The organism is Hathewaya massiliensis, assembly GCF_902143515.1.
In the GTDB taxonomy this organism is placed as follows: domain Bacteria; phylum Bacillota; class Clostridia; order Clostridiales; family Clostridiaceae; genus Hathewaya; species Hathewaya massiliensis.
Map to the genome: position 1 here is coordinate 173015 of NZ_CABFVD010000007.1, position 42506 is coordinate 215520.

Sequence of the window (42506 nt, forward strand, 5' to 3'; positions counted from 1 at the left end):
GATAACTTTTCTTTAATAAAGTTTTCCATTGCATTGAAGGCTTGTATATATTTTAATTTCCACTCAAGAGCTTTTTGACCCGTGAAGCCCATTACCAATAAACTGAATCCATCTCTTGTTAAAAGATACTCTGGATATTTTCTGTTTTTACTATCTGTATACTCTGATTCAATAAAGTAATCTCGTGGATTTCCACCTGATTGAATGATCCCATCTACTAACCCATTTATATGCTTCCCTTTTCTTGTTTCACCTGAAATAGTTTTTAAAATATTACTATGTTCTTTATTGAAATTTTCAGATACTATTCTACTACTTACTACAGCTTTATTATTTTTGTTTATAATCCCTAAGCTTATTAAATTCTTCATAACATATACCTCCTAGAATTTTATTAGTCTAGGAGTAGTGGGAACTTGCCCCACCATTCTTCTCTCCTAGGAGGTGGCAGGTTTTTATCCTGCAAACCTAAAAATGTGTATAAAAAAAGACACCTTTTACAGTGTCCTCTTAGATCTATTTATTTGTTTGCTTCTCTACCCAGTTTTTAAAATTCCTATATAAACTAAGTGTTAGAGTTGTACCTATTATGTTATCTACTTTTCTAGAAGTTATTACTCCATCTATCCATAGCTCTAACCCTCGCCACACTAATAACATGCAAACCATAATACCAAATAGTATTAATAAATTAGTTATATATTTTTTCATTTCTTTAGCTCCTAAAGTTCCATCATTCTTTTTATTGCTTTGAAAAATCCTTTAATAGGTTTAATTCTTACATATTCCTTTATTAAGCCTTTCCATGTAAACCACCCATCAACATTATTATTTTTAATATAGTAAAATCTGATAATAACACCTCATTTTACTTCTGTTTTATTGATCCACCTTTTCCTCTGTAATAACTGTCATGTTTCATAAGGTTCTCTACATCAGAAAAAGAGAGGCTTTCTTTTCCTCTCTCCTTCTTATCACCTTTTAGTTTTTTATATACTTCTGGTTGTTGGTCTTTTAATATTTCACCTATTCTCATAATCTCTCACCTCTGTATGAACATTGATAATAACAACTTGCTTTGTCTACCTTGCACCCTAAGTAATGCTTACAGAATCCATTCTCACCTTTTTGAAATCCCTTGCAGTACTTCTTTTGTCTCTTAGAAGCCTTATTAATTTTTGTATCTGAACATACTTTGAATATCTTGTCCCAATAATTCATATTACACCTCGTATGTATATAATCTCCTAGACATTTCTAGGTATGAAAATAAAAAACCAGTAATCGCATTGCGAAAACTGGAGTCTCCTTCTACCCTTGGTAGATAAGCTATATTTCAGTACCACCATGGTGTTCCACTAGACCATACTGAATAGGACGTGTACTTTGCCCTTTTAGTGTGCCACAATTTGAGCATTGTTAAGAGGCTTGTGGGGTCTGTGCATATTGGGGAGTATGCCTAGCTCCCCTCAAATATAAAAATATGAGTTAGTGCAGGCACTCTCTCACTAAAAACCTATATGGGGTTTTTGTTCTATATCCCCCATTAAGAGACTTGGCAAAGGCTGTAGGAATTGAACCCACATTTACAGGTTTGGAATCTGTTGTGTTACCATTACACTAAGCCCTCATATTAAAAAGGCACCTGGAAACTAACTTCCCAAGTGCTTTTTTCTTTTAAGTTCTGGCAAACCTAAAGATCTTAATAAATTTAGTACTTTATATTGGAACCCGTAGGCAAGGATTTATCCATTTCATTTTATTTCGCTCCACTTATACCGCCTACTGGATATAAGTATCATTGCTACTATTTAAATAATTATGGGAGGGTTTTGCCTTATCTATAATGTTCATATTACTATAATAGCACACTAATTTTACATTAGATTATCAACTTACTATCATTTCACTATCACTAAATCTAAACCAATTAGCTATATCATAAACTAATCTCTTTCTTAATCTAAAAGCAGTTGCAGGTGACATGTTTAATTTCATTGCTATTACTTGAACCTCTAGTTTATCTTTGTATTTTAACTCTATAAATTTTTTATCTTCCTTATTCAACATATTTATATTACTTTCTATAGTTATAGCTAATTCTTTTATATCTCTAATTTCTTTCTTTAATTGCTCTATTTTATTTTGCTTAAATGTCCATTCTTTTTCTAGTTTTGTTATACCTTTTATAAGCTCCTGTTCCATAAAGCTTGTACCAGTTGTTGAAGTCTGAACCTTTTCATCATAATTTATAGATTTTAACCCTGTATCTAGTCTTACATTGTTATTTTTAATATCAGATTCTAATTCTTTTAATTGTGAAGTGTATAAACTTATTAAACTTTCTTTTTTCTTGATTATGTCTTCTTTATTAAAATGGTCATATAGTCTTTTTTCTGTTTTCCTAAATAGCTCTCTATCTTCCATCTAATCTCTCCTTGCTATTTTATATAAGGTTCTGTTATTTTCTTTATTCTCTTAGTTAAAGAGGTTAAATCTCTCATAGTCCTATAGTCTGGTTCTTCTAGTAGTAAATCAGTTATTTTATTAATCAGATGATGTATTTCTTGTATGTCATAGGTAACCTTTTCAGGTAGCATTTATATCACCTCTCTAAAAAGTTTAACTGCTCATTTTTGTAAAATAAGTGCTTTTCAATAAGTAACATAGGTTCTTCAAAACTAACCTTATCTTCATATTTAAATTTTTCTTCTATCTCTCCCAAACTTGTACCATCTGCCCTAAAAGGTATTGGACTATCCTTATCCATTCTAAGCATTTTATCCCATAGTGCTGGATAATGCCTTCTTAAACTTCTTAAGCTATCTAAGTTTTGTTTAGGACACAAATAGCAACCTAATCTTTCAAATTTCCAATACATTGGATTCCTAAACCCTTTTTCTTTTATATACTCTAAGCAATCTTTTTCTGTCATTCCCCATTCTGCTAATGGAGCTCTTCTGTTAGGTTGAAGTTTTTTAAGCCTATTGGGTTCATCTGCTGCTATTCCTAAATATATAATTGGCTCTTCTTTAAACTGTTTTAGATATTTTCTAAATGGTTTAATTTTAAGCCTATCATTACACCAACTATTAAAACCTGCTGTATAAGGCCACCCATAAATTTGTCCTTTGTTTTCCCCTGTCTGCTTTTTAGTATAAAAATGTTCTTCAAAGCTTTTTTCTGATTTAATCCAATCAAATTCTAATCCAGGTTTAAGCTCTTTGAATTTCCTTTCACATATCTTAATAATGTTCCTCTGTTCTCCAAATTCTAAGCCGGTATCTATAAAAGCTATACGATCTAACGGCAACCCTTTTTCTATTATTTTTAGTACCATAGCTGTAGAATCTTTACCGCCGCTAAAACTTGCTATGTGTAACATTGTTTTTCACCTTTATATTTAGTTTTATTTCCCCCATAATTCAGCTAACCATAAAAAATACTCTTTCAATTCTTTTTCACTCATTTTGTCTATTGATTCATGTTCAATCCAAAACTCTTCTTCTGTTTGTCTTATAAATTCCCTGTATGTTTGTGTGTTTTCAGCTCCTTCTTCGCAGTCACATATTCTCTTATCTAATTTATTTAACAAATCTTCCATTTGAAAACCTCCATCTTATTATTTTGTATCATTGTTTTATTATTGTAGTACACTCTAGGCATAAACTTTCCTAAATTGAGTGTATACCTAGAGTTACAATATCTTTGTATTGCGATCTAACTATTAATGATTTTACTTACTTTAGCTGTTAATTTATTCAATACATCAATTTGAGTTTCCAAAGACTTTAACTCTTCTTCGCAACAATACGTTTTGTTTTCCACTTCGTATTTTCTACTAATAGTTGCATCTATTAACGTACTCATAATGGTTGCTAATTCCTTTTTATCAAATGTTGGTTTTATTTGTGCTATGCACACACTACAACTACATTCTACACAGTCCATAGATTCGCCATTCATATCCATATCATCACATTTCTTGCTATCCCTTTTTTGCTGTTTATTTAATAACATAAATCATCTCCCCTTTCAATTACGCAATAATTTCAAATTAAGACTCTAACACCTTTTTAAAATCATATAAAAACGATTCCATTTTCCTCTTGTTGAACTGATATAATTTATTGCTTTCTAGTGCTGGTCTGCTTATTCGTAACATATCTTTTCTAATTAATAAACTTCCATCACTATCAAGTTGCCTATCATAATAATCGCAATAATCAGCACCAAGGCTGTCAGCTTCTTTTGGGCTTATATCACTCCAAGACTTGTCCGAAACTTCTTTAAGATGCTCAAATAACTCTTTAAAAATATCAGAATTAAACTTTAATGAAAAATCAAATTTCCCTTCTTCATTGGTATTTCCTATTTGAAAAATTACTGCAGATCTTCTATTAATCACAATTAATTCTAAATCATCTATTGTTTTAAAAATCTTTTTATTCATTCTCTTGAGATTCTCCTTTTTGTTTTCTTCCTCATGGTGGACATTTTGTATAGCAATTAAATTTGACTTGTGGCTTACAGTTCTTCTACCTCTACTTCACAATCATTATCTTCACTTATAACTCTTATGTTAATTCCATCTTGAATTGTTTCTTTATTTACTTTCCCGTATAAAGGTACCTCTCCATTTACTAAAGGTACACCGTAGCCCTCATAGAACCCTTCCCCTATTCTTGCCCTTAGTTGTGCTAAATGTTCCGCATGATCTTCATATTCAGTGAATGAAGAATACATGTATGAGCGAAAACATTCCATCCATTCTGCATTTATTTTAGCTTCATCAATTTCTATTTCGTATTCATCTACTCTAGTTACAATGCATTTAAACTTTTTCATAATTAACATTTCTCCTTAATATTTGAATTATTATATTAATCTAATCCTAATTCTCGCATAGTTTTAACTGTCATTATAATGTCACTATTAGCACCATAAACAACAATGTTATCACTTAATAAATAAGGTATTTCTAATAATTCCTTTAAGTCATTAATAACTATTTTCGCCTTATAGGTGCCTTCGTTATCAACACTACTTTCTAAAATCTTTACAGTTGTTCCTAGCAACATATTTAAGTCATTTTCTTGACTATTACAATCATCCTTTTCTAAGTTGTGCCATATTTCAAAATTCATATTTCTTACATTCTCCTTTTATTATTAAGTTGCATTATCTTTCATAAGCTAATATTCATGTGTTGTGAATTAATCCTTATATTTATCGCCAAATACATTATTCCCATGCCTATAGCCACAACTTTTCATTTCCTTAATTAAAGCTTCTAAGCAACTTAAATGTTCCTCATGTTCTTTTATGAATATTCTTCCTTCCTCTGTTACCAAGCTATCTTTCAAACTCTTTAATTTCTTATAATCATATTTATCTTGTGCTATTCTTTTCTCTAAGGAATGTTTTAATATCTTAATGTTTTTATAACTCAAACTTAAACCAAATTTACTCATTTATGCTTCCCTCTTTCTTTACAGCAATTACAAACCATAGCTTATTCCCATTCAACACCTAATATATTTGCTATTTGTGTAAGTTCATTTATAGTCAAATTTCTATAAAAGGCTCTATTTGTTTTATGGTCATAAAGTCTTATTTCTGTTGTGCTTTCTTTCCTTGCTTTTAATTCCTCAAACTCTTTTTCTGCCTTCTCGAATTCTTTTGAAAGTCCTGGATTATTTTTAATAGCCTTTTTAATTTCTTCTTCTGGATCTACTTTTCTAAATGGCATTGCTTTTACCTCCATTGTTACATTTCAATATTTTAATGTTGCCTTAGAATTGTCTTTTCCAAATAACTTTTATACTGTTATACTTTTCTTTTAACATTTCATAAAGCCCAGTTACTTGTAAACCAGTGTCTTCTCCATTTATAAACCATTCATCATAATTCTTGCCTTCTACTCTGCTATATCTTAATTGTAGTTTTTCATTATCACATTGTAGGTTTACCTTGCAATGTGTCATTAGAACCATATAAACGTTATCTCTTTTAGCCATAGCTCATTACCTCGCTTTTATGTTTTAACATTATTCTATCTATTACTTACACTTTACTTTTCTCATTTATCTTTTGATATATATCAGCTATAATTACTCCAGTGCGTGTTAGATCTGCATCATTTTGGATTAACTTATTTTTATTGAGTATTAATAATTGACGTCTTGACACTAAAATTAAATTATTTATATCAAAATTTCTTTTATTGCCATCCCCAAATATAATTGCATGATTCTTTGGTAGCGGTCCGTTGTGCTTTTCCCATATTACAATGTGTTTACCTCGCCAATTTTTGTTTAGTTTTCCATCTTGTATTTTTACTTCTATATATCCATCTTTTGATATTCTTTCTGTGCCCAATGGAACCCAATTAGGAGGTTTTTCTCCTTTCTTGAACTGTGTTTCAACTCCACCAGTTACAATCCCCTTTAAACCTTTATTCCAAGGTGTATGACCATTTTCCCACACTTTTCTAGCACTTGTTTTTATGTTATACTTAGTTCTTATGTTTTGTATTGATGATTCCGTCCTATTTTGATTAAACGTCTCATTAAATTTTCTAGTTATTTCATCATTAAATAATCCTTCATCACATAGTTGTCTTAAGTATTCTAAATGCTCTTTTTTAAATTGAATTTTCTGCTTTGATACTGTAGATTTAATTTTATGTTTAACCATTAAACTCCTTATTGCATCTCTAGTAACATTCATTTTAAACTTTTCATTAAATAATTCTGTTATTTCGTCAGTGTATCTTCCTGGGGTTATTTGTCTAAGATAATCCAAGTGCTCCTCAGTATACTTTCTAGCCACCACTTATCCCTCCAACATTTTAGAACTTGTTACACTCTCCCTACCTGATGTTTCTGCTTGGAACTTCTTAGCTTGTAAAACTGTATTAGCATTTGATATTATTTGATTTGCTACAGAAGTTATTGCTTTAGCTCTTTCTATTTCTTCTCGAAGCTCTTCGCCTTTCAATTCCTCCTCACCTAATCTTTCTAACTCTGCGAATAGGTGCAAATTTAAATCACCTAAAGTATTTTTCATATATAATCACTCCTCTACTTATCCGTTGTAATGTAATACTCTTTTCCGTCCCTTGCATCTCTAACAACAATTATTAACTTGCCTTTTCTTTCTTTTGGTATAAGTGCAATTTCGGCTTCTTCACATAACTTTTGGACTAAACTCACAACAAAGTTTATTTTATTAATTCTTTCTTCCATGGTTATTCCTCCTTATGTTTTTTCATATCTTTTCGTATTTTGTCTGCCCAACTACTATGTGCTCCATGAGATTCATATAAATCCTCAATTTCATCTAGTGCTTCCTTTAAGGTTTCTTCTAACCATTTGCATTTGTTTATGTTTACTTCTTCCCTATTAACACTATCCTCTGCTCTGAAATAGCCTTTAGGATAACGTTTTTCTAGCTTTTCTATGTTATACTTTGCAATATCTTCTAAATCACATCCGATTGAATCTGCTATTAAATTTAGGTACCATAGGCAATCGGATATTTCATTTTTTATATCTTCTTTATTTAACTCATGCCCTTGATACATGAATTTTTTAACTATGTCTATAACTTCTCCAGCTTCTCCGTTAAGTCCAATAACTCCATTTAGTAATTGATCTATGCCGTCTGTATATTCTCCCGCTGTTCTTAATGCTTTCTCTTGGTATTCTTTAAAATCCATATGTTTCCTCCTATTTATTGTTTTCTAACTCTATTAAAGTCATTATTGCATAATTAGCTAAATCCATGAGTGTATCTTCTATTCTTTCATCCTGAACCTGTCCCACCTTAGTACATAAGCTCTGCAATCTATTTACCTTGTCTGTAATTCTAGTTACTGCACTTATAACTCCTAACTTTTTAAAGGTTTCTCCAAAGCTATCTCCATAATCATGGTTTTTAGCTTCATAAATCTCATTTAATTCTTTACATATTTCTTTATGTCTTTTTAATTTATCCACCTTATTTCCTCCTCTAGTTAGTTGCTTTAAACCTTCTTACAACTTCACCTTTTACAAATATCTCTCCAGTTTCAAAGCATATTTGAGCTTGTACCTTTTCTCCATTTATTTTATATTTACATGGATACTTAATCTTATAATCCTCTTCAAATAACTTTGTCTTTCCATCTAGTAGTGAATCCAGCCGTTCTCTCCATGTTTCCAACCTTATCACGTACCTTTCTTTAACTTCCTATTCTCTTTTCTCTTTCAGCCTGTTCTCCTTTGTTCCAAAGCATTCTCGTAAACTCATGAATATATTGCATCTGCCTATACTTCCTATAACAATAATCCTTTAAATCTGTTTTATTAAACTTTTCTTTTAAAGCTAGTTTCCCAGCATTGGCTGCTATGTTTGCCCACCTATCAGAAAGAACCCATGCTTTTTTACTTATTTCAAAAGCTGTTAGATGGTCCTCTGTATTTAAATTTAAAAACTTATTTGCTATGTCATAGTACTGATTTATATCTTCAGGAAACAGACTGTCGAAGTCCGTTTCCTTCTGTTCTATCACTAGTGCCATTTTATTTAACCATTTTGAATACTTGCTTGTATTCCTCTGTAAAGCTTTCTAACTGCTCTATGCTTTCAAAGAACATTGTTATCCCTTCACTTTGTAGCTCTACACCTTTTTCGCATACCTTGTATTTACCGTTGTCCCCTTGTACTGTCATAGATAATACCTTTAATTTATTTTCCACTTTAGCTTCCTCCTCTTTAATATCCTCTGAATTGTTTTCTATCGTTTTGCTAGTGCCAGCAATATGGTCAGTTTTCAAGTTTTCTTTTATAACTGGTTTCTCTTCAATTGGTGCATCTTTTGCAACAGTTGGTTCTCCCTCAGTTGTTGCATTTTCTGCAACAGTTTGTCCTTCTTCTGAAAAAATATAACCCATTACTTCTTCCAACTCTTTCTCCTCTTTGGTTTCTTCCTTCTTTAACTCTGCTTTAACCTTCTTATATCCATTTGTAAGCATTGCCTTACTCAATTTAGGAAATGCCATTGCTAACTCTTCTATTGCTTCTTTTTGTGTAATGCTCTTGCTTGCCAATTCCTGTGCTTTTGCTCTTACCTCTTCTTCATATTTCTCCATCATTTTCTTAGCCATTTCGCTATCTCCCTTCACTTCATCTTTTAATTTTCTTATCTTTTCAGCATCTTCTAGGATTAACTCCCCATATAAATCCTCTATCTTCTCTATTTCTTCATATGTCTTACCAGGTAGAACTTGTATTAAAAGTGCTGTTACTGCTCTATCTACCATGAGTTCTAACTCTTCTACTCTTTCTTTAGTCATGTTGTTAGCCTTTATGCTAGCTAAATTCTCTATTAGCTTTATTTGATTATGGTCCAGTTTATTTATTGTTGTGCTAAGCTTGTCTACTTCTCTTTTAGTTCTTCTTTTTTCTGCTCTTCCCACACTTTATCACCTCTTAAAAACTCTTCTAGGTCATATCTAAATCGTATTCTTTTCCTTGTGCCTTGTATCTCTATACCATTTTCTTGACACCAGGAATATGGTATGGACTTTCTATTGGAATTAGATATATATTCTTGTACTTTTGAAGCTTCTACGGCATATGTTAATTCTTTATCTCTAAAATTTATGATGAAGTATGCTTTTACACTAGGGTGTTTAACTTCACTCATTTTTTTAGCTTGTTTTAAGCAATTAAATGGTATGCTTGACCCTTTATGTGTTTTAAGCTCTAACAAATACAATGTCCTATCTCCCATGACCATATAATCTGATATGTTACTAGGTGTAAATCTTGTATTTTCTCCCCCTTGCCACGTTCCAGCACTATCTCTGAATCTATAGCACCAGCACCATGAGGGAATTGACTTCTTTATATCCTCTTCGAATTTTTTACCTTCGTTAATTGTTACTCTCCTCCGTTTCTTCATTGTAAAAAGTAACTTCTCCATTTCTATCTATATCAAATACATAAGCTGTTTCCATTAATAAATCTTACCTCCCATACAACTTCTTATAATTTCTTCTTTTTCATAAACTCCTGCTCTGCTATAAACTGGTTTCAACAGCCTAGTTATAGCATTATCACTTATGTTTAAAACTTCTTTTACTTCTTCTCTTGTATATTCATCTTTTTTAAACATTTCATATAGCTTACTTTGAAAGTTATTCTTGTACTCTAGATCTATTTTTCTATTTTTATGAGGGCTACTGTTACCTCTATGATGGTTAGAACATAAGTACATCATGTTATATTCACAATGTTCTAATGCCTTCTGTTGACTTCTGAAAACTATATGATGACATTCACTGCCGTGCATTCCACATACTGTGCACTCTTTCATTACTCAACGTTCCTCCAGGAGATATTATTCTTAATAGCCATTTGTCTAACTATATTTATATAAATCTCTTTAAGTCTTGGCTCATTCTCCAATACATCAAGAAGGTTTAATTTTTCTACTTTACTTGGTGCCATTCCATTGTCTGTTGCCCTTTTCTTTAGATTGTTTACTAGTATTGTAGGTCTACAGTGTCCTACTTCTTTTAGTGCATTGTAAACTTCATCTTTAACTTCTTTGTAATCTCCTATTTTCTTACCTATGGAATTTAAAACTCTGTTAGTTTCTTTTCTCCATTCTGCTTTAGGGTTAATGGTTATTACATCCCTAATAGCTTGTACTTCTTCTTTAACCTCTTCGTTTCCCTTTTTAACGGCTGCTAACTGATATTTAACTTCCTTCATTTCTTTTAAAGACTGAATAAGAACATCTTCTATACAAGTTGGTTCTTTCTCCTTAACCCTAAAATAAGTTTCCTCTAAGTTGTCAAATTGCTCCCAAGCCTTATCTGTGTCTAAGATTTTACAATGCCTGTTTGCTCCTCTTTTAGTCCATAATATTAATTCACTTGCATATTTAAGGTTACTATCTTTAAGATAGTTGCCTTTAAACCCTTTAAGTTCTTCACCTGTTAATCTGAAATAATGTTTTCCTTCTTGGAATTTATCCTTATTTCTACTAAATCCTTGTTGTATTCTTATAACATCAACTTCATAAACATCTGCTAACTGCTCTGTTGTTATTACTACCTCATTTTTAAATTCTATTGGTATTAGATTACTCATGATCTCCCTCCTGTATTATTCATTTTCTATCTCATTATTTTATTATTTTCAAATGCTTTGCTTTTGGTTTGCTTATTTTTATTGGCTTCCTGGTTTCATTGTCAATCATAAATTGATTACCATTTTGATCTTTGTGCATTGAATAAGTTTTGATTCCCATTTCATTTGCAAACTCCTCCATTAACGAAGGTTGTCCCTCTAAACGTCTTAAACGGCTTATACATTTCATAATCTCAGCGTTAAATTTTGTAAGCTCCCAGTTATGGTATTCCCATATAAAATGTAAAATTTCATCACCAATCGGCTTGTTTTGATCTAAAGTGCTTATATAGTCCCTAGTGTAAAAATAATCTTTAGCATCATATTTATGTCCATCATATTCTTTCGCTATTGGGTAAAGCTCCGTAAATTCCTTTGGTGTTAGTGTAGCCATTAAGCCTTTTATGGTACTTGCAAATTGAAAGTCATTTTCTGCAGTTTCTCTATCTATATATTCCGGCTCTTCTTTTGTCTTTATAACTTTTACACCGTATACAATAAGCTTTTTAAATATAGTTTTGGTGTCCTGCTCAGGGTTCTCTTCATGGGCTTTCACATATTCTTTTAAGGTATTGATATAAGCATTAAGATATAAATCATGTTTGTTTGATTTATTCATATACGTTCCTCCTATTCATTTGTAATATGAGAACACCACATTGAAGCAGTGTTCCCATATTAAGTTTTTCTTTAAGCTATTATCTTAATGTTTTCTAAACCTTCTAATTCTTTCTCTAAATATTCTTTTATGTTCTTAATTGCTTGGTTTCTCCACGCTCCCCCATCAGCTTCAAATATTGCCGCCCTAGGACCTTCTTGCATTCTAAATATAAACTTGCTTAATGGTTGGTCTACTTCTGGGAATGTTCTATATGGTGCTAATGTTACTGGATTAGGAACTACCGCTTGTCCTACACTTGCAACTCCTGTTTTTATTGTTACAGCTTGGCTTACCCCATCATCACCTGTGCTTTTTACTGCTTCATCTTTTATTAAGCCTGTATACTTTAGGAGTACTTCTTTATCTCCTTCATCTGTAAAGCTACTTTGAAGCATAATATTGAATTGCTCCGTACTTATAAATCTGTCATATACAATGTTGTTAGGTAATATTGCTTGTGCTTGTACATATTCTTCTCTTTCCCTATCTGCATTTAAAGGGCTGTATAACCTTACTTCATCATGTGACTTAACTTGAACTAATAGTTGCTCTGGTAACTTATCAAGATTTGATTTAATATAATCTACAAATCCTGTTAATGTAGATACTGTTAATGCTTTAGCTTTTGGCATTTCTACCCTTCTTAAATTTCTAGTTGTGAATAACCCCTGTTGTGTTTCAAATAATATTTCCTTTTCTTCTCCTAACTCTACTAAATACTCTAAAGCTTCTCTGCTAAACATAATTTCATTCCTCCAATTTTTTTATTATTTTACTAATTTGATTCCTTTAAGATCTATTTCTTTTTCTTCTGCTGTGCTTAAAACTTCCCCAGTTTCTTCATCAACTCTCATTACACTTTGTCCTGGTAATTGGTTCTTAAACTCACTTGCAAGTATTCCACCTTTACCATCAGTTCCTATCATCATTTTTGTTACTATAGGCTTAGTAGGAGCCAATTTAGTTTTAGGTGTTATAGATATTTCTGTTAACTCTCTGTCTTCACTAGATACAAATGTAAGCTCTAGGGTTAATTTTCTCTTTGGTTTGTAATCAGTGTTGGGGTCTTGAATATTTTCTAGTACCTCCTTTAGTGCAGCATTCATTTTTTCAGCTAAAGCTCCCTCTGCAAAGCTTTCTAAGTTAATCATCTTTTTCATAACCTCATTCCTTTCTGTATTATTGTTTTAATATTGTAGTACACCTTAGGTATGTAATTGCCTAGATTTATACTTAAGGTGTATTTAGTTCTTAATATCTTTGAATTGTGAACTAACCACATATTCTAAAATAATCATATATTGCGATATTTTTAGCTCCCCATTTACAATAGCTCCAAGGGAATCCAGTTTTCTTTTTTATTAATTTTGTTCTTTTGGAAATTTTCTTTTGATATCTATTCAAGTAAAACCCTCCAACCTTTGAATTACGTACTATTTAGCAATTTCAATCCATAGATTTTTCACATAGTCATATCTGCCTTTAAGCCATTCTTTTACATCTGTATTCAATGTAGCTTGGTCGATATTATAAATGTGCAAATGAGTATATATTCCTTTCCTTTGAAGCATCATACATAATTCAAGATAATATTTGCCATCCTTTTGTTTATGGATATCATACCTAAAAACATAATGGTAAGTATCATCAAAGCCTTCTGATGTAAACCCACAATGAGTATTTTTAAAAACTTCCCACGAACTGTATTGACCTGTACAGTTCTTATCATAAAAATTCCCAACTAAACAATTTTGATAATCATGTTTAGTTTCTTTTAACATTAAAATTCCTCCTTATATTTTTGTATTGTGAACTAATTTGCTAATGCATCACACCATCTGCAAAATGCTTTTAATATTGGAGCAACATTAACATCACTAAATTCTCCACCAAATCCTATAAAGCCAGTTTGGCTAAATGTTATACCTTCTCTATTATCAAAATAACTGCCTTTTATTCTTATCCTGGCATACTGTAAACCACTTTTAAGCACCTTTACATCTTTAACTCTTGTTTTTCTCACTTCCATACCCATTTGTTGAGCATGAAGGCCACCTTTTTTAAGATATATTCTTAACTCTTCTGAGACATAATTAGTTAAAGTTTCTATATCTTCTTTTTTTATTTTGCTGTAATCCAAACCTTTATTTTTAAAATATTTTCTTGCTTCTTCACGTTCCATTTATAAAAAACCTCCTTCACACTAATTTCAAACTGTGACTACTTTTAATCACCCCAGCGCATCATATCTTCTTCACTTCTATAACTTTCAGTTCCTATTAAATTACCACAATTAGTACAGATGTAATTATTTATTGCTTTATCAGTACAATCTATGTGTGCGCCTGATTTGAATTTATCACTTCCACAATCGCACACTACACCTTTTTCCCCTAAATGAAAGTTATCTCCATACACAAAGAATCTTCCTCCACATTCGCACTCTATAGTGGTTTCGCTTACTTCTTTTTTACATCTCATACAATAACTTTTTGACATTTTATTCTCCTTTCTAATTCATAATAAAGTTTAAATCTTTCTTATCTTCTCCATCTTTTCAACCTGTATGATGTCTACATCTGCTAAGTCATCTTCATCTCTTATTTCTTCTTTAATAAACTCCTGGATAACCCCTACTGCCTTTTCTTTTGATTCAGCTTGTACAATTACATTGATAACTTCTTTTTCAAAGATATCTTCAACTATAATTGTACCTAGATATTCCTCCATCAAAACACTTCCTTTAAGCTTTTCTCTTTAACTGTTTGCCCCTTTAACTCTTTTAAAGAAGTACCTACTCTTAAACATGCTTCTTCTAAACTTTCTTTAATTACCTGGTCTAATGGTCTGTTGGTTTCATCTTGAAGTGCTAAGCTAGTTGCTATATTTATAACCTTAGTGCGCAATTGGTTTTCCATTTACCTTCACCTCTTGAATATCCTTGATTAGTATGTCTTTATATGAAAAACTTTCTTTATACAGCTCTTTACCATGCTTCTTTCCCATTACCACAAACACTTCTTCCGTTAAAGCTATTACCTCACCTTTTATCTTGCTATCTGTTCCTATTGCTGGTCTTAGTAATGTTAGTTCTATTGAATCTCCAATGTTTATACTTTGTTTTATAGGAGTAAGTTTATCTGCATTCTTATTCTTCATTTTAACACTTGGTAACTTTACATATATTTCAGCTCCTGACCTTCTTTTTATTATCTTGCCTTTTAGGTGTAAGGCATTTATATAATTACTTACTGATGCCCTATGTTGGCTTGTTATTTCCCCAATTTCTGTTGATGTTACTTGGATTTCTTTTTCTTGAGTTGCCCCCATATTTATAATGCATTCCAATACTTCTCTTTGACCTTTTGTTAGCATTTCTAACCCTCCCTTGTAGGTTTGCCTTCATGTGTTCTTGCTTTGTTTAGAATGGGATTACATCATCATCTATAGGTGTTACATCATTACCGTAGTCAGGCTCTGCACTTGTGCTACTTGTCCCACTATTTTTACTTCCTAAAAACTCAACATCTTCTGCAATTACCTCTGTAACATATCTTCTAGTACCATCTTGTGCCTCATAGTTCCTTGTCTGTATTCTGCCACTAATACCTATTTGACTACCTTTTCTCATGTAATTTGCAGTAGATTCAGCCTGTTTGCCCCAAACCACTACTTGAATAAAATCTGCTTCAGGTTGACCTTCTTTTTTAAACCTTCTGTTTACTGCCAGTGTAAAAGTTGTAACAGCTGTTCCGTTCCCTGGTGTAAACTTTAACTCTGGGTCTGCACATAATCTTCCAACCAATGTTGTCTTATTCATCCTTGTTATTCTCCTTATTGGGTTTTTTTATTAGAATTTCTTCAAGTTCATTTGTGTATTTTAATAACTTTTTTATAGTTTCCCCTGCTCTTGTACCTTGAAATTCATAAACTAGCATACTTGCATCATCTTTAATTTCTTGTGATTCCAAATTATTCATGTTTATTCATCCTCCTCATTATCCCAATCTCTACAACAATCGCAACAAGCTCTTTCCTTACCTAAGTTGCATACTAAACAATCCATTTCTAAATCTGAATTGTCCTTTTCTTCGTATATTTCAAAATCATCTATATTAGGTTCTCTTACATTTCCTCTTCTAGCTTCATTAATTAATTCCCAATTAATTTCAGATATTTCTACCTTACTCCCATCTTTTAAAGCAATTTCTAATCCTTCCATATCTTCAAATACAATATCTTCTGCTGTTTCTTTATCCTTTGCTTCAATAGTAAAACTAACTCTCGCAGATAAACTTACGCTCCCATAAAACTCTTTCATGTTTATTTATCCTCCTCGAAATATTCATCTAACAATTCCATACTCTTAAACCACTTATCAACTTCATCTTTTGATTTAAAATCTGGCCAATGTCCAGGTACTACTCTAAAACTTGCTTTTTCATATTTTTCTTTAAAATAACTTTCTATTTCCTGTTTCATACTTCTAACCTCTTAAATTAATTTTAATTGCTCTGCAGGTGGTTCATAATTCATTAAAATTAATTCATTCCTAACAGGACACTTATCTCCCGCAGCTCTATTTTTTATTTGGCTGGCCGTACTGTATTTCACCATATACCAATCTTGATATAATTCATCAATTAATGGACTACTATAATAACAAACCATTGCTTTGCCTTTTATCTTATCTAACCTTTTCTTTAACCTTATATGGTCCTTCTCTTCAAATCCTCCATAGTACATATCCTCATGTGAATGATAAGGTGGATCTAAGAAAAATAATGTATCTTTTGTATCATAAAACTTTATTACTTCTTCAAAATCTCTGTTTAATATATTCCAGTTTTTTATTAGTCCGGCCATCTTAGGAATAAGTTCTGTTGCAGTAATTAATTGCTTGGCCTTATTTTGTGTTTTGGATAATCCTATACCATTTTTATATTTGTGACCTCCTCCACCAAAACAAACCCTCATAAGATAATAAAATCTTACTGCTGATTCTAATTTATCTTCCGGCCATGGCTCCCACTTCCATTTTTCAAATAAACTTTCACTATAGGGTAATGAGCTGCATTCTTTATATAACCTTTCCGGATTATCTTTAAGGACCATCATATAATTTATAAGCCTATCGTTTATATCATTTACTACCGTAAGTTTTACAGGACTAACTGTTTCTTTATAAAAAGGTACTGCTCCGCATCCAAAGAAACAATCCACAAATATTTTATGGTCTGGCATAAGTTCCAGGTACTTTTCTTCTTTTCCATGTTTACCGCCTATCCACTTTATGTTGCTTATATGTTTAAGTTTCACTATCTTCTCCCCCCCTAATACCTACTAAGCTTATTTATTCGTGAATGATATAATTGACTTTTAACTCTATACGTATTGTCTATGGAATGTTCCTCAGCTTCCTTCTCTGCTTTTTTTCTAGCCTTCTTCCTTCTTTCTAAAAGCTTTACTGTTTCAAGCATGTGATCATAAGGTGTTAGCTTATTCTCCATCTTCCTCACCTCGCACAATTAAATCTATGAATGCTTTTATAATTGCTAAAAAGGTTATAATTGCTATTGCTGTGAGCATTTCATCACCTCTATGATTTCATTAAGCTTTCTTATGCTTTCTACCCCTGTTCGGTTATCTGCCTTAAGAATCGCCATAGCTTTTCCTACTGTCTTATCTATTATCTCCTCTGATAACATATAAGACCTTAGAAGCTCTTCTTCCCTTTGAAGCTTCATTATTTCATCTTGCCTTTTATTCAACTTCCATTTTTTTCTCCCCCTAATTGTTTTTTAACTACGAATGTATCTAATGTTTGACTTAAGCACACTGTTTTGCTATGTGTTAAGCCATATTTATAAATGCTTTTATACAATTCTTTTTTAAGCTTATTGATTTTTAATCCCCCCAGTTTTTTAATCTAATAACTCTTTCAGTATCCTTGTTTTCTCTTTAGCTTTTTCTACTCTTATGCTCTTGCCGTCATTTAATACTGGAGTACACATCTCTAAAAGCCTGTCATAAGTCCTTTTCTCATACCTATTTTCCAATTCCCTCAATGGTAAATTAGTTGTAATTATAAGTGGCAAGCTGTTTCTATATCTGCTGTCTAAAATGTTATAAATTTTAGGTCTAGACCAAATTGTATCCTGTTCTGTCCCCAAGTCATCTATTATTAGCAAGTCTGCATTTGATAAGCTCCTCAAAACTGTATCTTCCCCTTCATTCCCAAACCTGTTGTAAGTTTCTTTTATTCGTTCTAAAAGAGCATTTATACTCACGCATATTACTGGGACCATCTTATCTATTAATGCATTTGATATACATGCTGCAGTATATGTTTTTCCATTGCCTGGTTCTCCGTATATTAAAAGTCCTAATGATTCTTTTTTCATTTCTTGAAACCTATCTGCATACTTATTGCCTACTTCATACATTTTTTTAGTTCCCTTAGTAAAATCCCAATTCTCAAAGGTACTGTTTTTAAACTTCTGATCCATTAAGCTGTTATTTATAATCTGTTTAACTCTTATCTGCTTTTCTCGATTTTGTTCTCTTATCTCTTTTTCTTTAAGCTCTTTTTTTCTGCAACTGCACATTACTGGTACTATCATTGGTTTATTTAAAATTTCAATTTTTTTATTTATAGGTTCCCCACATTTAGGACAAGTCTTTAACTTATATTCCAATTCCTTGTTGTCTAAGTTCCTCTCCAGAGTTGTTCCTATCTGCTCCACCTTTCGCACCTTCTTTCTTTACAATTTCTTTTGCCCATAAGCTTCTTATTACTGGTACACAATATTTAAAAGTCTTAATTTTATCACCTTCAAAGTTAGGCTTAAAGTTTTTAAATGCTATGTCTATACCTTGCTTAACTATGTTAATTGGCATCTTGTCTTCTACTATTTTTATAGCTGCTTGAATCTCAGCTGGTTTCATGTTAGTTTCTAAAATTAAAGCCTTAGAGCAGTAGTAGTCAATTATTTCCTGTAGGTTTTCTATAATAACATTATTAGATGAATTATTAATAGAAGAATTATTTGTTCCGGTTTTAAATCCGTACCCTTCCGGTTTTAAATCCGAACCCCATTCGGTTTTAAATCCGACAGGTGTATTTTTGGACAAGTCATTCGGATTTAAATCCGATACCATTTCTATATATCTAGGACCTAATGTATAAAAGGAATATACGCCTTTTCTTTTTATTGTTTTATGTTCAAGTATCCCTAATGAACACATTTTTTTAATTCTTCTATATATAGCATCTTTTTTTAGTTTTAATGTTGGTAATTGCTCTATTACTCCTTCATATTTGAGCCAGTAATATGTCTTGCCGTCTATAATTTCAGAATACATCTTCCCGCTATCCTTAAAATCTACAAAATATCTTAATATAGCAAGGTCATTCATGTCTAAGTCAAGTTCTACAGCTTTGGGTTGACTGAATCCATGCACTGTATATTTCATTCTGTTACCAACCCCATTAATTCGGCTATTTCATCTTTAGTTAGATTGTTCTTCTGTCTAATCAAAGCCATTATAAGCCCTCCTTTGTTATCCATAGATGATTAATGCTACTGCAATAAAACCTCCCCAAAATACTGCTATTGTAACTGTTCGCATTAACCATGTAAGAATTATTCTTTTGATTTTTTTCTTAGATTTACACATAAAAATTCCCCCTCGGCATATACTAAACCGTAATAATTTTGTATAATGAGGGTAAGAGCTCTAAGCTCTGTACCCAAACTGTTACTTTTAAAGTGCACCCTCGCTACAGGGTGTATTTTTTATACCCATCTTTTATCCCTTAGCTGAATAGTTTCTTTCAGTTCTTCTATTTCAGCTTTCAACTCTTCGTTTTCAGATTTTAAACTATCACACAATGAATCTAATTCACTGTAAGAAGGTTCATCAAATAATGTTTTCTCTAGTAACTCACAAGCTTTTTCTTTATCGCCTTCTCTTAAGTTGTATAATATAATCTCATTTTCAAGTGGATTACTTATGTCAATTAACACAAACTTTTTTAAATTGCTTAATCCCTCTTCTGTTTTTAATCTTGCACTTGTTACAGCTTCTTCTTTATCAAAAGTTATCTCTGTAATCTCTGTTGTTATCCTTGTGTTAAAATCCTTGTTTATCATCTTTAACCCTCCTTAAACATTTCACTTATGAATTGGCTTTCTTCTATAGGTACTTCATCACCACCCCAATTCAAGGTTTTCTTGGATCTAGTGATATATAATTTTTCTTTTGCCCTAGTAATTGCTACGTAGAAAAGCCTTCTCTCTTCTTCTAAATCTCCACGTTTTGAAGGAAATACATTTTGGTTCATGCCTGCTACAAATACTGTGGGGAATTCCAATCCTTTGGAGCCATGCACTGTCATAATTTTTACTGCATCCCTTTGCTCCATTAATTTCTCTTGTATATCCTTCATGTGTATCCATTTTAAAAATGCTGATATATCTGTGCTTTCTCCTAAATCTCTTTGAATGTTTTCCCATCTCCCTATAACATTTAAAGCTAACTCTATTTCTTGTATTTTGTTTGTTCTATTTTCTTTTGAATACTTTAATGGGATTTCTAATTTCCATGCAGCTATATTAAATGCTTTAGAAGCTTCTGAACACTCTTCTGTTATATAAGTGTGTATTGAATCTAATCTCTGCATAAGCTCCTGAACCTCTTCTATACCTTCTAGTGCTTCCATGAAATCAATGCTTTCGTCTACCATTATTTTCTCTAATTCTTGCATTTTAAGTGCATTTAATCTCTTTGTAGGGAAGTTTATTACCTTCCTTAGAGTATTATCATCTTGAGGGTTTAAAACCACTTCTAAAATGCTTAAAATCATTCTTACATCATATTTTTTTAATGGATCCTCTTTATTGCTTAATACCTGGTATGGAATATTGAAAGCTTTAAATGTTTGAATAAAAGGTTCCATTTGTTTATTTGTCCTAGTCAATATTGCATAATTTGAATACTGACTATCTTCAAGTATCTTTCCTGCTATAACATTTACTTCATTTGCTATGTTTTCAGCTTCAATGTATTCTATTTCAGCACCAGTTTTATTAGCTTTTAAGACTTTCTTAGTTTGATTTTCATTGTGAGCTATAAGATTATTAGCTGCAGTAATAATTGCTTCTGTACTTCTGTAATTATCTTCAAGTTTTATGATTTCACAGTTAGGATAATATTTTTCAAAATTAATGATATACTCTGGTTTAGCCCCCCTCCATGTGTAAATATTTTGAAAATCATCACCTACTACAAATAAATTTCTAGGATTTAGAGCTTTTATAATCTGCATTTGTATATCATTTGTATCTTGAAATTCATCAACAAACATATATTCATATTGACTGCTATAATTCTGTTGAACCTCTGTATGCTCTGTAAGAAGTTTTAAAGTTTCAGTAAGCAACATATCTAAATCCAATGCATTATTTCTTTTAAGCACCCAGTAATATTCGTTAATTGCCTGTTCCTCTTCTCCACAATCTAGTTCCCTACTACCATCAAGCACTGCTAAAACTGCTTTAGTGTTTGTATATTTACCATAACTAAATTCTTCAATGATCTTAGAGATTATCGCTTCTCTATCTTCCTGGTCATAGATAGTAAATTCTTTATCATACCCTAGGAGATATCCATATTCTTTTAGGACCTTTACACAAAATGCATGGAAGGTATTACAAAATAAATTTTCTCCTTCTGATCCTATGAGTTTTATAACTCTTTCCTTCATTTCCTTACCTGCAAGTCTAGTAAATGTTAAGGCTAACATACTGCTACAACCTACTCTATTGTTGTATAAATGAGCTATTCTGCTAGTTAAAGTACTTGTTTTCCCTGTGCCTGCTCCTGCTAAGCAAAGTATTACTTCGCTTTCACTTTCTACCGCTTTTATTTGAGCTTCATTAAGCATTTACTCACTTCCTAACTTTTTATAATAATCAAATAATTTCTTTTTTCTTAATTCATAAACTTTAGCAAGAACAGTTCCATGAGTTTTACCTAATGCCATTGCTATATCAGCTTTTTTCATTGAATCCCACATTGAACACATATATATCAAATCATCTTTTGTAAATGGTTTACCGTGGTTTTCATGAAACTCTGGATTGTATCTCATTCTATGGTTTGAAGCTGTGTATTCTATTCCATCAACTTCATAGGTTTTAGTCATGTTTATTCACCTCACTTTACCTCTAAGGTTATTTCAAAATCTGTTCTTTTGTTTAATTCCTCTATTAAGTCTTTAGTCTGTATACTGGATAAATCTATCTCTTTAGGGTTTTCTCCCATTATTTTGCTTATGGGTATATTTAAAGCTTTCGCTATTTTAGTTAAAGTTTCTATACTTGGGTTTCCCTTTTGCTCTAACTCTAGTTGTTGTAAATAAGAGGCTGAAATTCCAGCTATTTTGGCTAATTGTTCTTGGGTTAATTTTGAAAGTTTTCTATACTCTTTAATTTTTTCTCCTATGCTATTATTCTTTTCATAGTTACATAACTTGTTAATATCAACTCCAAGAGCTTGAGCTATTTTAGTTAATGTTTCAATATTGGGGTTTCTTTTATTGTTTTCATAATTCCATATAGCATTTTTAGATAGTTCGCATCTGATCGCCAATTCTTGTTGAGTTAACCCTTTTTCTTTTCTTAAATGCTTTATTTTATCTCCAATATTCAAGGTATCACTTCCTAATTATTGTTTAAGTCCCAAACTTTAAATCCCTCAACTTCTGTAACACCAATAACACCACTTAAAATAATGTTATCTAGCTTATTACATATCTTGTTTAGTCCTTCTATAACTCTTTTAAAGTTGTCACTATCAAGGTTTTCAATATTATCTATAGCAAGTATTTTGCACTTAGGATTAGCCTTCTCTATAAATGTTGTAAGCATTGCTATAAGTAATATCATCTGTTGTCCTGTACTTAGTGCATCAAAGTTTCTTTTATCTCCAAACTTATCTTTCCAACCAAACTGGAATACTTCTTTTCCTCCAGCAGTTTCAGTTGTAAAATAAAATTCATTTTCTATTCCCATTGCACTTAAATTGCCTTGAATATCTACTTGTATAGGCTCTAAAGTTTCCTTAACTAATTCCCCTTGAAGTCCTTTTGCTCCTAAGGTTTCATCTAAAGACTTAAAGTTAATATAGTTGTACTCTGCTGTCTTACTATCTATCATGCTTGATTTAAGGTTAGATAGAGTTGTTTTAGCTTTTTCCTGTTCATCTATTTTAGTTTTCAAGGAGCCTATATTGTTTCTAATGCCTTCTGCCTGTTTTTCTAAAATGTCAATTGGTGCTATAGGATCTACTGGTTCATTTTGAAGCTTACTTAATTCCTCTTTTAATCTAGCTATCTTTTCAGTTTGTAAAGTATCAAATGACTTAGCTTGATTTAATAAATTTTCTAACTTGTTTATTTCTGCATTTATAGAGTTATTATTTCTATTAGCCTGCAACTCTTCTGTAGATAGCTTTTTACTTTCTTCCTGAAGCTTATTAATCTCTTCTTCAATAGCTTTATATTTTTGGTCTAACTCTTTATATGTGTCAGCAAGTATTTGTCTTTGCATTTCCTTAGTTTTGTTTTGACCTTCTGTATAAGCTACAAATTTACTAAAGTCTTTATTGCAAGCTATTTTGGGATCTAGTACACACTTACCACCAACTTTTTTAACCTTGTTTACTAAGTCTGTACTTGTAGATATTTCAGCCTTAACCTTAAGTCCATTTTCTTTTACTTCATTCATGTCATTTGTTAATTTCTTTAAGTCATTTCTTTTTTGGTTTAACTTCAGGTCTAATGTCTGTAGTTTTTCTGAATTGTCAACTTGCTTAATTTGTGCCTTAAACTCTTTTATTTTATTTTCAGTTTCAGCTACTTTTATAGAACATTCTTTAAGCTGTTCATCAGCTATAGCTTGTTTAAGCTGCTCTATTTTCTCTAACCTTGCATCTATATTCTTTTTCTTTTGAGTATCTTCACTTATCTGTTTTTCTACCTTTACAAGCTCTGCTTGAAGCTTTTCTATTTCTTCTTTATTTGATTTAAGGTTTCTATCTGTATCACTTAATTTATTTTTTAATTCTCCAAGTTTTTGTACTGCAGCAGTAGCTCTTTTCTTTTCATCATTCCAGTAACTTAATTTAGTTTTAGTCCAATCAATCATGCTTTGAAGTCCTGATGTAATATCATATTTTTCAGGATACTCCTTCAAAACATCTGTAATAATTGTTTCCATAAGCTCATATTGTTCTGGACTATTAACCTCTAATTCTGTAGTTAGAAGATTATTTTGTAGATAATCCTTAACTTTGTCTTTAGTCCATTTATCTGAATTAAATCCTGCTAAGTTATATATAAACTCTCTTCTTTTGCTATCTGATAAACTTAGAAATTCATTAAAATCTAGCATTACTGGTAAACTTCCTAATTCAGAAAGTATCCTAGCTTCCTTTTCAGCTATTTTAGTTTCACCTTTTGAAGGGCTAACATTTAAAGATTGCTGAATACTTTCTTTAGTTGAACCATCTTTACTTTTAGTTACCTTTCTCTTAAACTCTCTAGTGAAATTAAAATCTTCTGTATTAAGTCCAACCACCATGCTATCTGCATTAGACAACTTAAAGGTTTCATCTGATTTCTTACCTTGACCTGGAACATAACCTAAAAGTGCAACTCCTAAAGCTTGAAGCCTTGTAGTTTTACCTACTCCATTTGAACCTATGATTATGTCTTTACCTGTAAGCTCCTGCACAAGGTTTTGACCTTTGATATTCTCCATTACTATTCCTTTTATCATCTAAAACACCTCACTATCTAATTTTGAATTTATAAGTGCCTTAGCCATTTCAAGTTGACCTACTGTTAAGTCTTCAAGTGGCTTTCTGAAATTCTCTTGAATTACCTTATCAAACTCTTCATCACCTAGAATGTTCTTGCTTTCTTCTAATCCCATTCGTAGTTGATTCTCTCTTTCTTTCTCTTGCTTATTTGAAACCTCTACCTTTTCCCTTTCCTGGATATCTATATGTTGCATTGGTTGAGACCCTGTGCTTTCAGGTAATTCTGGGGTAATTTCTTCTTCATCTCTTGATGTGTATAAATCTTCTTCTTGAATTTCATCTATTACATTTGCATCTATAATATCTACTTTTGTTCCTTTGTAATTTTCAATATTCTTACCTTCTTCAGCTATCTTTGCAAGTTTAAGAAGATCCTCTCTAGTAAGGTCATGTGTCCAACCATAAACATCAACCATTCCAACATGGTTTTTATCTGGACCTGTAGTTTCTACATAAACCTGACTTAATGATGGGTGTTTTTTTAGGACGTTTCTTTCTGCTATGGTTTGTGCTTTTCTTTCTGCAAATAATTTGTTGTTTATATAAGTGCTAATAGCTTTAAGCACCTCTTTGTCTTCAGGATTTACCCAAATTCCTAAAGGACCTTCTATTCTGTAAAAAGCACCTCTTCTTTTTTCTTCTTCCGTTAATGAAGTTTCCATACATACTTTCCCACAACTTTTGTTATATTGGACCTTTCCCATTAAGTCCTGTATAAGATACATTTGTATGTCATAAAGTAGTGTTGAACTTGTTAGGACTAAGTTACCTATAGGGCTGTATCCTATGGCTATTTTTTTTACCCAAACTTTGCTTATGGATCCACTTTCTTTATCTATAATTGGATAAGGATTAACAACTACTGTTCCATCAGGTAAAGTAAGTTTTTCAGGAGTTATAATACTTACACCTGCAAACTTATTCATTTCGTTATAACCTGCAGCGGTAATCATTGCTTTACCCTGTATAACTGCTATGTGGCCTTGCTTTTCATGAAGCTTTAACTTAGCCCTAACAGCCTTAATTCCACCTGACGGGGTTTGCTTTATAAATACTTCTCCGTCTCCTAATTTGGCTATTTGGTTTGACATAAGATCCTCTCCTTTTCACTTTGTAAAAAATTAATGTGGCTTTTATATATCTCTCTAGTCCCTTTATCATGAGTGTGAAGAATTTTTCTTCTTAATTCCCTAACTCTTTGTTCTAAAAGCTGTGCTTGTGTCATTTTAATCACCTTATTTTTTTTATTTAGTCAACTTTCTCAACTCGCTTGCATAGAATATATTGAGAAAGTGTTTTCTTTTTTAAGAAAAGTATTTTTTTAAAAAAGGCTGTTTAGCCTAACAAAAACAAAAAACCAACTATATATACAAATAAATGTATAAAATAGTTGGCTCTAGTTCTGGCTCATAAAACAACCTAAGCTGTTGGCTCTGACTTTGGCTCGTTTTTAACTTCTATTTCCTGTCTACACTTTTTACATTTAATGTAGACACCTTCTATCTTTTTAGAAGGATTTATCATTAGCATTTTTTGCCCGCATGTAGGGCATTTATACCACTCTTTCATATTATTCCTCCTGTAGCATTTCACTTATGCTTTTTGTCTCCTATTTTTTATTGATTTCTATCCCCTAGTTTACCTTTCTAATCCTAAGTGTATTGATTGAATCATCTTCTTCGATAACATAATTATCTGTTGCTATTACAGTGCATACTTCTATTTGCCCCATATAAAGATTTATAAAAATACGATCTCTATCTGAAAACCTATGTTTTACGAATTCTACACTGGAAACTACACCGCTTTTAAAAATAACTCCATTTAGTGAAACATATAAATTGGGTTTAACATTAAAGCTTTGCACTGCTTCTAATTCATCACATACTATCAAGTGTTTATTCACGTTATCCCTCCTTTTTATAAAACTCTATAAGCTTATCAATTTCTTCTAGAGGTAATGTCTTCGCAAGAACCTTGGCTATTGCCTTTGCTTTTCTGTTTTCAAATTCTTCTTCATTTTCTGGTGTAGTATAATGAACTGTAACAGTCTTAACTTTGCTTTTTCTAGCCAATGTTCTCCTCCTCTCGAAATTACTCTCTATTTTTTAATATATGATTTATATTGATAAGTGTGATAATTCCAAAGCCCCCTTTTGTTCACTAATTTAATTTTTTTAATTCTACATAAACTAATGTTACATAGTAACTTTTAAGTTGACTTCCTTTTCAAAAAAAATACTATAAGGTGCATCCAGTATTTCTATTAATTTTTTTGCTTCTGCTACTGTAAATAAGTCTGGATTATTTTCTTTTAAATTGTAGGTAGAGATACCCATCTTCATGCGTTTAGATATCTCTTCTTGATTTATACCTTTTAAGGTTCTTAAAGCTCTTATAACGTTTGACATAATTTCACCTCCACTCATGATGTCACCTTGTAGTTGACTAACTATGGTTTTATTATAGTCAACTTTAAAGTTACTGTCAATAGTATTTTAATCATTTTCAATAAAATTATTCTTGTTTTTAATAAAAAGTATATTTAAAAGTGACTTTGTTTTATATAGTCAACTAATAGTTTATAATATTATGTAGTGAAAGAAATGGGGTGATTCAATGAGTATAACTGGAGACAGAATAAAAAACGAAAGAAGAAATTTAAAGTTGACACAAGAACAACTAGGAGAGAAAGTTCATGTTACTAAACAATCAGTTAGTAAATGGGAAAATGGGACTAACTTACCTGAGCCTCCAATATTAAATGAATTGGCTAAAATATTTGATTGTACTGTCGATTACTTATTAGGTAATACAGATGTAAGAAATAGATTGGAATCAAGTTTATTTGATGGGACTGGACACACATCAAAGGCTTTAAATAAATTATTCGATAATGAAAAAGAAGGTATAGACGAAAATTTATTATTAAATTATGCTTTAAAAGTTCTTAAAGAAAACTATAACAACTTAGAATCAAAAGAAGACCGTTCTGCAGCTGAAACTACTCTATCTATATTAAATGCTTTAATAGATACTGGGGCTTTAAATGAAGATAACTGGAATGAAGACACAATGAATATTATAAAATCAGCAATAAATATGTATATTAAAAACAGAAAGAAGACTACGTCTCAAGAGTAGTCTTCTTTTTTTCTAATTCATATTTTATATATTCACTGAGAACTTCTATTTCGATTAAGTTTTCATTCCCCCTAATTAATTCTATGATATCCCTTAGACATTTATCCATATAACCCCTCCTGTATTTTCAGTTGATATTATATTATATCCCCTTAGGTATTAAAATGCATTTTCCGAACTTATGTTCGATATAAAGGTTAAAAACAAGGTCTTTACATAGCATAATTCAAAAAATACTTACGAAACTTTAATCAATATTGCCTAAAGTCAACAGTATGCATTTTTTTATTATGTATTAAACTATGTAAAAACCTCGTTGTGTATTTTATAATGTTTTAAAACTACAAGTTAGATAATATCATATATTAATCCAAAATTCAACTACATTAAACAAAATTTTCACATAGATTATAATTTAATTGTATAACAAAAAGTTAGCTCTGTCCGAGCTAGTGCTCGACTTCTTATAACCTAATTAACATATAATGTATCTTTATGTAATATATTTATAATTATTTATATTTGAAATTAAGTTATAATCTAAAAGATAGGTTATAGAAAGGATACAAAATGCAACAAAAGGTAAATATAAAAAAATACAGAGAGAAAAAAACATTAAGCCAAAATAAACTTGCTAAAAAAATTGGAGTTAGCCAAAGTTATTTATCTGCAATTGAAAGAGAAGAGAAAAGCCCTACAATACGTATGCTATTTAAAATTGCACATGAATTGAATGTTTGCCCTAGATTGCTAATACGTTGTACAATAGAGTGTAAATATTGTACTAAAAAATATAAATGTTTATGTGATTTGGGGGATAAATAATGATTGTAGCAATATATTCTAGGAAATCTAAGTTTACAGGTAAGGGCGAAAGCATAGAAAATCAAGTGCAGATGTGTAAAGAGTATATAAAAAGAAACTTCCCTGAAGAAAAATATGAATTTAAAATTTATGAAGATGAAGGTTTTTCAGGAGGGAATACTAATAGACCTAAGTTCCAAGAGCTACTTAAAGATGTTAAGAAAAAGAACTTTGATATACTTATATGTTATAGATTAGATCGTATAAGTAGAAATGTAGCAGACTTTTCTTCTACCCTTGAGCTTCTTGAAAGTAATAATGTAAGCTTTGTATCTATTAAAGAACAGTTTGATACCTCCACGCCAATGGGTAAAGCAATGGTCTTTATAGCCTCTGTCTTTGCGCAATTAGAAAGAGAAACTATTGCTGAACGTGTTAGAGATAATATGCTCGAACTTGCTAAATCCGGTAGATGGTTAGGTGGCCAAACCCCATTAGGGTTTGAAAGTGAACAAATAATCTACATGGATCAAGAGTATAAAGAAAGAACAATGTATAAATTGTCTCCAATTAGTGATGAGCTTAAATTAGTTACGTTAATTTATAAGAAGTACTCTGAATTGAAATCCCTTAGAAAAGTTACACAATGGCTTTTAGAACATAAATATAAAACTAAGTTAGGAGCTGAATGGAACGTTAGAGCAGTATCAGATTTACTTCAAAACCCTACTTATGTAAAGGCAGATGAAAAAGTTTTTGAGTATCTAGAAAGATTAAAAATAACATGTGTTGGAACTCCTGATGGCAAGCATGGGATTTTAACTTATAATAAAAAGAAGGGACAAAATCAATATAGAGATACTACAGAATGGATAGCAGCTATAGCTAAGCATGAGGGGATAATAGAAGCAGACAAATGGCTAGAAATACAATCTACACTAAAAGCCAACAAAACAAAAGCACCTAGACTAGGCAAAACTCATAATGCTCTTTTAACTGGGTTAATAAGGTGTGATAAATGTAACTCTCCTATGACTGTTATACATGGTTCTAAAGATAAGGAAGGCAATACAAGGTTTTACTATGCATGTTCTATGAAAATAGCTTCTAAAGGGACCAGATGCAATAATGAAAATGTTAGAACTATTGATGTAGAAAAAGCAGTTATAAATGAACTAAAAAAAGTAACTAAAGACAACGGATTACTTGTTAAGGAACTATCTAAAGCGAAAGAAGAAGTTGCATCACAAATAGATAATTCTAATGAATTAGATCTTCTTAATAGTTCTTTAAAAGTTAAGGAGACAGCTATAGAAAACTTAGTAAAGCAGTTATCCCAGAATTCCTCTTCTACTGCGGCAAAATATATAATTGATGAAATTGAAAAGAATGAAAGTGAATTAAATGAAATAAAAGAAAAACTCAGTGTTATCACTTCAAGAACTGAAAAAAATAAAAAAGTTGATATTAACATTGATTTTATAATAAACCAATTACAGAATTTTTCACAATTAATAGATGAAACAGAAGATATTGAACACAAAAAATTCTTACTAAGTTCTGTATTAGATAAAGTTACATGGAGTGGAGATACTGGAAATATAGATGTTAAGCTGTGGGGAGCACATAAAAAAAAATAGGTTCCCCACTGGAACCTTCTAACATGGTTAATCTTGGACAAAAGTTGCGATTTGTTATGTCTAGCAGAAGCTATTTGTACTGGTTCATTAGCTGGGCATAACGCAGCAAGATACTTGGCTAATAAAGCACTTTTAGCTATACCTAAAGAAAGCTGTATAGGTGATATTATATCCTATGCAAACTATAGGCTACTTCAAAAAAATGACAAGAAGAGTAGATACACCTTTGCAGGTTCAGTATACTTTGATAGAATGAAGGAGTTTGGACTTTACACTACAGACGTAGAAGAAATAAAAAATAGGATAGAAAAACTAGAGCTTACAAATATATTTTCAGAGAAGCTTATTTAAGTTATTAACTTTTTTATTTTTACCTATATAAATTAAAAACTGCATAGAAAAAAACTTAGGCAAGAATGTTCTTATTAAAGACATTCTTGCCTAATTTAAGTTTAATATCATAACTAAATATAAGTTATATTTAAAAATTATACTTTTAAGTTTAAAACCCACTCTTTAGTTTTTCCATAAAAGTTTTTTCATTAAGTATTTCATCTTTGTTAAAAACTGGATAAGAATAAATTTCTTTATCTCCCTTTAACACCCTTAATTCCCCTATAAAAGAGTCCTTATGAACTTTTGTATCTTTTAAATTAAATTCATTTATCTCTAATTTACAATTAAAGTTTTCTCCATTTTTTATTGGTAACTTTATATCTTCATTAACATATATAGGAATTACCTTGCCCTTTTTATCCTTTACTTCTCCTACAATATCACCCTTATTTTTTAAAGTTACTTCTTTAAAGTTTCCTTTTACATATTCATAAATTTTCTTACTCTCTTGCCACCTTGCAGAACAATTTAATGTTACTACAATAACTTCTCTTCCATTTACATCAAAGGAAGAAACTAGACATTTACCTGCTTTCCCTGTATAACCTGTTTTAACTCCTGTACAATCAGGAATACTATATAGTAACTTATTTATATTATTATAGTCTCTTGTGAATTCATGTTTTTCTTTAGTAATTTCTTTGCTTTTAACTATATCATCAAAAACTTTATTTCTTTTTGCTGCTGCAGTTATTAGTGCTAAATCATAAGCTGTTGTATAATGGTTATCGCTATCCAATCCATGTGGAGATTCAAAATGAGTATTAGTCGCTCCTAATCTTAAAGCTTCTTCATTCATAAGCTTTAAAAATTCTTCTACAGAACCTGATATTCCCTCCGCAATAGCAATTGCTGCATCGTTTCCTGATTTAAACATTAATCCATACAATAATTCTCTTAAAGTAACCTTTTCTCCCTCTTTATATTTTATGGTAGAACCGTGTATTTTATCTGCTCTTTTAGAGATTGTAAATTCTTTATCTAATTCACCATAATTTATAGCAACTAGAGCTGTAAGAATCTTTGTTGTGCTTGCCATTGGTATTACCTCATATGCATTTTTTTCATATAAAACCACACCTGTTTCCTTGTCTAAGGCTATGGCACTTCTGGCATTTACATGGATATTTTTGTTTATTTCTTTTCCGTAAACAAAACCTACATTAAAGACCAAATTCAATATAATTATGCTAGCAAGTAAAAAACTTTTATAAATATTTTTATTCATACTATCATCCCTTCACAATAAATTATTTATTCTCTTATAAAAAAGGAATAATTGGATATAATAACTAAAAGGTTAAGAAAAGTCTGGAGGAAATTATGAAATACTTAATTATAATAGGAATAATTCTATGTCTTATTTTATTTTTCCCTGTACCTTTAAAAATATATATCCTATTTATAGAAAAAGAATTAAATATATATGTTTATAATTTTAATATAAAAAATAAAAGCTTTAAAAATAAACCCATAATTGAAAGCCTTAGTGAATCTATAAAGAGTTCTAAATTTAAGCTTAGTAATATTGCAAAAGCTAAATCATCTTCTTCAAAAAATAAAAAGAAAACAAAACTTAATTTTAATATATCTGTTAATTATAGTCTAGATGATGCTTTTGAGACTGCTATTTTCTATGGAATTATTTATGGTAGTTTAAATATACTTTTAACTTATTTGTCAAAGTATGTGATTTTAAAACCCTTAGTTATTAAAGTAACACCAGAGTATAATACTGAAAAATTAGATATAAAGATTAAAGGTATAATTTACTTGAATTTAGTAAAAATTATATATATATTAGTAAAATTATATATAAGCTCTAAGAAAGATAAAGTTAGGAGGACTTAAAATGTCAAATAATCATCCAATTGATAACTTATTGCAAAACACTATGGAAAGTCTTAGAACCCTTGTAGATGTGAATACTATTGTAGGTGATGCTTTTAAAACTGCTGATGGAAGTACTGTAATTCCAGTTTCAAAAGTTTCTATGGGATTTGCTTCTGCAGGAACAGATATTCCAAATTCTCAAGGAGAAGAAAATAAAGGTGAGGATTTCCCTTTTGGGGGTGGTTCTGGTGCTGGTTTATCTGTAAAACCTGTAGCTTTTTTAGTTATTAAAGGAGATAAATGCAGAATGGTATCCCTAAATTCTGAAACTACAGCTGATAGACTGATTGATTCTGTTCCTCAATTTTTAGAAATTATAAAAGATATGTGCAAAAATAAAGAGCAAGATAAAAAATGTCATAAATCTCAAAGCAATAAGGAAAACATAGATAATGATTAAAAAATTGCCCGTAATAAGAATTTATTACGGGCAATTTTAAGATTCTAAATCAAATGCTATGTCTTCCATATTAGGTAATTCATTCAATCCCTCTAATTCAAAATACTTCAAGAACTCTGTAGTAGTACTGTATAATATAGGTCTACCTGGCATATCCTTACGACCATTTTCCTTAATTAAACCTTTTTCTTGAAGAGTAGCAAGGGCACGATCACTTTTTACTCCTCTTACTTCATCAATTTCAATTCTGGTAATAGGTTGTTTGTATGCTATTATGGATAAAACCTCTAATGCTGCTTGAGATAATGATTGTCTTGTATTTGTTTTTAATAGTTTTTGTATATATTGTGAGTTTTCGCCTTTGGTAACTAACTGATATGTATCTTGAAGTTTTATAACCTTAATTCCTCTACTATGCTCTTCATAACTCTCCATCATGTTTTGCATTACCTTAATTGCAAACTCCTTACTACACTGAATTATATCTGCAATAATTTCTATACTTAGAGGATCGCCTGAAACAAATAATATAGATTCAATTATGGAAAAATATCTAGCACTATCATGTATGGCTTCTATTTCTATTTGTTCTTCATTATTTATCAACTTGTTCCACCTCTTCCATATATATTTCTGTAAAATTATTTTCTTGAATTACTTTTATTCTTTTTAATCGTATTAATTCTAGCATTGCTAAAAAGGTTACAATAACCTCTACCTTGCTTTCACATTGAAAAACAATATCTGAAAAATAGCCTCTTTTTTGTTGTCTGAATATATGCTGAAGATAATCCATCTTATCTTCTATCTTATACTTATCTATAGATATTCTCTTGGGTATTCTATTTCCAAGATTTTGTTTACTATAATAATTATTTATAATTTCGTTAAAAATATTATATAGTTTTAATAAAGTTATATTCTTTAAAAGTTCTTTTAAATCTAAGACCTTATCCTCTTCTATTATTTCAGCAGGTTTAGAATATACTACTCCCTCATTATTTTCTTTTTTACTTAAAAATTTAGCAACTTCTTTAAATTTCTTATATTGAATTAACTTCTCTATTAATTCTTCTTTTGAATCTGCCTCATTGGACTCCTCCTCATCATCTATGGTCACTTTAGGCAATAATTCTTTTGACTTTATTTCTAAAAGAGTAGCTGCTATAACTACAAATTCTGAGGCAACTTCAAGATCCATTTCTTCCATAGCTTTTAAGTATGAAATATATTGATAAGTAATCTCAGAAATTTTAACCTCATAAATGTTCATTTGATTTTTTTTAATAAGGTGTAGTAAAAGATCAAAAGGTCCTTCAAAATTTTCTATTTTAATACTAATAGACATGTAAATCTCTCCAAATTTTATTTTAATAAATTGAAATTTAATTTATTAAATGAATTTTAAAACTAAAAACTATAGTTATAGAATAAAAACATATTAATTATATCATTTAACCATGAGTTACTTCAAGAAATAAACTTTTAGTACTATTAAAAATTCCCTTACTTTATTAAATAATAAAGTAAGGGAATAAAGGTTTTAAATTGAATTATCAAAAATTTTACTTAAATTATCTTTTAAATTGTTAAGGAAGTTGCCTGCTTTTAAATCTCTATCTGAATAGATTTCTATTTTCCCTATAGGTTTTCCATCCATTAAAACATCACAGTGACCTATAATTTCTCCTCTCTTATATTGCTTTTTACTTTTATCTATAACTATTTTCTTTTCAATCTTGGTTTCCTGTCCTCTTTCTACAGGTATTGAAAACTCTTCTTTAGCTCGAGCAATTAAAAATTTATCGCCCTTTTTATTAAATACAATTTTTTCTACCTCTTCACCTTTTTTTACTATGTTCTTAAACTCAAATTTTGAAAAACCATAATTCATAAGATTGGATGCATCTTTATTTCTTACTTTATATGTTGGTGCTCCCATAATTATTGATAGCATCCTAACATTATTTTTAACTGCTGTAGCTGATATACAATATTTAGCCTCTTGTGTGTATCCAGTTTTTAGTCCATCACATCCATTAAAAAATCTTACCAACTTGTTATGATTAACTAGTTCAATAGGACTTTTTCTTCCTTCTGATATGGTTTCCATATAAGTACCAGTATATTTTAGAATTTTAGGATGTTTAAGTAATTCTCTAGACATTATTGAGATGTCATAAGCAGTTGAAATATGCCCATCCTTTGGCAATCCTGTACAGTTTTTAAAAGTAGTTTTATTCATTCCTAATTCTTTTGCTCTCTTATTCATTTTTTCTACAAAAGCTTCTTCACTACCACCTAAATATTCCGAAAGAGCAACTGCCGCATCATTTCCTGATGCTATGGCCACACCTTTTAATAATTCTTCTACAGTCCTGATTTCTCCAGTGTCTAATAACATTGTACTTCCACCCATTTTTTTAGCATTTTCGCTAACAGTGACCTTATCACTTAACTTTATTTTCCCACTATCTACGGCTTCCATGGTTAAAAGCATAGTCATTATTTTTGTAACTGAAGCGGGAGCATATTGTTCATGCTGATTTTTTTCAAATAGTACTTTCCCAGTAGTAGGTTCTATTAATAATCCAGATCTTGCTTCAATATCTAGACCTTTAGTTTCTGTAGAAGATTTATTCTCCTTTTCATTACTCACAGCTAATACATTGCTTGTAAATAATGAAAACATGAATATAGTTGATATAACTAATGCTAAGAATTTTTTTCTTTCCATATTTAATCCTCCCAACTTTGATTTACAACTTTATTTTTACCAAAACCGCGTAATATTATCACAAATAACTTAAGATTACATGCAAGAATTTCTTAGCAAAAAAGGTATAGCATTCTATATAGAAAGTTTTTAAGATAATAAATTTCCCTTTTTCCTTAATTTATAATAAAATATATATAGGTTGTAAAACTTCTCAGTCCCATTGAAATTATTAACTGTTTATAGTAAAAATTTTATCATGGAGGAAAACCTATGACTGCTCTTAACCATCCTGAATATAAATCTGAATTAAAAAGACTATGTCATACTCTTGAATATCTAGAATGTTTTAATAAAGACGTGAATAAACACAAAATGGAGATTGATTATGCTGTAGAATACAGTAAAAGTCACTATAACTCAGATAATGCAGAACAATTCAATGAACTAGTTATAAACGAAGTGTTACAAAATAGTATGAAAAACAAACTTAAAAATATAGCCAGAAGTTTAGAAAAACCATATTTTGCTAGAGTGGATTTTAAAGAAAATACCTCAGATAAGATTGATAAGTGTTATATAGGTAAAATGTCACTTTTAAATGAGGATACTGAAGAATTTCTAATTATAGATTGGCGCTCCCCTATAGCAAATCTATATTATGAAGGTAGGCTAGGAAAAGCTAGCTATGTCTGCCCTGATGGAGACATATATGGTGAAATTTCTTTAAAAAGACAATACACTATAGAAAATGCTGAACTTAAAGAAATATTTGACATAGATATAACAACTAGTGATGATTTTCTTCAAGCCGCCTTAGGTTCCAATAAGGATAATAGATTAAAGGACATTGTATCTACTATTCAATCTGAACAAAACAAAGTCATTAGGGCTAATATGTGGAAACCTCTTATAGTACAAGGAGCTGCTGGTGGAGGTAAAACCACTATAGCTCTGCATAGAATTGCCTATCTTATGTATAATTACGAAAACACCTTAACTCCTGAGAATTTCATGATAATAGCCCCCAATAAATTCTTTTTAAGTTACATATCAGAGGTTCTTCCTGAACTAGGTGTAGAAAATGTAACTCAAACTACTTTTGAAGATTTTGCGTTTACATTGATAGGAAAAAACATGGGTAAAAAACTAAAGTTAACATCACCTAATGAAAAACTTTCATCAATAATAGAAAATTCTCTGCAGAATGACTTCAAAGAAAATGAAGCAATACTAAAGGCTTCAACTTTTAAATCTTCTCTCCGTTTTAAAGACTTACTCCATAGATATTTAAGATATATAGAATATCACTATATTCCTAAAGAAGATTTTAAAGTCCATAACTTTGTACTATTTACTTATAAGGAAATTCAAAGACAATTTATTAAAGATTATAGCAATCTCCCTCTTACAAAACGCATAGATGAAATTAAAAAAAGTCTGTTAAATAAGGTACAACACCAAAAAGATAAGATATTAGATCGTGTAGAACAAGAATATGAAGTCAAATTAAATGAAGTAAGGGAATCTATGGGTGATTGCAAGGAGAGAAGAGCCATAATTATAGAAATTATAGATGAAAGAGATAACCTTATTTCAAATATCAAGAAAGGTCTTAAAACAGCAATAAAAGATTATGTTTCTAAAATGCCTAAAAGATCTGTGCTTGTATATTATGAAAATTTCCTTATAAATCTTATAAAGCTTAAAAGTGATGAAGATGATTTAGAATTAATAAATTATATAAAAGATTATTCCTTAGAAAACCTTAAAAATAAATATATTGAATTTGAAGACTTAGCCCCTTTAATGTACATATCCTTATTTATATATGGTGTAGATGAAAAGAGAAACATAAGGCATATTGTAATTGACGAGGCACAAGATTTTAGTATATTTCAATTTTATGTTTTAAAAAAGATAGTTAATAATAGCTCTTTTACAATTCTTGGGGACCTGTGCCAAGGCATATATAGTTATAGAGGAATAAAAGACTGGGCCCATGTGGAGAATTATGTATTTAATGATGATGATTGGTCATATCTTTCCTTAGAACAAAGTTATAGAACAACTATTGAAATAATGACTTCTGCAAGCAAAGTTATAGGAACCTTAAAGGATCCTCGTCTTCCAGAGGCAAAACCAGTAATACGTCATGGAGAAGAAGTTAAGATTTTTGAAAAGGATTGTCTTAAAGAGATTGTAAAGGATATTGATATTAGAATAGAGGAACTGCCTAAACTTGGTTATAAATCCATGGGGATAATATGTAAGACACTGGATGAATGTATAACTCTTAAATCTCTTTTAAAAAACAAGGACAATCTTACACTTATAACTGGAAAAGAGATGAATTATTCTGGAGGGATTGTTATAATACCTTGTCATCTAGCAAAAGGATTAGAATTTGATGTGGTTATTATAGCTAATGCTTCAAAGGAAATGTATAAAGAAAATGAGTTAGATGTAAAACTTCTTTATGTGGCAATGACAAGACCACTTCATGAACTCTACATTTATTCTATTAAAGAAAAAAGTAATTTACTTTTAAACATATAATAACTTAATCAGAATCTTCATAAAAACTAAACACTCATAAGTTAAAATTTGTTTTTAGCATAAAATAAATTTACCTTTATCTCATAATTATATAAATTTAAACCTTATTCTAAATAAGCTAAGGAAACTTAAAGCTTCCTTAGCTTATTTTCTCTATTTAATTTTCTTCCTTATAGATACTAAATCATACCAAATATTAAAGTCAGTATTTAAAATTGAATAGTTTCTTTCTTTAAAGCTATTTAATTACATCATATATAAGAGGAACGTCATCCCCTAATTTTTCTTCAATAACATAACAATTTAAAAGATCCCTACATGCTTTTTCTATAAACTCTTCATTATTTGCATGAATATAGGCTAAAACTTCTCCCCCTTCTACCCTATCTCCTCTTTTCTTATTTAAGACAATTCCTACTGCAAGGTCTATTTTACTTTCTTTTGTTGCTCTTCCTGCTCCAAGCTCCATAGCAACTACACCTACTTTTTCACTATGAATCTTTGTAACATAACCTGATTTAGTAGATTTTACTTCATATATAAATTTGGCTTTTGGTAGAAGATTAGTGTTTTCTATAATATTAGAATCTCCTCCTTGTGCCTCTACAAATTCTTTTAATTTCTCTAGTGCTGCTCCAGATTCTATAGTTTTCATAAGCATTTTTCTAGCCTCTTCCTCTGAATTAGCACCACCTCCTAGAACTACCATATGACTTCCTAGAATAAGACAAAGTTCTAGTAAATCTTTTGGTCCCTTTCCTTTAAGTGTATCTATAGCCTCTTCAACTTCAAGAGCATTTCCAATTGCAAGACCTAGTGGCTGATCCATATCAGATATTATAGCTACAGTTTCCCTTCCTACACTTTTACCTATCTTCACCATTTCCTTAGCTAAAACTCTTGCATCCTCTGGAGTTTTCATAAAAGCTCCTTCTCCAACTTTCACATCTAATACTATAGCTTCTGCTCCTGAAGCTATTTTTTTGCTCATTATACTAGATGCTATTAATGTCACATTATCAACGGTTGCAGTGACATCCCTTAAAGCATAAATTTTCTTATCTGCAGGAGCTAAATCTCCTGTTTGGCTAGCTAAAGCAAATTTTATTTTATTTACGTTTTCAATAAACTGTTCTTCTGGTATGTTAACATTAAATCCACTTATAGCCTCTAGTTTATCTATAGTACCGCCTGTATGTCCAAGTCCTCTTCCAGACATTTTAGCCACTGGAATACCAACTGAAGCTACCATAGGCCCTAAGATAAGAGTTGTGGTATCTCCAACTCCTCCAGTACTGTGCTTATCAACCTTTATGCCATGAATTTTAGAAAGATTTAAGATATCTCCAGAATTAGCCATAGCCATAGTAAGATCTGCTGTTTCTCTTTCATTCATCTTATTTAAGAATATTGCCACTAATAGGGCTGAAGCTTGGTAATCTGGTATTTCTCCCTTAGTATAGTTTTCTATGAAGAAGCTTATCTCTTCCTTTGTAAGTTCTTCAGAATTCCTCTTTTTTAGAATAATATCATACATTCTCATTTCTTCTTCACCTCATGTTTTTAAAGTTAATTAGATACTATATAATAATTCTTGTTTTTAACTAATAACTAAAAAATAATCTTATTATATAATAAAAATAGGTTAAAAAAAATTCACTTTTCTTAATACTATTATACACAAAAATACTATTCCCCTCACTATATTTTTTCATAATATATGCCCTACCATATATTTTTATTAAGTTTGGCAGAATGACCCCAAAAAACAATAATATAATAAAACTCTTTAAAATACTTACTGAAAAATTAAAAATCTCCCTTTTATTAATCATTACATCATAAACCCCAGTGCATTACTTAAATAATTAAATATATTAGGTGCTATATAAGCCTCAATAAAAAATCCTAAAAACATAATAATAAATACTAAAATAAATTTTAAAGAATAGGATATGACTTCTACCAAAATTCCATTATGTAATCTGCCCTTTAATATATTAATAGAAAACTCCATTGCATATACTGATAAGATCATAATACATGGAATGAATATTATATTTTGTAATAAAATACTTCCTATGCCTACCCATATTCCTTTTATTCCAAAATTGTTTATTATAAAATAAAAGCTAAATCCTAGAGCATATCCTTTTAATATATTTAACCCTAATATTACAGGTATGCCCACAATAGTCATACCCAAAAACCAAAGCATTAATACAAACGGAACATAATTAGAAATACTACTTATTAAAATGTCTATACTTGGTATGCTCTCTGATTTCAAGATATTTAAAGAACTATCAATCCACTTTATTATGGAAGACTTATCTCCACTAGGCATATATTTAACATTATAAAAACCCAATACAATACCTGTAGATAAGAAAATAAGACATAATAAATAAAGAAAAATATTATTGTTTATATGATGTAAAATTCCTAAAGATTTAATTTTAGATTCTGTACTCTTAACTTTTATCATAAAAAAACCTCCTATATCCCTAGTTCATATTTAAATATTTATGATACAGGAAGAATTTATATTCTTAAATTTTTACAAATAAGCTAAAGAACATATGGTCTTTGCATCTGTTATCTCACCATTTCTAATCATATTATTTATTTCTTCTATGGTATGAGTTTCTATAGATATAAACTCATCTTCATCCCCACCAAAATTCCCTTCCTTTAAATTTGAAGCTTTAAATAGGTGTATACATTCATTGCAAAACCCTGCTGATGTATGAACTTTACCTAAATATTCAAGTTCTTCTGCTATAAATCCTGTTTCTTCTTCTAACTCTCTTAAAGCACATTCTTTAATATCCTCATTAGGTTCCAACTTTCCTGCTGGAATCTCTAATAAAACTCTATCTATAGGCTTTCTAAACTGTCTTACCATTAAAACTTTATTTTCCTTATTAAAAGCAAGTATAGCTACAGCCCCAGGATGATTTATAATTTCTCTTTTTGATTCTCTTCCATTTGGCAATTCTACTGTATGAATGCTTAAATCTAATATTTTACCTTTATAAATAATTTCTTTGTCAATGGTTTTTTCAAAAAATTCCATTTCACTACCTCCAAAATAATATTTATATAATTATTATACCATTAATAACGTATATTATTTAAAAAAATAAAACATCTCGTAATTGTTACTATGTAACAATTAATAAGAGATGTTCAGTTATTCTTTATTCTTAATTCCTAAAGTTAAATTATCCTACTCTATTATTTTTAAGTCTTAATTTATCAGCCACCATTGCTATAAACTCCGAGTTAGTTGGCTTTCCCTTACTGTTATGGATAGTGTATCCAAACAATTTATTAATAGTTTCAACTTGTCCCCTACTCCAAGCTACTTCAATAGCATGTCTTATAGCTCTTTCTACTCTGCTAGGGGTAGTATTATATTTTTTTGCAATAGAAGGATACAGCTCCTTAGTAACTGCTGATAAAAGCTCTACTTTTTCTACTACCATACTTATAGCTTCCCTTAAGTACATATAACCTTTTATATGAGCAGGCACTCCTATTTCATGTATTATGCTAGTAATTTCTCCCTCTAGATCAAAAGGTCCGTTAGAATTATCTTTTCTTATAGGAGCATTATCACTTTCTACACTAATAGGTCTTTTTACATCTTCATTTGTTATAGTATTATTAAACATTTGTCTTATTCTCTTTGTAAATACATCCATATCAAAAGGCTTAACAACATAATAGTCAGCCCCTAAAGTAATTGCTCTTTGAGTTATTCTATCTTGTCCAACTGCAGATAATACAATTATCCTAGGCATTGGATTTAATTGCATACTATTTAACCTCTCTAAAACTCCTAATCCATCAAGATGTGGCATTATAATATCTAGTACAACTAAATCCGGTTTTTTTTCTTCTATTAATTCCAATGCCTCTATTCCATCTTTTGCAATTCCTGTTACTATTATATCTCGTTGACTTAGTAAGTAATCATTTAGAATATTACAAAATTCTTTATTATCATCTGCTATTACTACACTTATTTTTGAATTCTCCATATTTATAATTCCCCTTTACAATTAAATTCCATTTCCTAACAATTATTAATTTCGACATAACCCCATGAATTCCTCCTAAATAAAGTAAAAAAAAATATTTTTTCTTATTTTTTACTTTAAAGGTAAAAGGATAACATGTATATCCTTTTACCTTAACTATTATTGTACT

The 42506-nt window shown here is 30.4% G+C and carries 73 protein-coding genes and 1 tRNA gene (1 of these 74 cut by a window edge); 7 read left to right on the forward strand and 67 right to left on the reverse strand.

Annotation, left to right across the window (positions count from 1 at the left end; genetic code table 11):
• From FNZ64_RS12965 to FNZ64_RS13210, 57 genes are all read right to left on the reverse strand, one after another.
• A protein-coding gene (locus tag FNZ64_RS12965; RefSeq protein WP_142415422.1) for a Rha family transcriptional regulator crosses the window boundary here: on the reverse strand, positions 1 to 371 show its start. The gene continues 448 nt to the left of window position 1, outside the view; 371 of the gene's 819 nt are visible here — the first part of the coding sequence; it begins with the start codon at positions 369 to 371; its stop codon lies beyond the left edge, outside the window.
• Positions 372 to 516: 145 nt separating this feature from the next.
• Complete coding sequence (locus FNZ64_RS12970) at positions 517 to 711, reverse strand: hypothetical protein (protein WP_142415423.1); 195 nt, start codon at positions 709 to 711, stop codon at positions 517 to 519.
• A 157-nt stretch (positions 712 to 868) separates the two neighbouring features.
• The gene (locus tag FNZ64_RS14780) at positions 869 to 1036 is read right to left on the reverse strand and encodes a hypothetical protein (protein ID WP_185903785.1); all 168 of its coding nucleotides are present in this window, start codon (positions 1034 to 1036) and stop codon (positions 869 to 871) included.
• Positions 1033 to 1221 carry a hypothetical protein gene (locus tag FNZ64_RS12975; RefSeq protein ID WP_142415424.1) on the reverse strand — a complete coding sequence of 63 codons (189 nt, stop codon included), beginning with the start codon at positions 1219 to 1221 and terminating at the stop codon, positions 1033 to 1035. The genes FNZ64_RS14780 and FNZ64_RS12975 overlap by 4 nt, the downstream gene beginning before the upstream one ends.
• 335 nt (positions 1222 to 1556) lie before the next feature.
• Positions 1557 to 1630: transfer RNA gene (locus FNZ64_RS12980), tRNA-Trp, on the reverse strand.
• 260 nt (positions 1631 to 1890) lie between these two features.
• Positions 1891 to 2427, reverse strand: coding sequence for a sigma-70 family RNA polymerase sigma factor (locus FNZ64_RS12985; protein WP_142415425.1), 537 nt, complete (start codon positions 2425 to 2427; stop codon positions 1891 to 1893).
• 14 nt (positions 2428 to 2441) lie between these two features.
• Positions 2442 to 2600: a hypothetical protein gene (locus FNZ64_RS14785; RefSeq protein WP_185903786.1), complete on the reverse strand. Its 159-nt coding sequence runs from the start codon at positions 2598 to 2600 to the stop codon at positions 2442 to 2444.
• A gap of 5 nt (positions 2601 to 2605) precedes the next feature.
• On the reverse strand, positions 2606 to 3385 hold the full coding sequence (locus tag FNZ64_RS12990) for a phosphoadenosine phosphosulfate reductase domain-containing protein (RefSeq protein WP_142415426.1): 780 nt from the start codon (positions 3383 to 3385) through the stop codon (positions 2606 to 2608).
• Between the two features lie 24 nt (positions 3386 to 3409).
• Positions 3410 to 3604: a hypothetical protein gene (locus FNZ64_RS12995; RefSeq protein ID WP_142415427.1), complete on the reverse strand. Its 195-nt coding sequence runs from the start codon at positions 3602 to 3604 to the stop codon at positions 3410 to 3412.
• Positions 3605 to 3720: 116 nt separating this feature from the next.
• Entirely contained in the window at positions 3721 to 3951 is a 231-nt protein-coding gene (locus tag FNZ64_RS13000) for a hypothetical protein (RefSeq protein WP_142415428.1), read from the reverse strand.
• A 106-nt stretch (positions 3952 to 4057) separates the two neighbouring features.
• On the reverse strand, positions 4058 to 4453 hold the full coding sequence (locus FNZ64_RS13005; protein ID WP_142415429.1) for a hypothetical protein: 396 nt from the start codon (positions 4451 to 4453) through the stop codon (positions 4058 to 4060).
• A gap of 74 nt (positions 4454 to 4527) precedes the next feature.
• Positions 4528 to 4848, reverse strand: a complete 321-nt coding sequence (locus tag FNZ64_RS13010; RefSeq protein WP_142415430.1) for a hypothetical protein — start codon at positions 4846 to 4848, stop codon at positions 4528 to 4530.
• A 35-nt stretch (positions 4849 to 4883) separates the two neighbouring features.
• Positions 4884 to 5147, reverse strand: coding sequence for a hypothetical protein (locus FNZ64_RS13015; protein ID WP_142415431.1), 264 nt, complete (start codon positions 5145 to 5147; stop codon positions 4884 to 4886).
• A 69-nt stretch (positions 5148 to 5216) separates the two neighbouring features.
• Positions 5217 to 5474, reverse strand: coding sequence for a hypothetical protein (locus FNZ64_RS13020; RefSeq protein WP_142415432.1), 258 nt, complete (start codon positions 5472 to 5474; stop codon positions 5217 to 5219).
• 41 nt (positions 5475 to 5515) lie between these two features.
• Positions 5516 to 5752 carry a hypothetical protein gene (locus FNZ64_RS13025; protein WP_142415433.1) on the reverse strand — a complete coding sequence of 79 codons (237 nt, stop codon included), beginning with the start codon at positions 5750 to 5752 and terminating at the stop codon, positions 5516 to 5518.
• Positions 5753 to 5795: 43 nt separating this feature from the next.
• The gene (locus FNZ64_RS13030) at positions 5796 to 6020 is read right to left on the reverse strand and encodes a hypothetical protein (protein WP_243129279.1); all 225 of its coding nucleotides are present in this window, start codon (positions 6018 to 6020) and stop codon (positions 5796 to 5798) included.
• A gap of 46 nt (positions 6021 to 6066) precedes the next feature.
• Positions 6067 to 6834, reverse strand: a complete 768-nt coding sequence (locus FNZ64_RS13035) for an HNH endonuclease signature motif containing protein (RefSeq protein ID WP_243129280.1) — start codon at positions 6832 to 6834, stop codon at positions 6067 to 6069.
• Between the two features lie 3 nt (positions 6835 to 6837).
• On the reverse strand, positions 6838 to 7071 hold the full coding sequence (locus tag FNZ64_RS13040) for a hypothetical protein (protein WP_142415434.1): 234 nt from the start codon (positions 7069 to 7071) through the stop codon (positions 6838 to 6840).
• Between the two features lie 14 nt (positions 7072 to 7085).
• A complete protein-coding gene (locus FNZ64_RS14790) occupies positions 7086 to 7250 on the reverse strand; it encodes a hypothetical protein (protein WP_185903787.1) in 165 nt (54 codons plus the stop codon).
• Between the two features lie 2 nt (positions 7251 to 7252).
• Positions 7253 to 7723, reverse strand: a complete 471-nt coding sequence (locus tag FNZ64_RS13045; protein WP_142415435.1) for a nucleoside triphosphate pyrophosphohydrolase family protein — start codon at positions 7721 to 7723, stop codon at positions 7253 to 7255.
• 10 nt (positions 7724 to 7733) lie between these two features.
• Positions 7734 to 8003, reverse strand: a complete 270-nt coding sequence (locus FNZ64_RS13050; protein ID WP_142415436.1) for a DUF1599 domain-containing protein — start codon at positions 8001 to 8003, stop codon at positions 7734 to 7736.
• A gap of 13 nt (positions 8004 to 8016) precedes the next feature.
• The gene (locus FNZ64_RS13055) at positions 8017 to 8217 is read right to left on the reverse strand and encodes a hypothetical protein (RefSeq protein WP_243129281.1); all 201 of its coding nucleotides are present in this window, start codon (positions 8215 to 8217) and stop codon (positions 8017 to 8019) included.
• Positions 8218 to 8227: 10 nt separating this feature from the next.
• The gene (locus FNZ64_RS13060) at positions 8228 to 8566 is read right to left on the reverse strand and encodes a hypothetical protein (protein ID WP_142415437.1); all 339 of its coding nucleotides are present in this window, start codon (positions 8564 to 8566) and stop codon (positions 8228 to 8230) included.
• A gap of 1 nt (position 8567) precedes the next feature.
• Entirely contained in the window at positions 8568 to 9464 is an 897-nt protein-coding gene (locus tag FNZ64_RS13065) for a hypothetical protein (protein ID WP_142415438.1), read from the reverse strand.
• Entirely contained in the window at positions 9425 to 9973 is a 549-nt protein-coding gene (locus tag FNZ64_RS13070) for a Holliday junction resolvase RecU (RefSeq protein WP_243129282.1), read from the reverse strand. Before FNZ64_RS13070 ends, FNZ64_RS13065 begins: the two co-directional genes overlap by 40 nt.
• A gap of 33 nt (positions 9974 to 10006) precedes the next feature.
• Positions 10007 to 10366, reverse strand: a complete 360-nt coding sequence (locus FNZ64_RS13075) for a hypothetical protein (protein WP_142415439.1) — start codon at positions 10364 to 10366, stop codon at positions 10007 to 10009.
• Positions 10366 to 11148, reverse strand: coding sequence for an ORF6N domain-containing protein (locus FNZ64_RS13080; protein ID WP_142415440.1), 783 nt, complete (start codon positions 11146 to 11148; stop codon positions 10366 to 10368). The genes FNZ64_RS13075 and FNZ64_RS13080 overlap by 1 nt, the downstream gene beginning before the upstream one ends.
• Before the next feature lie 34 nt (positions 11149 to 11182).
• Positions 11183 to 11806 (reverse strand): hypothetical protein, encoded by a 624-nt coding sequence (locus tag FNZ64_RS13085; protein ID WP_142415441.1) that lies wholly within the window; start codon positions 11804 to 11806, stop codon positions 11183 to 11185.
• Between the two features lie 71 nt (positions 11807 to 11877).
• The gene (locus FNZ64_RS13090) at positions 11878 to 12591 is read right to left on the reverse strand and encodes a hypothetical protein (RefSeq protein ID WP_142415442.1); all 714 of its coding nucleotides are present in this window, start codon (positions 12589 to 12591) and stop codon (positions 11878 to 11880) included.
• Between the two features lie 24 nt (positions 12592 to 12615).
• On the reverse strand, positions 12616 to 13008 hold the full coding sequence (locus tag FNZ64_RS13095) for a replication terminator protein (protein WP_142415443.1): 393 nt from the start codon (positions 13006 to 13008) through the stop codon (positions 12616 to 12618).
• 112 nt (positions 13009 to 13120) lie between these two features.
• Complete coding sequence (locus FNZ64_RS13100) at positions 13121 to 13252, reverse strand: amino acid transporter (protein ID WP_142415444.1); 132 nt, start codon at positions 13250 to 13252, stop codon at positions 13121 to 13123.
• Between the two features lie 29 nt (positions 13253 to 13281).
• Entirely contained in the window at positions 13282 to 13629 is a 348-nt protein-coding gene (locus FNZ64_RS13105) for a hypothetical protein (RefSeq protein WP_142415445.1), read from the reverse strand.
• A 32-nt stretch (positions 13630 to 13661) separates the two neighbouring features.
• Entirely contained in the window at positions 13662 to 14030 is a 369-nt protein-coding gene (locus FNZ64_RS13110) for a hypothetical protein (protein ID WP_142415446.1), read from the reverse strand.
• Between the two features lie 44 nt (positions 14031 to 14074).
• Complete coding sequence (locus FNZ64_RS13115; protein ID WP_142415447.1) at positions 14075 to 14347, reverse strand: hypothetical protein; 273 nt, start codon at positions 14345 to 14347, stop codon at positions 14075 to 14077.
• A gap of 30 nt (positions 14348 to 14377) precedes the next feature.
• Positions 14378 to 14578 (reverse strand): hypothetical protein, encoded by a 201-nt coding sequence (locus FNZ64_RS13120; protein ID WP_142415448.1) that lies wholly within the window; start codon positions 14576 to 14578, stop codon positions 14378 to 14380.
• On the reverse strand, positions 14578 to 14766 hold the full coding sequence (locus tag FNZ64_RS13125; protein WP_142415449.1) for a hypothetical protein: 189 nt from the start codon (positions 14764 to 14766) through the stop codon (positions 14578 to 14580). Before FNZ64_RS13125 ends, FNZ64_RS13120 begins: the two co-directional genes overlap by 1 nt.
• Positions 14744 to 15223 carry a hypothetical protein gene (locus FNZ64_RS13130; RefSeq protein ID WP_142415450.1) on the reverse strand — a complete coding sequence of 160 codons (480 nt, stop codon included), beginning with the start codon at positions 15221 to 15223 and terminating at the stop codon, positions 14744 to 14746. The genes FNZ64_RS13125 and FNZ64_RS13130 overlap by 23 nt, the downstream gene beginning before the upstream one ends.
• 46 nt (positions 15224 to 15269) lie before the next feature.
• On the reverse strand, positions 15270 to 15668 hold the full coding sequence (locus FNZ64_RS13135) for a single-stranded DNA-binding protein (protein WP_142415451.1): 399 nt from the start codon (positions 15666 to 15668) through the stop codon (positions 15270 to 15272).
• Positions 15661 to 15828 carry a hypothetical protein gene (locus FNZ64_RS14795; RefSeq protein WP_185903788.1) on the reverse strand — a complete coding sequence of 56 codons (168 nt, stop codon included), beginning with the start codon at positions 15826 to 15828 and terminating at the stop codon, positions 15661 to 15663. The genes FNZ64_RS13135 and FNZ64_RS14795 overlap by 8 nt, the downstream gene beginning before the upstream one ends.
• A gap of 2 nt (positions 15829 to 15830) precedes the next feature.
• Complete coding sequence (locus tag FNZ64_RS13140; RefSeq protein WP_142415452.1) at positions 15831 to 16169, reverse strand: hypothetical protein; 339 nt, start codon at positions 16167 to 16169, stop codon at positions 15831 to 15833.
• A 2-nt stretch (positions 16170 to 16171) separates the two neighbouring features.
• A complete protein-coding gene (locus FNZ64_RS14800; protein ID WP_185903789.1) occupies positions 16172 to 16330 on the reverse strand; it encodes a hypothetical protein in 159 nt (52 codons plus the stop codon).
• Positions 16331 to 16342: 12 nt separating this feature from the next.
• Positions 16343 to 17167, reverse strand: coding sequence for a DNA adenine methylase (locus FNZ64_RS13145; protein WP_142415453.1), 825 nt, complete (start codon positions 17165 to 17167; stop codon positions 16343 to 16345).
• Between the two features lie 14 nt (positions 17168 to 17181).
• Positions 17182 to 17358, reverse strand: coding sequence for a hypothetical protein (locus FNZ64_RS14805; protein WP_185903790.1), 177 nt, complete (start codon positions 17356 to 17358; stop codon positions 17182 to 17184).
• Positions 17359 to 17421: 63 nt separating this feature from the next.
• Positions 17422 to 17619: a hypothetical protein gene (locus FNZ64_RS13150; protein ID WP_142415454.1), complete on the reverse strand. Its 198-nt coding sequence runs from the start codon at positions 17617 to 17619 to the stop codon at positions 17422 to 17424.
• Positions 17616 to 17777: an aspartyl-phosphate phosphatase Spo0E family protein gene (locus tag FNZ64_RS15170; protein ID WP_142415495.1), complete on the reverse strand. Its 162-nt coding sequence runs from the start codon at positions 17775 to 17777 to the stop codon at positions 17616 to 17618. Before FNZ64_RS15170 ends, FNZ64_RS13150 begins: the two co-directional genes overlap by 4 nt.
• Positions 17773 to 18573: an ATP-binding protein gene (locus tag FNZ64_RS13160; RefSeq protein ID WP_423244953.1), complete on the reverse strand. Its 801-nt coding sequence runs from the start codon at positions 18571 to 18573 to the stop codon at positions 17773 to 17775. Before FNZ64_RS13160 ends, FNZ64_RS15170 begins: the two co-directional genes overlap by 5 nt.
• The gene (locus FNZ64_RS13165; RefSeq protein ID WP_142415456.1) at positions 18536 to 19324 is read right to left on the reverse strand and encodes a hypothetical protein; all 789 of its coding nucleotides are present in this window, start codon (positions 19322 to 19324) and stop codon (positions 18536 to 18538) included. Before FNZ64_RS13165 ends, FNZ64_RS13160 begins: the two co-directional genes overlap by 38 nt.
• 323 nt (positions 19325 to 19647) lie before the next feature.
• On the reverse strand, positions 19648 to 20004 hold the full coding sequence (locus tag FNZ64_RS13170) for a hypothetical protein (RefSeq protein WP_142415457.1): 357 nt from the start codon (positions 20002 to 20004) through the stop codon (positions 19648 to 19650).
• 2 nt (positions 20005 to 20006) lie between these two features.
• Positions 20007 to 21797, reverse strand: coding sequence for an ATP-dependent helicase (locus FNZ64_RS13175; protein ID WP_142415458.1), 1791 nt, complete (start codon positions 21795 to 21797; stop codon positions 20007 to 20009).
• Complete coding sequence (locus FNZ64_RS13180; RefSeq protein ID WP_142415459.1) at positions 21798 to 22058, reverse strand: hypothetical protein; 261 nt, start codon at positions 22056 to 22058, stop codon at positions 21798 to 21800. It abuts the gene before it with no gap.
• 11 nt (positions 22059 to 22069) lie between these two features.
• On the reverse strand, positions 22070 to 22564 hold the full coding sequence (locus FNZ64_RS13185) for a helix-turn-helix domain-containing protein (protein WP_142415460.1): 495 nt from the start codon (positions 22562 to 22564) through the stop codon (positions 22070 to 22072).
• A gap of 11 nt (positions 22565 to 22575) precedes the next feature.
• Positions 22576 to 24693 carry a coiled-coil domain-containing protein gene (locus FNZ64_RS13190; RefSeq protein ID WP_142415461.1) on the reverse strand — a complete coding sequence of 706 codons (2118 nt, stop codon included), beginning with the start codon at positions 24691 to 24693 and terminating at the stop codon, positions 22576 to 22578.
• The gene (locus FNZ64_RS13195; protein WP_207705528.1) at positions 24694 to 25827 is read right to left on the reverse strand and encodes a hypothetical protein; all 1134 of its coding nucleotides are present in this window, start codon (positions 25825 to 25827) and stop codon (positions 24694 to 24696) included.
• Between the two features lie 328 nt (positions 25828 to 26155).
• Positions 26156 to 26305, reverse strand: a complete 150-nt coding sequence (locus tag FNZ64_RS14810) for a hypothetical protein (protein ID WP_185903792.1) — start codon at positions 26303 to 26305, stop codon at positions 26156 to 26158.
• A gap of 64 nt (positions 26306 to 26369) precedes the next feature.
• On the reverse strand, positions 26370 to 26642 hold the full coding sequence (locus FNZ64_RS13200) for a hypothetical protein (RefSeq protein ID WP_142415462.1): 273 nt from the start codon (positions 26640 to 26642) through the stop codon (positions 26370 to 26372).
• A gap of 1 nt (position 26643) precedes the next feature.
• Positions 26644 to 26811 carry a 4-alpha-glucanotransferase gene (locus FNZ64_RS13205; protein ID WP_142415463.1) on the reverse strand — a complete coding sequence of 56 codons (168 nt, stop codon included), beginning with the start codon at positions 26809 to 26811 and terminating at the stop codon, positions 26644 to 26646.
• 123 nt (positions 26812 to 26934) lie between these two features.
• Positions 26935 to 27147, reverse strand: coding sequence for a helix-turn-helix transcriptional regulator (locus FNZ64_RS13210; RefSeq protein WP_185903793.1), 213 nt, complete (start codon positions 27145 to 27147; stop codon positions 26935 to 26937).
• Positions 27148 to 27355: 208 nt separating this feature from the next.
• Between FNZ64_RS13210 and FNZ64_RS13215 the strand changes: the two genes are divergently transcribed.
• Positions 27356 to 27880 (forward strand): helix-turn-helix domain-containing protein, encoded by a 525-nt coding sequence (locus FNZ64_RS13215; RefSeq protein WP_142415465.1) that lies wholly within the window; start codon positions 27356 to 27358, stop codon positions 27878 to 27880.
• On the opposite strand, the gene FNZ64_RS15045 is transcribed toward FNZ64_RS13215, so the two are convergent.
• Entirely contained in the window at positions 27864 to 27989 is a 126-nt protein-coding gene (locus FNZ64_RS15045) for a hypothetical protein (protein WP_279233278.1), read from the reverse strand. The two genes, FNZ64_RS13215 and FNZ64_RS15045, sit on opposite strands and share 17 nt — an antisense overlap.
• A 461-nt stretch (positions 27990 to 28450) precedes the next feature.
• On the opposite strand from FNZ64_RS15045, the gene FNZ64_RS13220 reads away from it, so the two are divergent.
• The 3 genes from FNZ64_RS13220 to FNZ64_RS13230 are packed head-to-tail and all read left to right on the forward strand — an operon-like array spanning position 28451 to position 30675.
• Positions 28451 to 28705, forward strand: a complete 255-nt coding sequence (locus tag FNZ64_RS13220) for a helix-turn-helix domain-containing protein (RefSeq protein ID WP_142415466.1) — start codon at positions 28451 to 28453, stop codon at positions 28703 to 28705.
• Complete coding sequence (locus FNZ64_RS13225) at positions 28705 to 30324, forward strand: recombinase family protein (RefSeq protein ID WP_142415467.1); 1620 nt, start codon at positions 28705 to 28707, stop codon at positions 30322 to 30324. The genes FNZ64_RS13220 and FNZ64_RS13225 overlap by 1 nt, the downstream gene beginning before the upstream one ends.
• A 33-nt stretch (positions 30325 to 30357) precedes the next feature.
• Positions 30358 to 30675, forward strand: a complete 318-nt coding sequence (locus tag FNZ64_RS13230) for a hypothetical protein (RefSeq protein ID WP_243129283.1) — start codon at positions 30358 to 30360, stop codon at positions 30673 to 30675.
• A gap of 151 nt (positions 30676 to 30826) precedes the next feature.
• On the opposite strand, the gene FNZ64_RS13235 is transcribed toward FNZ64_RS13230, so the two are convergent.
• Complete coding sequence (locus tag FNZ64_RS13235) at positions 30827 to 31948, reverse strand: D-alanyl-D-alanine carboxypeptidase family protein (RefSeq protein ID WP_142415468.1); 1122 nt, start codon at positions 31946 to 31948, stop codon at positions 30827 to 30829.
• Between the two features lie 95 nt (positions 31949 to 32043).
• Here FNZ64_RS13235 and FNZ64_RS13240 point away from each other — a divergent pair, with 95 nt between their 5' ends.
• Entirely contained in the window at positions 32044 to 32571 is a 528-nt protein-coding gene (locus FNZ64_RS13240; RefSeq protein ID WP_142415469.1) for a DUF2953 domain-containing protein, read from the forward strand.
• Position 32572: 1 nt separating this feature from the next.
• Positions 32573 to 33013 (forward strand): GerW family sporulation protein, encoded by a 441-nt coding sequence (gene ytfJ, locus FNZ64_RS13245; protein ID WP_142415470.1) that lies wholly within the window; start codon positions 32573 to 32575, stop codon positions 33011 to 33013.
• Positions 33014 to 33049: 36 nt separating this feature from the next.
• Here the strand turns inward: ytfJ and scpB are convergent, their stop codons facing one another.
• The 3 genes from scpB to FNZ64_RS13260 all read right to left on the reverse strand — a co-directional run bounded on the left by scpB (position 33050) and on the right by FNZ64_RS13260 (position 35750).
• On the reverse strand, positions 33050 to 33619 hold the full coding sequence (scpB, locus tag FNZ64_RS13250; protein ID WP_185903794.1) for an SMC-Scp complex subunit ScpB: 570 nt from the start codon (positions 33617 to 33619) through the stop codon (positions 33050 to 33052).
• Complete coding sequence (locus FNZ64_RS13255; RefSeq protein ID WP_142415471.1) at positions 33609 to 34361, reverse strand: segregation/condensation protein A; 753 nt, start codon at positions 34359 to 34361, stop codon at positions 33609 to 33611. The genes scpB and FNZ64_RS13255 overlap by 11 nt, the downstream gene beginning before the upstream one ends.
• 195 nt (positions 34362 to 34556) lie before the next feature.
• Positions 34557 to 35750, reverse strand: a complete 1194-nt coding sequence (locus FNZ64_RS13260) for a D-alanyl-D-alanine carboxypeptidase family protein (protein ID WP_142415472.1) — start codon at positions 35748 to 35750, stop codon at positions 34557 to 34559.
• A 252-nt stretch (positions 35751 to 36002) separates the two neighbouring features.
• On the opposite strand from FNZ64_RS13260, the gene helD reads away from it, so the two are divergent.
• Positions 36003 to 38288, forward strand: a complete 2286-nt coding sequence (helD, locus tag FNZ64_RS13265) for an RNA polymerase recycling motor HelD (RefSeq protein ID WP_142415473.1) — start codon at positions 36003 to 36005, stop codon at positions 38286 to 38288.
• Positions 38289 to 38526: 238 nt separating this feature from the next.
• Here the strand turns inward: helD and FNZ64_RS13270 are convergent, their stop codons facing one another.
• The 5 genes from FNZ64_RS13270 to FNZ64_RS14865 form a co-directional block, all read right to left on the reverse strand.
• Positions 38527 to 39831: a pyrimidine-nucleoside phosphorylase gene (locus FNZ64_RS13270; protein WP_142415474.1), complete on the reverse strand. Its 1305-nt coding sequence runs from the start codon at positions 39829 to 39831 to the stop codon at positions 38527 to 38529.
• 291 nt (positions 39832 to 40122) lie between these two features.
• Positions 40123 to 40776 (reverse strand): stage II sporulation protein M, encoded by a 654-nt coding sequence (gene spoIIM, locus FNZ64_RS13275; RefSeq protein WP_142415475.1) that lies wholly within the window; start codon positions 40774 to 40776, stop codon positions 40123 to 40125.
• A gap of 72 nt (positions 40777 to 40848) precedes the next feature.
• On the reverse strand, positions 40849 to 41367 hold the full coding sequence (locus tag FNZ64_RS13280; protein ID WP_142415476.1) for an NUDIX hydrolase: 519 nt from the start codon (positions 41365 to 41367) through the stop codon (positions 40849 to 40851).
• Between the two features lie 148 nt (positions 41368 to 41515).
• On the reverse strand, positions 41516 to 42337 hold the full coding sequence (gene spo0A / locus FNZ64_RS13285) for a sporulation transcription factor Spo0A (RefSeq protein WP_142415477.1): 822 nt from the start codon (positions 42335 to 42337) through the stop codon (positions 41516 to 41518).
• Positions 42300 to 42506: hypothetical protein (locus FNZ64_RS14865; protein WP_207705529.1), on the reverse strand; the 207-nt coding region annotated here is incomplete at its 5' end. The genes spo0A and FNZ64_RS14865, both read right to left, overlap by 38 nt.

Excerpts from the sequence above, each read along its gene's own strand:
- FNZ64_RS12970 (WP_142415423.1), bottom strand. The coding sequence starts at position 711 with ATGAAAAAATATATAACTAATTTATTAATACTATTTGGTATTATGGTT.
- FNZ64_RS14780 (WP_185903785.1), bottom strand. The coding sequence starts at position 1,036 with ATGAGAATAGGTGAAATATTAAAAGACCAACAACCAGAAGTATATAAA.
- FNZ64_RS12975 (WP_142415424.1), bottom strand. The coding sequence starts at position 1,221 with ATGAATTATTGGGACAAGATATTCAAAGTATGTTCAGATACAAAAATT.
- FNZ64_RS12985 (WP_142415425.1), bottom strand. The coding sequence starts at position 2,427 with ATGGAAGATAGAGAGCTATTTAGGAAAACAGAAAAAAGACTATATGAC.
- FNZ64_RS14785 (WP_185903786.1), bottom strand. The coding sequence starts at position 2,600 with ATGCTACCTGAAAAGGTTACCTATGACATACAAGAAATACATCATCTG.
- FNZ64_RS12990 (WP_142415426.1), bottom strand. The coding sequence starts at position 3,385 with ATGTTACACATAGCAAGTTTTAGCGGCGGTAAAGATTCTACAGCTATG.
- FNZ64_RS12995 (WP_142415427.1), bottom strand. The coding sequence starts at position 3,604 with ATGGAAGATTTGTTAAATAAATTAGATAAGAGAATATGTGACTGCGAA.
- FNZ64_RS13000 (WP_142415428.1), bottom strand. The coding sequence starts at position 3,951 with ATGGACTGTGTAGAATGTAGTTGTAGTGTGTGCATAGCACAAATAAAA.
- FNZ64_RS13005 (WP_142415429.1), bottom strand. The coding sequence starts at position 4,453 with ATGAATAAAAAGATTTTTAAAACAATAGATGATTTAGAATTAATTGTG.
- FNZ64_RS13010 (WP_142415430.1), bottom strand. The coding sequence starts at position 4,848 with ATGAAAAAGTTTAAATGCATTGTAACTAGAGTAGATGAATACGAAATA.
- FNZ64_RS13015 (WP_142415431.1), bottom strand. The coding sequence starts at position 5,147 with ATGAATTTTGAAATATGGCACAACTTAGAAAAGGATGATTGTAATAGT.
- FNZ64_RS13020 (WP_142415432.1), bottom strand. The coding sequence starts at position 5,474 with ATGAGTAAATTTGGTTTAAGTTTGAGTTATAAAAACATTAAGATATTA.
- FNZ64_RS13025 (WP_142415433.1), bottom strand. The coding sequence starts at position 5,752 with ATGCCATTTAGAAAAGTAGATCCAGAAGAAGAAATTAAAAAGGCTATT.
- FNZ64_RS13030 (WP_243129279.1), bottom strand. The coding sequence starts at position 6,020 with ATGGCTAAAAGAGATAACGTTTATATGGTTCTAATGACACATTGCAAG.
- FNZ64_RS13040 (WP_142415434.1), bottom strand. The coding sequence starts at position 7,071 with ATGAAAAATACTTTAGGTGATTTAAATTTGCACCTATTCGCAGAGTTA.
- FNZ64_RS14790 (WP_185903787.1), bottom strand. The coding sequence starts at position 7,250 with ATGGAAGAAAGAATTAATAAAATAAACTTTGTTGTGAGTTTAGTCCAA.
- FNZ64_RS13045 (WP_142415435.1), bottom strand. The coding sequence starts at position 7,723 with ATGGATTTTAAAGAATACCAAGAGAAAGCATTAAGAACAGCGGGAGAA.
- FNZ64_RS13060 (WP_142415437.1), bottom strand. The coding sequence starts at position 8,566 with ATGGCACTAGTGATAGAACAGAAGGAAACGGACTTCGACAGTCTGTTT.
- FNZ64_RS13070 (WP_243129282.1), bottom strand. The coding sequence starts at position 9,973 with ATGGAGAAGTTACTTTTTACAATGAAGAAACGGAGGAGAGTAACAATT.
- FNZ64_RS13075 (WP_142415439.1), bottom strand. The coding sequence starts at position 10,366 with ATGAAAGAGTGCACAGTATGTGGAATGCACGGCAGTGAATGTCATCAT.
- FNZ64_RS13080 (WP_142415440.1), bottom strand. The coding sequence starts at position 11,148 with ATGAGTAATCTAATACCAATAGAATTTAAAAATGAGGTAGTAATAACA.
- FNZ64_RS13085 (WP_142415441.1), bottom strand. The coding sequence starts at position 11,806 with ATGAATAAATCAAACAAACATGATTTATATCTTAATGCTTATATCAAT.
- FNZ64_RS13090 (WP_142415442.1), bottom strand. The coding sequence starts at position 12,591 with ATGTTTAGCAGAGAAGCTTTAGAGTATTTAGTAGAGTTAGGAGAAGAA.
- FNZ64_RS13095 (WP_142415443.1), bottom strand. The coding sequence starts at position 13,008 with ATGAAAAAGATGATTAACTTAGAAAGCTTTGCAGAGGGAGCTTTAGCT.
- FNZ64_RS13105 (WP_142415445.1), bottom strand. The coding sequence starts at position 13,629 with ATGTTAAAAGAAACTAAACATGATTATCAAAATTGTTTAGTTGGGAAT.
- FNZ64_RS13110 (WP_142415446.1), bottom strand. The coding sequence starts at position 14,030 with ATGGAACGTGAAGAAGCAAGAAAATATTTTAAAAATAAAGGTTTGGAT.
- FNZ64_RS13115 (WP_142415447.1), bottom strand. The coding sequence starts at position 14,347 with ATGTCAAAAAGTTATTGTATGAGATGTAAAAAAGAAGTAAGCGAAACC.
- FNZ64_RS13120 (WP_142415448.1), bottom strand. The coding sequence starts at position 14,578 with ATGGAGGAATATCTAGGTACAATTATAGTTGAAGATATCTTTGAAAAA.
- FNZ64_RS13125 (WP_142415449.1), bottom strand. The coding sequence starts at position 14,766 with ATGGAAAACCAATTGCGCACTAAGGTTATAAATATAGCAACTAGCTTA.
- FNZ64_RS13130 (WP_142415450.1), bottom strand. The coding sequence starts at position 15,223 with ATGCTAACAAAAGGTCAAAGAGAAGTATTGGAATGCATTATAAATATG.
- FNZ64_RS13135 (WP_142415451.1), bottom strand. The coding sequence starts at position 15,668 with ATGAATAAGACAACATTGGTTGGAAGATTATGTGCAGACCCAGAGTTA.
- FNZ64_RS14795 (WP_185903788.1), bottom strand. The coding sequence starts at position 15,828 with ATGAATAATTTGGAATCACAAGAAATTAAAGATGATGCAAGTATGCTA.
- FNZ64_RS13140 (WP_142415452.1), bottom strand. The coding sequence starts at position 16,169 with ATGAAAGAGTTTTATGGGAGCGTAAGTTTATCTGCGAGAGTTAGTTTT.
- FNZ64_RS14800 (WP_185903789.1), bottom strand. The coding sequence starts at position 16,330 with ATGAAACAGGAAATAGAAAGTTATTTTAAAGAAAAATATGAAAAAGCA.
- FNZ64_RS14805 (WP_185903790.1), bottom strand. The coding sequence starts at position 17,358 with ATGGAGAATAAGCTAACACCTTATGATCACATGCTTGAAACAGTAAAG.
- FNZ64_RS13165 (WP_142415456.1), bottom strand. The coding sequence starts at position 19,324 with ATGAAATATACAGTGCATGGATTCAGTCAACCCAAAGCTGTAGAACTT.
- FNZ64_RS13170 (WP_142415457.1), bottom strand. The coding sequence starts at position 20,004 with ATGATAAACAAGGATTTTAACACAAGGATAACAACAGAGATTACAGAG.
- FNZ64_RS13175 (WP_142415458.1), bottom strand. The coding sequence starts at position 21,797 with ATGCTTAATGAAGCTCAAATAAAAGCGGTAGAAAGTGAAAGCGAAGTA.
- FNZ64_RS13180 (WP_142415459.1), bottom strand. The coding sequence starts at position 22,058 with ATGACTAAAACCTATGAAGTTGATGGAATAGAATACACAGCTTCAAAC.
- FNZ64_RS13190 (WP_142415461.1), bottom strand. The coding sequence starts at position 24,693 with ATGATAAAAGGAATAGTAATGGAGAATATCAAAGGTCAAAACCTTGTG.
- FNZ64_RS13195 (WP_207705528.1), bottom strand. The coding sequence starts at position 25,827 with ATGTCAAACCAAATAGCCAAATTAGGAGACGGAGAAGTATTTATAAAG.
- FNZ64_RS14810 (WP_185903792.1), bottom strand. The coding sequence starts at position 26,305 with ATGAAAGAGTGGTATAAATGCCCTACATGCGGGCAAAAAATGCTAATG.
- FNZ64_RS13210 (WP_185903793.1), bottom strand. The coding sequence starts at position 27,147 with ATGTCAAACGTTATAAGAGCTTTAAGAACCTTAAAAGGTATAAATCAA.
- FNZ64_RS13215 (WP_142415465.1), top strand. The coding sequence starts at position 27,356 with ATGAGTATAACTGGAGACAGAATAAAAAACGAAAGAAGAAATTTAAAG.
- FNZ64_RS15045 (WP_279233278.1), bottom strand. The coding sequence starts at position 27,989 with ATGGATAAATGTCTAAGGGATATCATAGAATTAATTAGGGGGAATGAA.
- FNZ64_RS13220 (WP_142415466.1), top strand. The coding sequence starts at position 28,451 with ATGCAACAAAAGGTAAATATAAAAAAATACAGAGAGAAAAAAACATTA.
- FNZ64_RS13225 (WP_142415467.1), top strand. The coding sequence starts at position 28,705 with ATGATTGTAGCAATATATTCTAGGAAATCTAAGTTTACAGGTAAGGGC.
- FNZ64_RS13235 (WP_142415468.1), bottom strand. The coding sequence starts at position 31,948 with ATGAATAAAAATATTTATAAAAGTTTTTTACTTGCTAGCATAATTATA.
- FNZ64_RS13240 (WP_142415469.1), top strand. The coding sequence starts at position 32,044 with ATGAAATACTTAATTATAATAGGAATAATTCTATGTCTTATTTTATTT.
- ytfJ (WP_142415470.1), top strand. The coding sequence starts at position 32,573 with ATGTCAAATAATCATCCAATTGATAACTTATTGCAAAACACTATGGAA.
- FNZ64_RS13255 (WP_142415471.1), bottom strand. The coding sequence starts at position 34,361 with ATGTCTATTAGTATTAAAATAGAAAATTTTGAAGGACCTTTTGATCTT.
- FNZ64_RS13260 (WP_142415472.1), bottom strand. The coding sequence starts at position 35,750 with ATGGAAAGAAAAAAATTCTTAGCATTAGTTATATCAACTATATTCATG.
- helD (WP_142415473.1), top strand. The coding sequence starts at position 36,003 with ATGACTGCTCTTAACCATCCTGAATATAAATCTGAATTAAAAAGACTA.
- FNZ64_RS13270 (WP_142415474.1), bottom strand. The coding sequence starts at position 39,831 with ATGAGAATGTATGATATTATTCTAAAAAAGAGGAATTCTGAAGAACTT.
- spoIIM (WP_142415475.1), bottom strand. The coding sequence starts at position 40,776 with ATGATAAAAGTTAAGAGTACAGAATCTAAAATTAAATCTTTAGGAATT.
- FNZ64_RS13280 (WP_142415476.1), bottom strand. The coding sequence starts at position 41,367 with ATGGAATTTTTTGAAAAAACCATTGACAAAGAAATTATTTATAAAGGT.
- spo0A (WP_142415477.1), bottom strand. The coding sequence starts at position 42,337 with ATGGAGAATTCAAAAATAAGTGTAGTAATAGCAGATGATAATAAAGAA.